The sequence below is a fragment of the Pseudomonas poae genome, from assembly GCF_001439785.1.
Classification (GTDB): Bacteria; Pseudomonadota; Gammaproteobacteria; order Pseudomonadales; family Pseudomonadaceae; genus Aquipseudomonas; species Aquipseudomonas poae.
In genome coordinates, this window is the sequence record NZ_JYLI01000012.1 from 114,200 (window position 1) to 171,104 (window position 56,905).

The 56,905-nt window shown below is 61.6% G+C and carries 49 protein-coding genes, 4 tRNA genes and 1 pseudogene (2 of these 54 cut by a window edge); 26 read left to right on the forward strand and 28 right to left on the reverse strand.

The genetic code is table 11. The features are described from left to right. Both TU75_RS15870 and TU75_RS15875 read left to right on the forward strand, forming a co-directional pair. Positions 1–198, forward strand: the 3' portion of a protein-coding gene (locus tag TU75_RS15870; RefSeq protein WP_003238358.1) for a MerR family transcriptional regulator. The gene continues 195 nt to the left of window position 1, outside the view; the window shows 198 of its 393 coding nt (coding positions 196–393); its start codon lies off the left edge, out of view; the stop codon is at positions 196–198. Positions 199–214: 16 nt separating this feature from the next. Next, positions 215–1,114 (forward strand): hydroxymethylglutaryl-CoA lyase, encoded by a 900-nt coding sequence (locus TU75_RS15875; protein ID WP_060549459.1) that lies wholly within the window; start codon positions 215–217, stop codon positions 1,112–1,114. A 544-nt stretch (positions 1,115–1,658) separates the two neighbouring features. On the opposite strand, the gene TU75_RS15880 is transcribed toward TU75_RS15875, so the two are convergent. Further along, positions 1,659–3,293 (reverse strand): AMP-binding protein, encoded by a 1,635-nt coding sequence (locus TU75_RS15880; protein WP_060549460.1) that lies wholly within the window; start codon positions 3,291–3,293, stop codon positions 1,659–1,661. Between the two features lie 150 nt (positions 3,294–3,443). Between TU75_RS15880 and TU75_RS15885 the strand changes: the two genes are divergently transcribed. From TU75_RS15885 to TU75_RS15900, 4 genes are read left to right on the forward strand one after another with little or no spacing between them, the layout of a single operon-like run. Continuing rightward, positions 3,444–4,607, forward strand: a complete 1,164-nt coding sequence (locus TU75_RS15885; RefSeq protein WP_060549461.1) for an isovaleryl-CoA dehydrogenase — start codon at positions 3,444–3,446, stop codon at positions 4,605–4,607. 11 nt (positions 4,608–4,618) lie between these two features. Then, the gene (locus tag TU75_RS15890; RefSeq protein WP_060549462.1) at positions 4,619–6,226 is read left to right on the forward strand and encodes a carboxyl transferase domain-containing protein; all 1,608 of its coding nucleotides are present in this window, start codon (positions 4,619–4,621) and stop codon (positions 6,224–6,226) included. 16 nt (positions 6,227–6,242) lie between these two features. Next, on the forward strand, positions 6,243–7,049 hold the full coding sequence (locus tag TU75_RS15895; protein ID WP_060549463.1) for a gamma-carboxygeranoyl-CoA hydratase: 807 nt from the start codon (positions 6,243–6,245) through the stop codon (positions 7,047–7,049). After that, entirely contained in the window at positions 7,046–8,974 is a 1,929-nt protein-coding gene (locus tag TU75_RS15900; RefSeq protein ID WP_060549464.1) for an acetyl/propionyl/methylcrotonyl-CoA carboxylase subunit alpha, read from the forward strand. Before TU75_RS15895 ends, TU75_RS15900 begins: the two co-directional genes overlap by 4 nt. Here TU75_RS15900 and TU75_RS15905 read toward each other — a convergent pair. Then, positions 8,971–9,606 carry a LexA family protein gene (locus TU75_RS15905; protein WP_060549465.1) on the reverse strand — a complete coding sequence of 212 codons (636 nt, stop codon included), beginning with the start codon at positions 9,604–9,606 and terminating at the stop codon, positions 8,971–8,973. The two genes, TU75_RS15900 and TU75_RS15905, sit on opposite strands and share 4 nt — an antisense overlap. A 130-nt stretch (positions 9,607–9,736) precedes the next feature. Here TU75_RS15905 and TU75_RS15910 point away from each other — a divergent pair, with 130 nt between their 5' ends. Both TU75_RS15910 and TU75_RS15915 read left to right on the forward strand, forming a co-directional pair. Further along, positions 9,737–10,090, forward strand: a complete 354-nt coding sequence (locus TU75_RS15910) for a DUF6124 family protein (protein WP_003238342.1) — start codon at positions 9,737–9,739, stop codon at positions 10,088–10,090. A gap of 461 nt (positions 10,091–10,551) precedes the next feature. After that, on the forward strand, positions 10,552–11,703 hold the full coding sequence (locus tag TU75_RS15915; RefSeq protein ID WP_003238337.1) for a M14 family metallopeptidase: 1,152 nt from the start codon (positions 10,552–10,554) through the stop codon (positions 11,701–11,703). Between the two features lie 229 nt (positions 11,704–11,932). On the opposite strand, the gene TU75_RS15920 is transcribed toward TU75_RS15915, so the two are convergent. Beyond that, positions 11,933–12,481: a cytochrome b gene (locus TU75_RS15920; protein ID WP_003238334.1), complete on the reverse strand. Its 549-nt coding sequence runs from the start codon at positions 12,479–12,481 to the stop codon at positions 11,933–11,935. Next, complete coding sequence (locus TU75_RS15925; RefSeq protein WP_060549466.1) at positions 12,478–13,560, reverse strand: catalase family peroxidase; 1,083 nt, start codon at positions 13,558–13,560, stop codon at positions 12,478–12,480. The genes TU75_RS15920 and TU75_RS15925 overlap by 4 nt, the downstream gene beginning before the upstream one ends. 170 nt (positions 13,561–13,730) lie before the next feature. Between TU75_RS15925 and TU75_RS15930 the strand changes: the two genes are divergently transcribed. Together TU75_RS15930 and TU75_RS15935 are read left to right on the forward strand one after the other, a co-directional pair. Continuing rightward, on the forward strand, positions 13,731–14,237 hold the full coding sequence (locus TU75_RS15930) for a sigma-70 family RNA polymerase sigma factor (RefSeq protein ID WP_060549467.1): 507 nt from the start codon (positions 13,731–13,733) through the stop codon (positions 14,235–14,237). Continuing rightward, positions 14,234–14,971 (forward strand): anti-sigma factor family protein, encoded by a 738-nt coding sequence (locus TU75_RS15935; protein ID WP_060549468.1) that lies wholly within the window; start codon positions 14,234–14,236, stop codon positions 14,969–14,971. Before TU75_RS15930 ends, TU75_RS15935 begins: the two co-directional genes overlap by 4 nt. On the opposite strand, the gene TU75_RS15940 is transcribed toward TU75_RS15935, so the two are convergent. From TU75_RS15940 to TU75_RS15970, 7 genes are all read right to left on the reverse strand, one after another. Continuing rightward, on the reverse strand, positions 14,968–15,948 hold the full coding sequence (locus TU75_RS15940; RefSeq protein ID WP_060549469.1) for a Csu type fimbrial protein: 981 nt from the start codon (positions 15,946–15,948) through the stop codon (positions 14,968–14,970). The genes TU75_RS15935 and TU75_RS15940 overlap by 4 nt on opposite strands. A gap of 70 nt (positions 15,949–16,018) precedes the next feature. Continuing rightward, entirely contained in the window at positions 16,019–18,328 is a 2,310-nt protein-coding gene (locus tag TU75_RS15945; RefSeq protein WP_060549470.1) for a fimbria/pilus outer membrane usher protein, read from the reverse strand. A gap of 111 nt (positions 18,329–18,439) precedes the next feature. After that, positions 18,440–19,228 (reverse strand): fimbrial biogenesis chaperone, encoded by a 789-nt coding sequence (locus TU75_RS15950; protein WP_060549471.1) that lies wholly within the window; start codon positions 19,226–19,228, stop codon positions 18,440–18,442. A 25-nt stretch (positions 19,229–19,253) separates the two neighbouring features. Then, positions 19,254–19,742 (reverse strand): Csu type fimbrial protein, encoded by a 489-nt coding sequence (locus TU75_RS15955; RefSeq protein WP_060549472.1) that lies wholly within the window; start codon positions 19,740–19,742, stop codon positions 19,254–19,256. A 2-nt stretch (positions 19,743–19,744) separates the two neighbouring features. Then, complete coding sequence (locus TU75_RS15960; RefSeq protein ID WP_003238318.1) at positions 19,745–20,287, reverse strand: Csu type fimbrial protein; 543 nt, start codon at positions 20,285–20,287, stop codon at positions 19,745–19,747. Positions 20,288–20,305: 18 nt separating this feature from the next. Next, a complete protein-coding gene (locus TU75_RS15965; protein ID WP_060549473.1) occupies positions 20,306–20,848 on the reverse strand; it encodes a Csu type fimbrial protein in 543 nt (180 codons plus the stop codon). Further along, a complete protein-coding gene (locus TU75_RS15970; protein WP_060549502.1) occupies positions 20,842–21,342 on the reverse strand; it encodes a Csu type fimbrial protein in 501 nt (166 codons plus the stop codon). The genes TU75_RS15965 and TU75_RS15970 overlap by 7 nt, the downstream gene beginning before the upstream one ends. Before the next feature lie 183 nt (positions 21,343–21,525). Between TU75_RS15970 and zapE the strand changes: the two genes are divergently transcribed. Next, complete coding sequence (gene zapE / locus TU75_RS15975; RefSeq protein ID WP_060549474.1) at positions 21,526–22,617, forward strand: cell division protein ZapE; 1,092 nt, start codon at positions 21,526–21,528, stop codon at positions 22,615–22,617. Positions 22,618–22,657: 40 nt separating this feature from the next. Continuing rightward, on the forward strand, positions 22,658–23,959 hold the full coding sequence (locus tag TU75_RS15980) for a protein kinase (protein ID WP_060549503.1): 1,302 nt from the start codon (positions 22,658–22,660) through the stop codon (positions 23,957–23,959). A 261-nt stretch (positions 23,960–24,220) separates the two neighbouring features. Here TU75_RS15980 and TU75_RS15985 read toward each other — a convergent pair whose 3' ends face one another. Continuing rightward, positions 24,221–24,928: a YebC/PmpR family DNA-binding transcriptional regulator gene (locus TU75_RS15985; RefSeq protein WP_057007583.1), complete on the reverse strand. Its 708-nt coding sequence runs from the start codon at positions 24,926–24,928 to the stop codon at positions 24,221–24,223. A 99-nt stretch (positions 24,929–25,027) separates the two neighbouring features. Then, positions 25,028–25,885: a LysR substrate-binding domain-containing protein gene (locus TU75_RS15990; RefSeq protein WP_060549475.1), complete on the reverse strand. Its 858-nt coding sequence runs from the start codon at positions 25,883–25,885 to the stop codon at positions 25,028–25,030. Between the two features lie 112 nt (positions 25,886–25,997). On the opposite strand from TU75_RS15990, the gene TU75_RS15995 reads away from it, so the two are divergent. The 3 genes from TU75_RS15995 (at position 25,998) to TU75_RS16005 (ending at position 28,612) form a co-directional block, all read left to right on the forward strand. Further along, complete coding sequence (locus TU75_RS15995) at positions 25,998–27,110, forward strand: 2-aminoethylphosphonate--pyruvate transaminase (protein WP_060549476.1); 1,113 nt, start codon at positions 25,998–26,000, stop codon at positions 27,108–27,110. Between the two features lie 3 nt (positions 27,111–27,113). Then, positions 27,114–27,941, forward strand: coding sequence for a phosphonoacetaldehyde hydrolase (phnX, locus tag TU75_RS16000; protein ID WP_003238303.1), 828 nt, complete (start codon positions 27,114–27,116; stop codon positions 27,939–27,941). 113 nt (positions 27,942–28,054) lie between these two features. Beyond that, on the forward strand, positions 28,055–28,612 hold the full coding sequence (locus TU75_RS16005) for a cytochrome b (RefSeq protein WP_060549477.1): 558 nt from the start codon (positions 28,055–28,057) through the stop codon (positions 28,610–28,612). 270 nt (positions 28,613–28,882) lie between these two features. On the opposite strand, the gene TU75_RS16010 is transcribed toward TU75_RS16005, so the two are convergent. Together TU75_RS16010 and TU75_RS16015 are read right to left on the reverse strand one after the other, a co-directional pair. Further along, on the reverse strand, positions 28,883–29,773 hold the full coding sequence (locus tag TU75_RS16010; protein ID WP_060549478.1) for a 1-aminocyclopropane-1-carboxylate deaminase/D-cysteine desulfhydrase: 891 nt from the start codon (positions 29,771–29,773) through the stop codon (positions 28,883–28,885). 57 nt (positions 29,774–29,830) lie between these two features. Beyond that, positions 29,831–31,870: an NADPH-dependent 2,4-dienoyl-CoA reductase gene (locus tag TU75_RS16015; protein WP_060549479.1), complete on the reverse strand. Its 2,040-nt coding sequence runs from the start codon at positions 31,868–31,870 to the stop codon at positions 29,831–29,833. 259 nt (positions 31,871–32,129) lie between these two features. On the opposite strand from TU75_RS16015, the gene TU75_RS16020 reads away from it, so the two are divergent. From TU75_RS16020 to TU75_RS16030, 3 genes are all read left to right on the forward strand, one after another. Beyond that, complete coding sequence (locus TU75_RS16020; protein ID WP_231981938.1) at positions 32,130–33,635, forward strand: putative bifunctional diguanylate cyclase/phosphodiesterase; 1,506 nt, start codon at positions 32,130–32,132, stop codon at positions 33,633–33,635. 191 nt (positions 33,636–33,826) lie between these two features. After that, the gene (locus tag TU75_RS16025) at positions 33,827–34,957 is read left to right on the forward strand and encodes a carbon-nitrogen hydrolase family protein (protein WP_060549480.1); all 1,131 of its coding nucleotides are present in this window, start codon (positions 33,827–33,829) and stop codon (positions 34,955–34,957) included. 4 nt (positions 34,958–34,961) lie between these two features. Further along, the gene (locus TU75_RS16030) at positions 34,962–35,996 is read left to right on the forward strand and encodes an AraC family transcriptional regulator (protein ID WP_060549481.1); all 1,035 of its coding nucleotides are present in this window, start codon (positions 34,962–34,964) and stop codon (positions 35,994–35,996) included. 214 nt (positions 35,997–36,210) lie between these two features. Here the strand turns inward: TU75_RS16030 and TU75_RS16035 are convergent, their stop codons facing one another. The 11 genes from TU75_RS16035 to TU75_RS16085 all read right to left on the reverse strand — a co-directional run bounded on the left by TU75_RS16035 (position 36,211) and on the right by TU75_RS16085 (position 46,597). Then, positions 36,211–37,014: a DUF2242 domain-containing protein gene (locus tag TU75_RS16035; protein ID WP_060549482.1), complete on the reverse strand. Its 804-nt coding sequence runs from the start codon at positions 37,012–37,014 to the stop codon at positions 36,211–36,213. Between the two features lie 179 nt (positions 37,015–37,193). After that, positions 37,194–39,068 (reverse strand): SurA N-terminal domain-containing protein, encoded by a 1,875-nt coding sequence (locus TU75_RS16040; RefSeq protein ID WP_015372461.1) that lies wholly within the window; start codon positions 39,066–39,068, stop codon positions 37,194–37,196. A gap of 229 nt (positions 39,069–39,297) precedes the next feature. Beyond that, positions 39,298–39,585 carry an HU family DNA-binding protein gene (locus tag TU75_RS16045; protein WP_221034285.1) on the reverse strand — a complete coding sequence of 96 codons (288 nt, stop codon included), beginning with the start codon at positions 39,583–39,585 and terminating at the stop codon, positions 39,298–39,300. A gap of 134 nt (positions 39,586–39,719) precedes the next feature. Beyond that, positions 39,720–42,116: an endopeptidase La gene (gene lon, locus TU75_RS16050; RefSeq protein ID WP_060549483.1), complete on the reverse strand. Its 2,397-nt coding sequence runs from the start codon at positions 42,114–42,116 to the stop codon at positions 39,720–39,722. A 172-nt stretch (positions 42,117–42,288) separates the two neighbouring features. Further along, a complete protein-coding gene (clpX, locus tag TU75_RS16055) occupies positions 42,289–43,572 on the reverse strand; it encodes an ATP-dependent Clp protease ATP-binding subunit ClpX (protein WP_003238279.1) in 1,284 nt (427 codons plus the stop codon). Positions 43,573–43,684: 112 nt separating this feature from the next. Continuing rightward, on the reverse strand, positions 43,685–44,320 hold the full coding sequence (clpP, locus tag TU75_RS16060; protein ID WP_003238276.1) for an ATP-dependent Clp endopeptidase proteolytic subunit ClpP: 636 nt from the start codon (positions 44,318–44,320) through the stop codon (positions 43,685–43,687). Positions 44,321–44,411: 91 nt separating this feature from the next. Continuing rightward, on the reverse strand, positions 44,412–45,722 hold the full coding sequence (gene tig, locus TU75_RS16065; protein WP_003238273.1) for a trigger factor: 1,311 nt from the start codon (positions 45,720–45,722) through the stop codon (positions 44,412–44,414). 397 nt (positions 45,723–46,119) lie between these two features. After that, a tRNA-His gene (locus tag TU75_RS16070) sits at positions 46,120–46,195 on the reverse strand. A 76-nt stretch (positions 46,196–46,271) separates the two neighbouring features. Next, positions 46,272–46,356: transfer RNA gene (locus TU75_RS16075), tRNA-Leu, on the reverse strand. 56 nt (positions 46,357–46,412) lie between these two features. Further along, positions 46,413–46,488 (reverse strand) — tRNA-His (locus TU75_RS16080). 32 nt (positions 46,489–46,520) lie between these two features. Then, positions 46,521–46,597, reverse strand: a tRNA-Arg gene (locus TU75_RS16085). 276 nt (positions 46,598–46,873) lie between these two features. Between TU75_RS16085 and folD the strand changes: the two genes are divergently transcribed. Further along, positions 46,874–47,728: a bifunctional methylenetetrahydrofolate dehydrogenase/methenyltetrahydrofolate cyclohydrolase FolD gene (folD, locus tag TU75_RS16090; RefSeq protein ID WP_015372462.1), complete on the forward strand. Its 855-nt coding sequence runs from the start codon at positions 46,874–46,876 to the stop codon at positions 47,726–47,728. A gap of 208 nt (positions 47,729–47,936) precedes the next feature. Next, positions 47,937–48,860, forward strand: coding sequence for a D-alanyl-D-alanine endopeptidase (gene pbpG / locus TU75_RS16095; RefSeq protein ID WP_003238270.1), 924 nt, complete (start codon positions 47,937–47,939; stop codon positions 48,858–48,860). 216 nt (positions 48,861–49,076) lie between these two features. Here the strand turns inward: pbpG and TU75_RS16100 are convergent, their stop codons facing one another. Beyond that, positions 49,077–49,727: a peptidase C39 family protein gene (locus TU75_RS16100; RefSeq protein ID WP_414860455.1), complete on the reverse strand. Its 651-nt coding sequence runs from the start codon at positions 49,725–49,727 to the stop codon at positions 49,077–49,079. Between the two features lie 187 nt (positions 49,728–49,914). On the opposite strand from TU75_RS16100, the gene TU75_RS27665 reads away from it, so the two are divergent. Further along, positions 49,915–50,082, forward strand: a complete 168-nt coding sequence (locus TU75_RS27665; protein WP_163001008.1) for a hypothetical protein — start codon at positions 49,915–49,917, stop codon at positions 50,080–50,082. On the opposite strand, the gene TU75_RS16105 is transcribed toward TU75_RS27665, so the two are convergent. Beyond that, positions 50,063–50,467: a PA0061/PA0062 family lipoprotein gene (locus TU75_RS16105; protein ID WP_003238265.1), complete on the reverse strand. Its 405-nt coding sequence runs from the start codon at positions 50,465–50,467 to the stop codon at positions 50,063–50,065. The two genes, TU75_RS27665 and TU75_RS16105, sit on opposite strands and share 20 nt — an antisense overlap. 192 nt (positions 50,468–50,659) lie before the next feature. Here TU75_RS16105 and TU75_RS16110 point away from each other — a divergent pair, with 192 nt between their 5' ends. From TU75_RS16110 to copC, 5 genes and pseudogenes are all read left to right on the forward strand, one after another. Continuing rightward, the gene (locus tag TU75_RS16110; protein WP_060549485.1) at positions 50,660–53,881 is read left to right on the forward strand and encodes an efflux RND transporter permease subunit; all 3,222 of its coding nucleotides are present in this window, start codon (positions 50,660–50,662) and stop codon (positions 53,879–53,881) included. Next, the gene (locus TU75_RS16115) at positions 53,871–55,034 is read left to right on the forward strand and encodes an efflux RND transporter periplasmic adaptor subunit (protein ID WP_060549486.1); all 1,164 of its coding nucleotides are present in this window, start codon (positions 53,871–53,873) and stop codon (positions 55,032–55,034) included. The genes TU75_RS16110 and TU75_RS16115 overlap by 11 nt, the downstream gene beginning before the upstream one ends. Continuing rightward, complete coding sequence (locus TU75_RS16120) at positions 55,024–56,427, forward strand: efflux transporter outer membrane subunit (RefSeq protein ID WP_414860454.1); 1,404 nt, start codon at positions 55,024–55,026, stop codon at positions 56,425–56,427. Before TU75_RS16115 ends, TU75_RS16120 begins: the two co-directional genes overlap by 11 nt. A gap of 126 nt (positions 56,428–56,553) precedes the next feature. After that, positions 56,554–56,679: pseudogene (locus TU75_RS26705) on the forward strand (REP-associated tyrosine transposase); the annotation flags it as partial. Positions 56,680–56,791: 112 nt separating this feature from the next. Beyond that, on the forward strand, positions 56,792–56,905 hold the 5' end (the start) of the coding sequence (gene copC, locus TU75_RS16130) for a copper homeostasis periplasmic binding protein CopC (protein WP_003238255.1). 252 nt of this gene lie beyond the right edge of the window; the window shows 114 of its 366 coding nt (coding positions 1–114); its start codon is at positions 56,792–56,794; its stop codon lies off the right edge, out of view.

Genomic DNA, 56,905 nt, shown 5'->3' on the forward strand with positions numbered 1-56,905 from the left:
CGTGAGCTGATCGAACTCTATGACCCCAGCGGCGGCAACCACATCCAGCTCAACAGCATGCTGAGCAAAATCGCCGAACGGCGTGAACAGCTGGAACAGCAACTGCTGGACATCGAACAGATGAAGCTGGAACTGGACACCGCCGAAGAGCGCTGCACTCAAGCCCTGGCCCACACCATGAGCCAGTCTGGCCATTGAACAGAAGGTAACCCTCATGTCCCTCCCCTCCCACGTGCGTCTGGTTGAAGTCGGCCCGCGCGACGGTTTGCAGAACGAAGCCCAGCCCATCAGCGTGACGGACAAGGTCCGCCTGGTAAACGCCCTGAGCGACGCCGGGCTCGGCTATATAGAAGTGGGCAGCTTTGTGTCGCCCAAATGGGTGCCGCAGATGGCAGGCTCCGCCGAGGTGTTTGCGCAGATCCGGCGCGAGCCCGGCGTGACCTACGGCGCGCTGGCGCCGAACCTGCGCGGCTTTGAAGATGCACTGGCGGCCGGCGTCAAGGAGGTCGCAGTGTTTGCGGCCGCGTCCGAGGCGTTCTCGCAACGCAACATCAACTGCTCGATCAGCGAAAGCCTGGAGCGCTTCGCACCGATCATGAGCGCAGCGCGGCAGCACGGCATCAGTGTGCGCGGCTATGTGTCCTGTGTGCTCGGATGCCCTTACGAAGGCGATGTGGCGCCGGAACAGGTGGCTGCGGTGGCCCGCGAGCTGTACGCCATGGGCTGCTATGAAGTGTCCCTGGGCGACACCATCGGCACCGGCACGCCGGGCGCCACGCGGCGATTGTTCGAAGTGGTCGGCGCCCAGGTGCCACGGGAAAAGCTTGCCGGGCATTTCCACGATACCTATGGCCAGGCAATCGCGAATATCTATGCCAGCCTGCTGGAGGGTATCCAGGTGTTCGACAGCTCTATCGCAGGCCTTGGCGGTTGCCCGTACGCCAAGGGCGCCAGCGGTAACGTCGCCACCGAGGACGTGGTGTACCTGCTGGACGGGCTGGGCATCCACACCGGGATTGATCTTTCACGCTTGATTGATGCGGGCCGGCAGATCAGCCAGGTGCTGGGGCGCGCCAGTGGGTCGCGGGTGGCGAAGGTGCGTGGCGCCAGTTGAGTAGCAAGGCTGTGACAATGTGTTACCGGGCACCGACACAGCGGGTAACGCGGGAACATAATTCGGTGCCTCTGCGCAGAGGCAATCGCAGCATAAAAAACAAGTCATTGATTTTAAAGTACTTTTAAAAGTTGGCATGGCTCCTGCTATCTCTATTGCATAACAAGAATAAAAAGCACCAAGCCTAATAAAAATAAGACGTAACGACTCTGACATAACAAAAACAACACGGCAGAGACGCAGCTAACAGATTTTTTTGGAAGCACATCAGCGCTCAAAAAAATACGTTTGCTCTTGACCCCGGATGGGGGTCACCCAAAACAGCAGTAAAGGGCCACGGCTGCCAAAAACAATAACAGGCCGCCCCTCAATAATAAAAAAGAGCACGCAACGACACATTAAAAGGGACCTTCGGGTCCCTTTTGTCGTTTCTGCCCATTAAGGTTGGAGGCTCCACGTTGCGCTGTCGCACAACAAACAGGAAAACCTGTGGCGAGCGGGCTTGCCACAACAAGCCTGCTCCCACAAGGGGTTCAAGTGGCTGTCAGGACTGCGTTCGCAGCTCCTGAAGCGAGATCTCGCGCATGCGGAATTTCTGCACCTTGCCCGTCACCGTCATCGGAAACTCATCGACGAACTTGAAGTGCCTGGGCGTCTTGAAATGGGCGATGCGGCCCTTGCACCAGGTGTGCAGCTCAAGCGCGTCGACAGCATGGCCCGCATGGCATTTGATCCAGGCGACGATTTCTTCGCCATAGCGCTCGTCGGGGATGCCGATAACCTGCACGTCGGCCACCGCCGGATGAGTGAAGAAAAACTCTTCCAGCTCGCGCGGATAAACGTTCTCGCCGCCACGGATGATCATGTCCTTGTTGCGCCCGGCAATGCACACGTAACCGTGCCTGTCCATGGTCGCAAGGTCGCCGGTGTGCAGCCAGCCTGCCTCGTCGATCGTCTCGCGGGTTCCCTCGGGGTTGTTCCAGTAGCCGAGCATTACGCTGTAGCCACGGGTGCACAGTTCACCGATCTCGCCCCGTGCCACGGTGTTACCGGCGGCGTCGATGATTGCGTTTTCCAGGTGCGGCTGGGTGCGCCCCACCGTGGTGACGCGTCGTTCAAGGTCGTCATCCGGGCCCGTCTGCAACGACACCGGGCTGGTTTCGGTCATGCCGTAGGCAATCTGCACTTCGCCCATGTGCAGCTCGCTGATGACCCGGCGCATCACTTCGATGGGGCAGGTGGCGCCGGCCATGATCCCGGTGCGCAGGCTGGCGAGGTCCAGCTCGCCGCGCTGCGGATGATCGAGCATGGCAATGAACATGGTCGGCACGCCATACAGTCCGGTGGCGCGCTCCTCGGCGACAGCGGTCAGGGTGAGCAACGCATCGAAGCCGTCATTAGGGTAGATCATGGTGGTGCCATGGGTGATGCAGCCCAGGTTACCCATCACCATGCCGAAGCAGTGGTACAGCGGCACCGGGATCACCAGGCGATCCTGCGCAGTGAGGCCCAGGCTTTCGCCGACCATGTAGCCGTTGTTGAGAATATTGTGATGGCTGAGGGTGGCGCCCTTGGGAAAGCCGGTGGTGCCGGAGGTGTACTGGATGTTCACGGGTTGATCGAAGTGAAGGCTCCCCTGGCGCTGCTGCAATTGCTCGTGAGGAACGTCTGCCCCCATGCTCGCCAGTTGCGCCCAGGGCACGAACCCCACAGGCGGGTTGGCGTCGAGGCTGATGATGGCACGCAGATCGGGATCGAGTGCCTGCAGCATGGCATGGTAATCGGACGTCTTGAACGCGCCGGCGCACACCAGCCATTGGCAGCCGGATTGCTTGAGCACATAGTCCAGCTCGCTGCTGCGATAGGCCGGGTTGATATTGACCAGTATCACCCCGAGCTTGGCACTGGCGACCTGCGTGATGCACCACTCGGCGCAGTTGGGCGCCCAGATACCCAGACGATCACCCGGCTGCATGCCCATGGCCAGGAAAGCGCGGGCATGCAGGTCGACCGTTTCAGCCAGTTGCCTCCAGGTGAAGCGGCGCTGCTGGTGGCGTACCACCAGCGCCTCGCCCTCGGGATAGCGCGCGGCAGTCTGATCGAACGCCTGGCCGATGGTCATCGCCAGCAATGCCTTGTCCTGAGCGCCGCGACTGTAGCTCTGGTTCGGTTGATCCATCACCATCCCCTGTTGTGTTTTTTGTAGGTTGACGTAAACGTAAACTACGATTGACAGCGCCGTAACGCAAGCTTACGTTAACGTAAAGGTCAGCGCCCTCCCCGGCACTCGCCCCACACAACAACAAAGCTCACAGTAAGGTGCCTGTCCATGAGTTACCCGTCCCTGAACTTCGCCCTCGGCGAAACCATCGACATGCTGCGCGACCAGGTGCAGTCCTTCGTAGCCAAGGAAATCGCGCCGCGCGCCGCGCAGATCGACATCGACAACCTGTTCCCCGTCGACCTGTGGCGCAAGTTTGGTGACATGGGCCTGCTCGGCATCACCGTGGCGGAAGAATACGGCGGCGCCGGCCTGGGCTACCTGGCCCACGTGGTGAGCATGGAAGAGATCAGCCGCGGCTCGGCCTCGGTGGCGCTGTCCTACGGTGCGCACTCCAACCTGTGCGTCAACCAGATCAACCGCAATGGCAATCATGAACAGAAGCTCAAGTACCTGCCCAGACTGATCAGCGGCGAGCACATCGGCGCCCTCGCCATGAGCGAGCCAAATGCCGGCTCCGACGTGGTTTCGATGAAACTGCGCGCCGACAAACGCGGCGACCGCTACGTGCTCAATGGCAGCAAGACCTGGATCACCAACGGCCCCGACGCCAACACCTACGTGATCTACGCCAAGACCGACCTGGAAAAGGGCGCCCACGGCATCACCGCCTTCATCGTCGAGCGTGACTGGAACGGCTTCAGCCGCAGCCACAAGTTCGACAAGCTGGGCATGCGCGGCTCCAACACCTGCGAGCTGTTTTTCGACGACGTTGAAGTGCCCGAAGAGAATATTCTCGGCGTCCTCAACGGCGGCGTAAAAGTGCTGATGAGTGGGCTGGACTACGAACGCGTGGTGCTCGCCGGCGGGCCCACCGGGATCATGCAGGCCTGCATGGACCTGATCGTGCCCTACATCCACGACCGCAAGCAGTTCGGCCAAAGCATCGGCGAATTCCAGCTGATCCAGGGCAAGGTCGCCGACATGTACACCCAGCTCAACGCCAGCCGCGCCTACCTCTATGCGGTGGCCCAGGCCTGCGAGCGCGGCGAGACCACGCGCAAGGACGCCGCCGGCGTGATCCTCTACAGCGCCGAGCGCGCCACCCAGATGGCCCTCGATGCCATCCAGATTCTGGGCGGCAATGGCTATATCAACGAATTCCCCGCCGGGCGCCTGCTGCGTGATGCCAAGTTGTATGAAATCGGCGCGGGCACCAGTGAGATTCGGCGCATGTTGATCGGTCGCGAACTGTTCAACGAAACCCGCTGAAGGAGCGCGCCATGGCCACCTTGCACACCCAGCTCAACCCACGCTCGGCGGAATTTGTCGCCAACAGCGCGGCGATGCGCCAGCAGGTCGACGCCCTGCATGCCCTCCTCGCCCAGGTGCAACAAGGCGGCGGCCTCAAGGCCCAGGAGCGGCATACCTCGCGCGGCAAACTGCTGCCGCGCGAACGCATCAATCGCCTGCTCGATCCGGGCTCGCCGTTCCTCGAACTCAGCCAACTGGCCGCCCATCAAGTGTATGGCGAAGACGTGCCGGCAGCCGGCGTGATCGCCGGGATTGGCCGCGTCGAGGGCGTGGAATGCATGATTGTCGCCAACGATGCCACGGTCAAAGGCGGCTCCTATTACCCGCTTACGGTAAAAAAACATCTGCGCGCGCAGACCATTGCCGAGCAGAACCGCCTGCCGTGCATCTACCTGGTGGACTCCGGCGGCGCCAACCTGCCGCGCCAGGATGAAGTGTTCCCGGACCGCGAACACTTCGGGAGGATCTTCTTCAATCAGGCCAACATGAGCGCCCAGGGCATCCCGCAGATCGCCGTGGTGATGGGCTCGTGCACCGCCGGCGGCGCCTATGTACCCGCCATGGCCGACGAAGCGATCATGGTGCGCCAGCAGGCCACGATCTTTCTGGCCGGCCCGCCATTGGTCAAAGCGGCGACCGGCGAAGTGGTCAGCGCCGAAGAACTGGGCGGCGCCGACGTGCACTGCAAAATCTCCGGAGTGGCCGACCACTATGCCGACAGCGACGAACACGCCCTTGCCCTGGCACGCCGCAGCGTGGCCAACCTCAACTGGCGCAAGCTGGGTGAGTTGCGCCAGCGCTCGCCGATAGCGCCGCTGTACAGCGCAGAAGAACTCTACGGGGTGATTCCGGCCGAGGCCAAGCAGCCATTCGATGTGCGCGAAGTGATCGCGCGGCTGGTGGATGCGTCGGTGTTCGATGAGTTCAAGGCGCTGTTCGGCACCACGCTGGTCTGCGGCTTTGCGCATTTGCACGGCTACCCGATTGCGATCCTCGCCAACAACGGCATCCTGTTCGCCGAGGCCGCGCAAAAAGGCGCGCACTTCATCGAGCTGGCCTGCCAGCGTGGGATTCCACTGCTGTTTCTGCAGAACATCACCGGCTTCATGGTCGGCCAAAAATACGAAGCCGGCGGCATCGCCAAGCACGGCGCCAAACTGGTGACGGCGGTGGCGTGCGCCAGGGTGCCGAAATTTACCGTGATCATCGGCGGCAGCTTTGGGGCCGGCAACTACGGCATGTGTGGACGCGCTTATGACCCGCGATTTTTATGGATGTGGCCCAACGCGCGCATCGGCGTGATGGGTGCCGAGCAGGCGGCCGGCGTGTTGGTGCAGGTCAAGCGCGAACAGGCCGAACGGGCCGGCAGTGCGTTCAGCGCCGGGGACGAAGCCGCGATCAAACAGCCGATCCTCGACCAGTATGAAACCCAGGGCCACCCCTATTACTCCAGCGCCCGCCTGTGGGACGACGGCGTCATCGACCCGCTGCAGACCCGCGAGGTACTCGCCCTGGCGCTGTCCGCCGCCCTGAACGCCCCCATCGAGCCGAGCCGCTTCGGCGTGTTCCGCATGTAAATGGAGCTATTCCCTCATGAACGATTTCAACACACTCGAACTGATCACCGACAACCGTGGCTTTGCCACGTTGTGGCTCAGTAGTGAAGCCAAGAACAATGCGTTCAATGCCCAGATGATCCGCGAATTGATCATCGCCCTGGACCATGTGCAAAGCGACCCGTCCCTGCGTTTTCTGCTGCTGCGTGGACGTGGCAGGCACTTCAGCGCCGGGGCAGACCTGGCCTGGATGCAGCAGTCGGCCGAACTGGACTACCACACCAACCTGGACGATGCGCGCGAATTGGCGGAGCTGATGTACAACCTGTCCAAACTGAAAATCCCCACCCTGGCCGTGGTGCAAGGCGCCGCCTACGGCGGGGCGCTGGGTTTGATCAGTTGCTGCGACATGGCGATTGGTGCCGATGAAGCGCAGTTCTGCCTGTCGGAAGTGCGCATCGGCCTGGCGCCAGCAGTAATCAGCCCGTTCGTGGTGCAGGCCATCGGCGAGCGCGCGGCCCGCCGCTATGCCCTGACGGCCGAGCGATTTGGCGGCCAGCGTGCGCGGGAAATCGGCCTGCTGGCGGAAAGCTACCCGGCCGATACGCTGGAGCAGCAAGTCGAAGCCTGGGTGGCGAACCTGCTGCAGAACAGCCCAGCGGCCATGCGCGCCAGCAAGGACCTGCTGCGCGAAGTGGGCAACGGCGCACTCACGCCGGCCCTGCGGCGCTATTGCGAAAACGCCATCGCGCGAATTCGCGTCAGCCCCGAAGGCCAGGAAGGCTTGCGTGCATTCCTGCAAAAGCGTGCACCCGCCTGGCAATCCGGGGAGCCACGCCCATGAGGCCACTCACCACACTGCTGGTCGCCAACCGTGGCGAAATCGCCTGCCGGGTCATGCGCACCGCCAAAGCGATGGGGCTGACCACCGTGGCTGTGCACAGCGACATTGACCGCGATGCGCGGCACAGTCGCGAGGCGGACATACGCGTCGACCTGGGTGGCAGCAAAGCTGCGGACAGTTACCTGCAGATCGACACGATCATCGCGGCCGCCAAGGCCAGCGGTGCCCAGGCGATTCATCCTGGCTACGGCTTTCTCTCGGAAAACGCAGCGTTTGCCCGCGCCATCGAGGCAGCCGGCCTGATCTTTCTCGGCCCGCCCGCCTCGGCCATCGACGCCATGGGCAGCAAGTCGGCGGCCAAGTCGCTGATGGAAACCGCCGGGGTGCCACTGGTGCCGGGTTATCACGGCGAAGCCCAAGACCTGGACACCTTTCGCGACGCCTGCGCGCGCATCGGCTATCCGGTGCTGCTAAAAGCGACTGCCGGCGGCGGCGGCAAGGGCATGAAGGTGGTCGAGGACGTCAGCCAGTTGGCCGAGGCTCTGGCTTCGGCCCAGCGTGAGGCATTGTCCTCGTTCGGCAACGGGCAGATGCTGGTGGAAAAATACCTGCTCAAGCCGCGCCATGTGGAAATCCAGGTGTTTGCCGATAGTCACGGCCACTGCCTGTACCTCAACGAGCGCGATTGCTCGATCCAGCGGCGTCATCAAAAAGTGGTGGAAGAAGCCCCGGCGCCCGGGCTGAGCGTTGAACAGCGCAAAGCCATGGGTGAAGCGGCGGTGCGCGCGGCGCAGGCGATCGGCTATGTGGGCGCGGGTACGGTGGAGTTTTTACTGGATGCCCGTGGCGAATTTTTCTTCATGGAGATGAACACCCGGCTGCAGGTGGAGCACCCGGTGACCGAAGCGATTACCGGGCTCGATCTGGTGGCCTGGCAGATACGCGTTGCCCAGGGCGAAGCGCTGCCGATCACCCAGGCGCAGGTGCCGTTGAATGGGCACGCGATCGAGGTGCGGCTGTATGCCGAAGATCCGAGCAACGATTTTCTGCCTGCCACCGGCCACCTGGCGCTGTACCGCGAGTGCGACGCGGGCCCGGGCCGCCGTGTGGACAGCGGCGTGGAGCAAGGTGACAGTGTCTCGCCGTTCTACGATCCGATGCTGGGCAAACTGATTGCCTGGGGCGAGGACCGCGAGCAGGCGCGCCTGCGTCTGCTGGCCATGCTCGACGAGTTCGCCGTGGGTGGGCTCAAGACCAACCTGGGTTTTCTGCGGCGCATCATCGGCCATCCGGCGTTTGCGGCGGCCGAACTCGATACCGGGTTTATTCCGCGTTACCAGGCGCAGTTGCTGCCGGCGCAGAGTGCGTTGAGCGATAGGTTCTGGCAGGCGGCAGGTTCGGCGTTCATGCAGAGTCTGCCGCGCGGTGAAGGGCCCTGGGCGGATACCCGGGGCTTTCGCACAGGGCTGCCGCCGCAGGTTTCGCTGCACTTGAGCTGCAATGGGCAGGACCGGGTGGTGACAGTGGCGGCTGGCGCTGCACATGCGCTGCACGGTGAACAGTTGCTGATCGAACACCAGGGCATACGCCGCGCGCATCTGGCGGTGCGTAATGGAAGCACCGTGTACCTGCGGTGGGATGGCGAGATGCAGGCGGTCAGTCTGTTTGACCCGATTGCGGCGGTCGAGGCGAGCCAAGCGCATCAGGGCGGTCTCACCGCGCCCATGAACGGCAGCATCGTGCGGGTGCTGGTGGAGGTTGGGCAGCACGTCGAAGCTGGCACGCAATTGGTGGTATTGGAAGCGATGAAAATGGAGCACAGCATTCGCGCGCCCCAAGCCGGCGTGGTCAAGGCGCTGTTTTGCCAGGAGGGCGAGATGGTCGCTGAAGGCAGCGCACTGGTGGAACTGGAAATGGCCGATTAGAACTTTGCTGTGGCCTGCACGACAACACCGAGAATCCGGCAATCATCGGTGAACAGCAGCTTGGGGTAAGTGGGATTGAGCGGCACCAGGTACAGCTGGCCGCTTTCTTCCTGCAATTGGCGAAAGGTGGCCCGAGGGCTGTCGTCCCATTGCGCAACGACCAGCTTACCGGGCACAGCGCGGATGGAAGGGTCGACCAGGATCAACATGCCTGCGCTGATACTGAGGCCTGTGGGAGCGGTCATGGCATCGCCGGTTACGGGGAGCCAGAAGGCTTCGCCGCCCGCGTGGTAGTCCGTCAGTTCAAAGCGCTCGGGGCCGTAGGGCGCACGTTCTTCGCGCACTTCACAGAGCCCGTTCCAGTCGCTGACCGGGTAGCGGAAATACGGGTTGTAGTGGTGTTCCCATGGCTGCTCTTGATCAACGCGCTCACGAATTTCCAGGGCCACCTCCAGATACCCCAGCCCCAGTTCCGCCAGCACCCGGTTCATGTCTGCAAGGCTGGGCACCCGTCGTTTGTTGAGCCAATGGCCCACGCCGCCCTGGGACATGCCCAGGCGTTCGGCCAGTTCATCCTGAGTGACCTTGCGGTCTTTCATGTTGGCTCTGACCAACGCTATCCATTTATCCATGGTGCGTGACAATACGTTGCGTATTTTTCAGGGCAATAAACAGTTTGTAGTAATCCACGAAACGACATAAATACGATACGTACTATCATCAATTTCAAGGATTTCGCCCCCCATCAGAGTAACGCCCATGATGACAACCAGCCCGTATCCGCCGACCGAAACACCTGTCACCGACGACGCAGCACTCGACCTGCACACCAGCGGCGCCGCCCAACGTGCATTGGACTATTACTTGAAAGCGGATATGTCCACCTCCAGGGCAGACGACACCTTCTTTCATATCAAACCCGGCATCAGCCACGAAGAAGCCCTGGTGCACGCTTCCGACCTGCTGCGCAGTGCAGCCGCCACGGCCTACGAATCGGCGAGCAGCCATCAGGGCAATCAACGTGACCTGGCGTTTTCAGTGGTGTATCTGATCGACATGGCGAAAGCGATGGTGGAGCGATCGTTGCTGCAGCCAGAGGCTCAGGCAAACGCGTGAAGAATGCGAAGCAAAAATATTTCTATCCCTGGGATAAAAACATTTGACTTGCAAATGATAATGATTATTATTGGGCCTAGCTGATCGCGAGATCAGTCGATAGGCCAAGAGACCTTAGGTCGGACTCTTGGAATATCTCCTCATCAGGCTAATCACGGTTTTTGACCCGGCTCTTTGGCCGGGTCTTTTTTTGCCAGTTTCCCTGGCATGGCTTCAGGCTAATGAAGACTGTGTATTGCTTGATGGCGCGCATGGTAGCAAAAGACCATTGCCCAATGAAAGCCGCCCAACCGCTCTGGACGGGATCTTTGAGAAACAGCACCTGAGAATCACTCTCACCGTTTTCTAGCCATCGTCGGGTCAACGAAGACACCTCCCTCCCCTGCAACAATTTTGCATCAAGATTTTGCCCGACCTCTGTGTAATATAGCCGCCACAACTCATATTCAGGCAACCAGACTATGACCGTGGCCTTGACCTCCATCAAGATCAGCACCGACTTCGACAGCGGCAACATCCAGGTCCTGGATGCCAGCGATGCCTATCAGTTGTTGCTGGCAATTAAACCCGATACCCGCAGCCATCACTTCCAGTGGTTCCACTTCAAGGCAGAAGGTATGCACGTGGGCCACACCCACACCTTCCGCCTGAGCAATGCGAGCTACTCCTCGTATAAAAATGCCTGGAGCGGCTACAACGCCGTGGCGTCGTATGACCACGTCAACTGGTTCCGCGTGCCCACGCGCTTCGATGGCGAGACGCTGCACATCAGCCTTCAAACCCGCGAGAAACATGCCTGGTTTGCCTACTTCGAACCCTACAGCCGCGAGCGTCACGATTGGTTGATCGAGCAGGCCCTGAAACACGCCGGCACCCAACTGCTGGCCACCGGTAAAAGTGTCGAAGGCCGTGATATCCAGTTGTTGCGCCGCGGTAAAGGCGGCGAAGGTCGGCTCAAGGTGTGGATCATTGCGCAGCAGCACCCGGGCGAGCACATGGCGCAATGGTTCATGGAAGGGGTGATCGAACGCCTGCAACGCGATGGTGATGCCGAGCTGAAAAAGCTGCTGGCCGTCGCCGACCTGTACCTGGTGCCCAACATGAATCCTGACGGCGCGTTCCATGGCCACCTGCGCACCAACGCCATGGGCCAGGACCTCAACCGCGCCTGGCAAAGCGCCAGCCAGGAGATGAGCCCCGAAGTGCTGTTCGTGCAGCAGCAGATGGAAAAGTACGGCGTGGACCTGTTCCTCGATATCCACGGCGATGAGGAAATCCCCTACGTGTTCACCGCCGGCTGCGAAGGCAACCCCGGCTACACGCCGCGCATCGAAGCGCTGGAGAAGCACTTTCGCAGCCACCTCAGCGCCTTGACCCGCGACTTCCAGACCACCCACGGCTACACCCGCGACCTGCCCGGCGAGGCCAACATGACACTGGCCTGCAACGCGGTTGGCCAGAAGTACGATTGCCTGTCGCTGACCCTGGAAATGCCTTTCAAGGACAACGACGATGCGCCCAACCCCAAAACCGGCTGGTCAGGGGATCGCTCCAGGCAACTGGGTCAGGATGTGTTGAGTACCGTGGCGGATATCGTCACGAGCCTGCGCTGATCCATTTACATTGTGCACCTGAAATTTCAGGCATCCACACTCCTGTGGCGAGCAGGCTTGTCCTGCGTTGGGCTGCGCAGCAGCCCCAAAACCAGGCGCTGAGTCGTATCATGTACACCGCGTTTTGCTGGATTGGGGGCGCTTCGCACCCCAACGCGGGGCAAGCCCGCTCGCCACAGAGGCTCCAGTTTGCTGCGCGACAGCGCTAGGAGCCTCCCGCAGTTAGCGCTCAATCTGCTCCAGCATCCCGCCCAGTCATACTCTGCAACACCCCATCGCGCCGAATCCACCCGTGAAACAGCGCCGCCGCCAGGTGCGCCAACACGGTAAAAAACAGCACATACGCCAAAAACCCATGGGCCCTGCGCAACAGCGCAAACAACGGCGCATTCGCCGCCACCAAGGCCGGCAACTGCACCGAACTGCTTAGCATTACCGGGTCCCCGGCCGCTGAAATCATCGCCCAGCCAAGCAAGGGCAGCACCAGCATCAACCCGTACAGCACCAGATGAGACGCCTTGGCCGCCAACACCTGCCATAACGGCAAATCAGCCGGCAACGGCGGCTGACGCGTAGAAAAGCGCACCACCAACCGCACAATCACCAACGCCAGAATCGCGATACCCAGGGGCTTGTGCAGATGCAGCAACCACTCATGCCGCTCCGATACTGATGCAGCAAGCCCCGCACCAATAAACAGCATGGCAATGATCATCAACGCCATCACCCAATGCAGCAGGCGCGCCAGCGGAGCAAAAAAACGCGGTTGAGCACTCATGGTTTCGACTCCTGCGGGGCACTGTGCAGCGGGCTGACTTCACCGGCGCGGCGCAAATACGAACTGGCATAAGCCGCCGAACGCGCGGCCAGCAATGGGTCACTGGAGGCTTCGATACCGCTCGGCAAGATCAGCGGATCAAAGTTGATATCACGGCAATCGCCATCCGCCTGCGGCTGGCTGCTTTGCAGCACCAGCGTGCCAGCGTTCAACACCTTGTGTTCACCGCTCCAGGCCTTGCTGGCATCGTCCACGGGGTCGCCGGGGTTGGCCAGGGTCATGTTCAGTTGCCAACGCAGCGGCCCGGCCGTCAGGCGCTGCACCAGGTCCGTTTGCAGAAAGTCGCTGTCCGACGGCGCAACATCACCTGCGCCATCCTGGCTCTGCGGCACCACGCCCCAGCGTACGGCCTGACGCTTGCCCTCGGCATTTATCAGGTAGAACGCGTTGATGCCGTTATAGGATTGCGTGGCGTAGCTGGCCGAAGGCTTCGCTGTCTTGACCCACGCCAGAAACGCCGCCGTTTCCGGGTGCGCGGCAAAAAACGCCGGCATGTTCGCCGGGTTCGGCTTGCCGGTGGCCGGGTCGGGCGCGCCGGCCTTGAGCATCTGGTAGAACGCCTCGGGCGTGCCCACCGGAAACACCGGCATGCTGTTCATGCCCGTGCGCCATTGCTGGCCGTTGGCCTGGCTGAACTGCACGGCAAAACTGCGGATCGGCACACTGCTGTCCGGCGCGTAAGGGTTGCCGCTGGGCAAGGCGAACCGGCCGATTACCGGCGTCCTGGCCTCGCTGAACACCTGCGCACTGGAGTACGCGCGCGCCTCGGCGCTGCTCTCGAAATAACCGGCTACACACACGCCCTTGGCATGGTTACGCCGAAAGCCTGGATGCACGCCGTTATTGGTTTCCAGTGCATTGACCAAGGTCTTGGGGCGCAGGCGTTGTGGGTCGAGTGTGCCGTTGACGTAGGCGAACGCCCCGGCTACAACCGCAACCACAGCGCCGATACCGGCGAGCCGTGCGATCAGGCTCGCCGTGCTCAACGGAGGACGCGGCGGTGATGAGTGATCTACCATGAAGGAACTCCAGGGCCAATGGCCTTAGGGATGAAACATAAGGTCGGAGCATTGAGACGAATGCCGATCCGCCCTATTCCCCGGCGCCGGATTTATTTTTTCAGTGCGGAGGAATAACCTTCAACGCCGGACGTCTCTCAAGTCCAAGCGTAGTGGACAACCCGACGCCCATGCATGCCCTCGACGAACCGTTACGTGAACTCATCCCCAGGCTACGGCGCTTCGCCGTGTCCCTGACCCGTAACGCCAGCAGCGCCGACGACCTGGTGCAGTCGACGCTGGAGCGGGCGATCATCAGTTGGGCCGACAAACGCGTCGAGGGAGACCTGCGAGCCTGGCTGTTTTCGATTCTCTATCGCCAGTTTCTCGATGCCCACCGCCGCAGCCGACGCTACGCGCGCATGCTCGAATTCTTCACCGGACGCGACGATGCGCAGCCGTCGGTGGAGCGCACGGTGATGGCCCAATCCACCCTGCAAGCCTTTGACAAACTTGGCACCGAGCAGCGCGCCCTGCTGTTGTGGGTGTCGGTCGAAGGCCTGAGCTACAAGGAAGTCGCCGACATACTCGAGGTGCCCCTTGGCACCGTGATGTCACGCCTGTCTCGCGCGCGCCAGGCCCTGCGCCAACTCAGCGATGGCGAAATTGCCAGCCCTTCCCTGCGGATACTCAAATGATCAGCCTGCCCCCCAGCGAACGCGATTTACATGCCTACGTCGACCATCAACTGCTGGAAAGTGATCGCCGCGCGATGGAAACCTGGCTGGCCGGCCACCCCGAGGTGGCGGCCCAGGTGCACGCCTGGCAACAGGATGCGCAGTTGCTGCGCGCTTCGTTGAGCGGCGCCCTGCAGACACCTGCCAACCCGCAACTGGACCCGGCGCTGATTCGCCAGCGCATCCGGCACCGGTCGCGTCGGCACTTGGCCACAGCCGCCGTGCTGCTGATCGCCGTGAGCATCGGCGGGCTGGGCGGCTGGCACGCCCGCGAAGCCACTCATCCGCCGACGCTGCCAATGACCGATGCGATGCAGGCCTACCGCCTGTTTGCGCAGGACGGCATCATGCCCGCCGACTACAAAACCCAGGACAGCGGCACGATGCAAGCCTGGCTCGACCGCTACTTCAACCAGGCCCATCGCCTGCCCGACCTGAGCCAGGCGGGTTTCAGGCCGGTCAGCGGGCGCCTGCTCACTACCGAGCAAGGCGCGGCCGCCATGGTGCTGTACGAAGACCGGCAAGGCCAACGCATCAGCTTTTACATTCGTCCTCCCGGCCCGGGAAACGGTTTCCTGCCCCGTGGCAGTCGCAGCGCCGATGGCCTGCAGGCCGAGTACTGGTCCGGGGGGGGCTACAATTATGCGATGGTCAGCCCGGTGGGCCAGCCCGGCACGCCGCTGCTGAAGTTCTAGAAGCCAACGTCGAGCACCACGTTGTCCACATAGACGCCGGCCGGCGGCGTGGTTTGATCGGTGTAAATCCTGGCGTTGTAGTTGTATACCTGACTGCCAATGCCCAGCCCATTGCCGGGGTTGACCTCGGCCGTCGAACTGGCCCGCCGCGCCGCGCCGACACTGCCCCAGCGCGTGGTGCCAGCACTTTTGAAAATATCGTAGGCCAGGTAATTGGTACCGGAAACCATCCGCCGCCGCCCGCCGACGCTCACCGCGTTCTGCCCGTCGCTGAGCCCGACGGTATAGGCGCTGCCCTTGGTGCAAGCAATGTTGATGGTCTGCCCGGTCACGGCGGTGAATCCGCTGACCACCGGCGCGCTGCCAAAGAGGATAGGCGGCGCGGTGATCTGGCAGTCGTTGGTCACCGTCATGCTGACGGTCAGGGTGGCGCTGCCGTTACCGATGTCGCGGCCCAGGCAGATACCGCCAAAGCCCACCCCCGAGCAATAATTCCAGTTCCAGGCGATGTTCAGTGTCTCGCTGTACAAGCCGGCGGCGACGTTGCTGCCGGTGATGCTGCCCAGGTACAGCGGCACGGTTTTCGTGCCTGGCCCTGCGATCAGCCCGATAAGCTGGGCAATGCCACCCGTGCCGCCAAAATCGAACTGGGTGTTGCGCGCAATCGGAAAGCTCGCGGTGTTGGTGCCATAGATCGTGTAGCCGATCACATCACCGGTCGGCCCGACCATGCCGCTGCTGGCCGAGGTGATGGTGGCGTAGAAATGGTCCGACGGTACCAATAGCGAAATCAGCGCCGAGGTGCAACTCAACCCGGCGCTGGTGGTGGAGCTGGCCTGCGCAGCCGTGCGTACCGTCATCGAACTGATCGAGCCGAAACTGGCCGGCACACTGGCCGCCACCGAACACGCCGCCATGGCCTGGCCCGAGCACAGCAGCCCCAGACCCAACAGCCATCCCTTGCCCCTCACTCGCATACTCTCCATTCCTGTCCCTGTGGCGAGCGGGCTCGCCACAACAGCTCTTTCAACAAAGAAAATGGCGCGTTCATTGACACACCAACGGCCCGATCAGCGGCACATCCTGTTGCTGCTCATCGATGTCGAATGCGGCCTGGCAACTCTGGCCTTCGCCCAGGGTGACCTGCAGCGTGTTGTGTGCGCTGAGGTTTTCCAGGTAGACCAGGCCATCCCAGCCCACCACCGCCTGGGTGTTGCTCTGTTCGTGCACCACCAGGCTGCCCAGCGGCAATTCCTGATGCTGACGGTCCACCAGGGTAATGCTCGCGGCGAGTACCCGACGCAATGGAAACTCCAGCAGATAGCCACTGCCCCGGCGCACCGACACCCGCTGCTCGACATTCTCGCTCTGGATGTTCGGCGGCAGGTTCAGCGGATCGATTTCATATTTGGCGCGGTAGTAGGCACTGCTCCACGGCACCAGCAGGTGCCCATGACGATCGGTCTGGCCGACCAGCTGGTTTTCGTAACGCACCGGAATCCCGGCGAACCCCTGGGTACTCACCACCACAAACGCGTCGTTGATACGGTTGGCGGCAAACACGTTGCCGCCCATCCAGACGAGTGAGCCGCTGGCGTCCGCCCAACGCGTCTCGGCGTCGCTGCTGCCATAGACGCCGGCTTGCAACTGCACCGACTGCAAGCGCCAGGTCAGGTCGGCCTGGCGATAGGTCGGGCCATCGCCCTGGGCATAACCGAGGTTGTAGCCCACCCCGCCTTCGCTGGGCACTGCGCTGCTGTAATTGAGGCGCTGGCGACTGGCGCCGTCCTTGCTGCGCTCGGTACTCACCGCCAGGCTGCCATTGAGGTCGAATGGAATCACCAACTGCGCCTGCATGGCCCAGTTGCGGTCACCGATCTCGCGGTTGGCTGACAGGTAAAAACTGGTGTTGCGCCACAGCGGTTTGCTCCAGCTCAGGTTAAGCAGGCGCGTACGCGAATCGTCCGCCGCCTGCACATCGAAATAGCCCACACCCAGGCTGCCGAAGCGTTGCAGATTGAGGCTCAGGGTGACCTGCTCGCTGCGCTTGCTGAGGCTCGCGTAAGGCGTGTCGACCAGGGTCAGGTCGGCATAATCGTCGCGGCGCTCGACCCGCTGGTACGACAGGCTGTAGCGCGTGCTGTTGTACTGGTAACCCAGGCTCAGTTGCTGACCGCTGCGACCGTCGAACCGGCTTTGACTGATGGCGGTGTTGAGCACGCCGAAGTTGCCCAGGCGCAGGTTACCGCCAAGCCCGCCAAGGCTAAGGTTGCTGGACGCTTCGGCATGGCTTTCCAGCGTCACATTGTCGGAGTAGCCATAGCGAAAGGTGCCGCTGGCCACGCCCGACCCGTAGCCGAAATCACGCAGGGCATAATCGCGACGCAAGGTGCCGGCGGCGACCGAAAAATCTGTGAGGCCTTGTTGCAGCAGCGTGCTGGTGACGTAGAACGGCACCGTGGTCGACACCTGCCGGCCCAACGCATCGGTGGTGACCACAACAGCTTCACCGGCGCCATTGATGAACGGAATGTTGGTGAGGGTGTAGGGCCCGGGTTGCAGCAGTGCGCTTTCGGATTTGTAGCCGTTGATGAACAGATCCACCGACGATGGCACCGCCGCCTCCCCGGCAAACTGCGGCAAGGGATAGGTGACCTGGTCGGGGCGCACCGCAAAGTCCCGCGACAGTTGCACCCCGCCCAGGCGCACCGAGCTGCTCCAGGGCAGCGAGCCGCTGATCACATCGCCCGCCTCGTAGGTGAGCAAACGTTCATCATCGGAAAAGCGCCAGGTGGTGTCGTAACGCCGGTAACCGTTATTGAGCGTACTGGCGCTGATGCCGCCAGCCAGGGTCTGGCGAAACTGCCCGGTGGTGGACAAGGTGCCCCAGTTGTCGAACAGCCGCACCTCGTTCCAGGCCGCCAGATAGCTGCCGCCTTCATCGGTGTCGTTGAAATACACATCGTAGTTGAGCAATGCGCCGAAGCTGCTCATGGCCTGGGTGCGCGGGTAGGTGTTGCGGTTTCCGATGAACTGCTCCTGCAGCCAGGACGGCGGCACGTCCAGCAGCAGGCGCTGGCCGGTGCTGTCGTAATCGCTGTGCAGGCCGGGCACCGTGTCCAGGGGCACGCGGGTGCCGAAGTCACCGGGCAAGGTCATGCCCACCTCCTGCAATGCGCTGGCGGGCACGAAAAGTTGCCCGGCACGTTGGTCCACCGCGATCACGCGGCCAGTGTCCATCTGGTTGACCACCAACTGCAGAAACAATTGAGCATCGGCGACCGCCTCCATGCTGCTCGGCGGCGGCGGCAATTCGCCCGCCACCGCGGCGCCCCACAGCCCGCCAGCCACGGCCATCGACAGCCATATACCGCAAGTCTGACCACGACTCACACATGGCGTTGTGTCCTTCAATGGACATCTCCCTCCTGTTAACACCCGGGCATTGGCCCGTCCCTCTGCATCGGCTTATCGCTTGGGCGCCAGGCTCTCCAGTTGCGGCGCACCGTTGATTCGTACCTGTAACGGCTGGTCGGCCGACACGGCATCCGGCACCGGCCAGCGCATGGTCGCGCCGGGCAGCACATAGCCGAGCAAACCCTCGACCAATGGCCGGGTTTGCCCGTTCTGTTTGAAGGAGGCATCCGTGAGCCGCGCATGCACGGCGCCCTGGTTACGCACTTCGATATAACTGCGCCCAGCCACATTGACCTTGTGCCAGCTCAGCTCCGGCTTGCCGGCGCCCTTGGGGTCGCGCGGGCGGGTCGCGTCTTCCCTGCTCCACAGGCCCGCGCCATAGGCGAACAACGGCACCGAATAGCGCATCTGGAAGCGAATCGCCGCTGCGGTGTTCTTGCCTTCCGGAGGCGTGGGCACCTGCAGCGCGGAGGGGATTTCATCGATGATGATGCGGTAGGCCTGCTCCTGCCCCGGCGGCACTTCCTTAGTGCGGGTCAGGCGCACGAGTTGCTTCTGGCCGGGCTCGATCCTGGCCACGGGCGGGCTGCCGATCACATCGCGCTGGTTCTGGTACTGTTCGTCGAAGCCCTGTTGGCTCCAGGCAAACACGCGCACCTGCAGGTTAGCGGTCTCGGTGCCACGGTTTTCCAGCCACAGTGCGCTGGCCTGTTGATCGGCCTCCAGCACCGGGTCTATCGGCCAGATCAGCACTGAGCTTGCGGCCTGCACGAGCCCGCTCATGCTCGCGGCAATCAAGGCAATACCCACGGCGCACAAGCGCCGGGAAGGTGAACGCATAAAACCACTCCTCATATTGAAATCCCTACCAGGACAGCTGCACCTGCAACGTGTCGCTGTACGTCCCATTCGGCTGATTGCCAGGCAGTACCACGCGCCCGTAAATCGGCAGGCGGATATTGCTTGCATCGCTGTAGCTCACGCTGACGCTCTGGCCCACCCCCAGGCTCTGGCTGAATGCGGCATCCCTGAATAACTGATAACCCACTTGGGCACTGCCGCTGCTGTGCTTGAGGTTGCGCCCGCTGGTGCTGTGCAGCCCGCCGTCGACACTCACGCTCAATGCCACGCCTGGTGTGCATTGCAAGGTGATGCCGCCGGTCAGGGCTGCGGTCACGGTGCTGGTGGCCAGGGCGGAATAGCTGCCGTAGTTCAGCGAACCGTAATTGACCCCACCGCCCACAATCAGACAGCCCGGCGTAATGGTCGCGCTCACCTGGAAGCTCTGGTTGGTCACCGCCGCCAACGGCAACGGCAACACCAGCCCGAAGGCCAGCAACGCTGTACGCCACATGGTCAGAACGTCAGTTCAACGGCCACCGTGTCCGTGTACGTGCCCGCCGGTAACCCCGGTTTGCCGACGGCTCGGCCGTACAGCGCGACGGTTTGCGCCACGCCGGTGCTGGCGGCCAGGGTCACCACGCCGTCAATCGCCAGCAGCGCGGAGTGCCCGCTGTCGGTATAGAAGTCGTACGGCACAAAGTTGCCAGCGCCGTCGGCCAAGGCACGGGTGCCGCCCGGCGAGGCGCCGTCATGGGCACCGGCGCGCACCTTCACCGCAGGCGTGGTGCCAGCCGAACACAGGATCGACAAGGCCCCGCCGGTGCCGGTGCCGCCCAACAGCTGGGCGTCTGCATTGGTAAACAGGCTGTTGATGGTGCCGAAGTTCAAGGCACCGAAGTTAAGCCCGGTTGCGGCACCGGAGCCGTTGACCTGACAGCTGGCGATCAAGGTCATGCTGGAGCTGATCTGCCCGGTGACCGTAGTCGCCGCATTCAGGCTGGAGGCCATCGCAAGGCCCAGGGCGCAGACGCCGATTCGCGATACAAGTGGGTTCATGAGAGTCATCCTTTGGGTTTACCAATCCAGTGTCACGGTCAATGTGTCGGTGTAGGTTCCTGCCGGGAGGGCGGTGGTATTGGCCACCACGGCGCCCCACACCGGGATGGTCATTTGCGTGCCATTGCTGGCGACGAAACTGCGTTGCTCGCCGATGGTGTAAGGAATGCGTCCCAGCGGGTCGGCCATCAGTTGATAATCGATGGTCTGGCGACCGTTGCTCAGACGCCGGCTGGAGCCGACGGAATTGGTGCCGCCGTCGATGGTCACGGTAAAACTGGCGACCGTCGGGTTACAGGAAACCATCAGCGGCGCGTTATCGCCGGCCGACATGCCGGTCGCCAACGGGTTGTTCCAGGTGGGCCCCTGGCTGCCGAAATCCAGCATGGCGGTGCCGCCGTTCGGGCTGACGGGTGCCACGTCGGTGCCTTTGCTCACCTCGCAACTGGCGGTGACCACCATGCGCGCCTGGATGAAGCCTGTGGCCACCGCGGCCCGAGCATCCGGCGCCAGCAACCACAGGCCACCCATGGCCAGCAGGGTCAAACGATGGCCTACCATGTGACCGTCACCTTGAGCAGGTCGGTATAGCGGCCAACGGCGGGAATGTCCTTGAGGGGGTCGATGCGGCCGTAGAGCGGCAGGTCGACCGAGCCGCTGTCCGGCACGCGGCCGCTGACTGGCACGTTCACCGGCAACGGGATCAGCCGCGCGGCGTCCGCATAAATACGATAGGGGATGGGTTTGCTCGACGCGGTGGCATTGCCCAGATAACGCACTTCGCCGGTGCCACCGTGCAGGCCACCGTCTACGCGCATCTGATACGGCGTGTCGGGGTTGCACTCCAGGCGCGGCTGGCGCTGGCTGATGAGCGCCGCACTCAGTGGGCCGGCCGGATCGTCCAGCCGCGGGCCGCTGCCAAAATCCAGCACGCTAAGCTGCTCCACACCGGCACTGCGCGTGGTGCCCACCAACTGGCAACCGCGCTGCACGTCGATACGCACCACAACCTGCAGTTGCGCCGCGTAGACCGCGTCACAGAGCATTGCGCCCATGATTGCCAATACCGCTCGTCCCTTCACAGCACCAAATCCTTATGCGCGGGTGACACCTTCGTATGAGGGTAGTCCCTCAGGGGGAATCTGCCAGTCGATAGCGGATTTAGCCCGGACCGTGGCTTTTCGAGACTGCGCCGGTCGCCTACAGTAGGCGACCACCGCACCCTGGAGTGACTTGTATTGGCCGGTTCCCTGATTCGTCGCCTGCTCGGTAAAAAAACCGACACCCGCACCGACGCATCCATCGCGATGTTCTTTCAGACAAAGGCCGCGCAGCAGGGCTACACCCTCAGTGCCGACCAGACCCGGGCGATTGCCGCCATGGACCGCGAGACCGCGCACCTGTTCGCCGGTCAACCCAGCCGCAGCCTGTATCTGCACGGCCCGGTGGGGCGCGGCAAGAGCTGGTTGCTCGACGGTTTTTTCCAGGCGTTGCCACTTGCCGAGAAACAGCGCGTGCACTTCCACGATTTTTTTACCCGCCTGCATCAGGGCATGTTCCAGCACCGCGCGCAGGACGACGCTCTGGCCGTAACCCTGGATGAATTACTGGCCGGCTGTCGGGTGCTGTGTTTCGACGAGTTCCATGTGCACGATATCGGCGACGCCATGCTGATCAGCCGGCTGTTCAAGGCGCTGTTCCAGCGCGGCGTGCTGGTGCTGGTGACGTCCAACTATGCACCCGAAGGCCTGCTGCCCAACCCGCTGTACCATGAGCGCTTCAAGCCGGTGATCGACCTGATCGCGGCGCGCATGGACGTGCTGGAAGTCAGTTCACCCGAGGATTTTCGCAGCCTGCCCCAGGCTCATGGTCAACAACGTTTTACCCGCGGGCACTACGTGTGGCCAGGCACGCCGGTGCAACGCGAGGCGCTTGGCCTGCCGGCTCCGGACGCCCCCGAGCACAGCCTGACGGTGGGCAACCGGCAGTTGAAGTGTCGCGGCCATCAGGCGCGCACTATCGCCTTCACCTTCGGCGACCTGTGCGAACAACTCACCGCTGTGATGGATTACCTGCTGCTGTGCCAGGACTATGACCACTGGATCATCGATGGCCTGCCCCACCTCGCCGACTGCCCGATTGCCGTGCAACAGCGCTTCATCAATCTGGTGGATGTGCTCTACGACCGTGACAAACAGCTGACGCTGATCGGTGAACAGTCACTGGCGCAGGCCATGAGCGGCCAGGCCATCGATCTGGCGCGCACCGCCAGCCGTCTGGGGCAATTGCAACAGGTCGCCCCGCAACCTGCGCCCGAGCCGTTATCATGAGCGCCTTTTTTACGCCCCTTGCCGAGTGACCGCGCCGTTCATGAATACCCTCGCCCAACTCAAGGCCGGCCAATTGGCCGGTGCCACGCGCCTGGACCTGTCCTGCGGGCTGACTGAATTCCCCCGGGAAATCTTCGAACTGGCCGACTCCCTGGAAATCCTCAACCTCACGGGCAACGCACTGAGCCGCCTGCCCGACGACCTCCACCGGCTGACGCGCCTGCGCGTGCTGTTCTGTTCGGACAACGCCTTTACCGAGTTGCCGGCGAGCCTGGGACAATGCGCAACATTGAGCATGATCGGCTTCAAGGCCAACCAGATCAGCCATGTGCCGGCCGCCGCCTTGCCGCCGCAATTGCGCTGGCTGATCCTCACCGACAACCGCATCAGCCAGTTGCCCGACGAACTGGGCCGGCGCCCGCTGCTGCAAAAGCTGATGCTGGCCGGCAACCGCCTGGCGCAGCTACCCGAGAGCCTGGCCAACTGCCGGAACCTCGAACTGATCCGTATCGCCGCCAATCGCCTGCCCCACCTGCCCCGCTGGCTGCTGACCCTGCCCAGCCTGACTTGGCTGGCCTATGCCGGCAATCCGGTGGAAATGGCAGCGGACCTGGCAAGCGAGGACGCGACGCCGAACATTCCCTGGACCGACCTGGAACTGGGCGACGTGCTGGGTGAAGGCGCTTCGGGGATCATCCGCCAGGCGCTGTACAAACCCCAGGCGCTGCCGGTGGCGGTCAAACTCTACAAAGGCACGATCACCAGCGACGGCTCACCGCTGCACGAAATGCAGGCCTGCATCGCCGCCGGCCTGCACCCCAACCTGATCAAGGTAAGGGGCCGCGTGGTCGGTCACCCGGATGACCAAGCCGCGCTGGTGATGGACCTGATCGAGCCGAGCTACCGCAACCTCGCCGCCCTGCCGAGCCTGGCTTCCTGCACACGCGACATCTACACGGCCGATACCCGGTTCAGCCTGGACGTGGCGTTGCGCATGGCACGCGCAATCGCCTCGGTGGCGGCGCACCTGCACCGGCACGGCATCACCCATGGCGACCTGTATGGCCACAATATTCTGTGGAATGAAGCCGGGGAGTGTCTGCTGGGGGATTTTGGCGCCGCGTCGTTCCACGCCACAGCGGACACGCTGGAGACCAGGGCCTTGCAAAGGATTGAAGTGCGCGCGTTCGGCGTATTGCTGGGGGAATTGCTGGAGCGGGTTGACGGGCAGGTGAGCGACGAACTGCTGGCGCTGCAGCAAAACTGCTGTCAGCCCGATGTGCTGGCGCGGCCCGGCTTCGAAGACATCGAAGCACTGCTCGATTCCCTCCAACACCGCTAAACAACTGTGGGAGGCTCCCTGTCACGCAGCAAACTGGGACCTCTGTGGCGAGCAGGCTTGTCCTGCGTTGGGCTGCGCAGCAGCCCCAAAAACAGGCGCTGAGCCGTATCAGGTACACCGCGTTTTGCTGGATTGGGGGCGCTTCGCACCCCAACGCGGGGCAAGCCCGCTCGCCACAGGAATGTGCCTGTCTGGAACTTTATCTTTAAAATCAATAAGTTAGCTTGTGCTTGATAAGAGGGGGCAAGCCCCCTCCCACAATCAGCCCGCCAAACCAACAAACATGTCCTGCACATCGTCGTGGTTATCCAGGCCTTCGAGGAACGCCTCAACCTCGGCCATCTGCTCATCGCTCAACCCGGTCACCGGGTTCTTGGCGATATAGCCCAGCTTCGCCGACAACACGGTGAAGCCCTGCTCCGGCAGCGCTTTCTGCACGGCGTCGAGGTCGGTGGTCTCGGTAATGAACAGGCTGGTGCCTTCTTCTTCACCTTCTTCGAAATCCTGGGCACCGGCTTCGATGGCAGCCATCTCCGGGTCGGCGTCCGGGCTGTCCGGCGAGGCTTCGATCAGGCCCACATGGTTGAAGTCCCAGGCCACCGAGCCGGATGCGCCCAGTTGGCCCTTGCGGAACGCCACGCGGATTTCCGCCACGGTGCGGTTGATGTTGTCGGTGACGCATTCGACGATCAACGGCACCTGGTGCGGGGCGAACCCTTCGTAGGTCACGCGGTGGTATTGCACGGTTTCACCGAGCAGACCGGCGCCCTTCTTGATCGCGCGCTCCAGGGTTTCCTTGGGCATCGAGGCCTTTTTGGCCTGCTCCACCACCAGACGCAGGTGGGCGTTGGTGGCGGTGTCGGCGCCATTGCGCGCGGCAATGGTGATTTCTTTCACCAGCTTGCCGAAGATCTTGCCCTTGGCATTGGATGCCGCTTCTTTATGTTTGACTTTCCACTGTGCGCCCATGACTCACTCTCTAACTGTCCATGGCGCCGAGACGTCTACTGGCCGGCGCTTTGGCGGCAGAGTTTATAGCGCAGCCACGCTTCGTTCCAGCAAAAACCCTCAGGGCGCCAACTCGAAAACCGCCTGGATCATGCGCTGCGAGTGCCGCCGTTGCAGGCAGCCGAGCAGGTGCCGGTTCACCAGGCCATCGCCCTGGATAGGCACTGCGCGCACCCTCGGGTCGGGGCTGACTTCAATCGAGGACACCACGCCGACGCCCAGTTCGGCCGCGACCGCTTCAGTCACCGCTTCACGGCTGTCCAGTTCCAGCAGCACCCTGGGCTGCACATCGACCGCCCGGCACGCATCGTCAAAGGTGCGCCGGGTGATGGAGCCGGGCTCGCGCAGCACCATGATCACGTCATGCAATTGCGTGAGTGCAATACCTTCGCGCAGGCTCGCCCACGGATGCGCCGCCGGCACCAGTGCGCAAATGCGCGACTCACCCAAGGGTTGCAGGTGCACACCATTGCGCGGCGCCACTTCGGTGAGCACGGCCACGTCGGCATGCTCGGCCAACAGCGCCGCCAGGGTTTCCTGGGCGTTGCCCAGACGCAGGTTCACGGTGATGCCCGGGTAGCGTGCACGCAGGCTGGCGATCATCGGCATCACCAGGTGCGGGCCGTCCGCCGCGACTTCAAGGCGCCCGCTGAGCAGTTGGCGATTGGCCTCCAGCAGGGTCTGCGCCTCGTCCACCAGGCCGAAGATCGCCCGGGTGATCGCCGCCAGGCGCGTGCCCTCCTCGGTCAATTCAACCCGTCGAGCGGTGCGACGCAGCAGCGGAATCTGGTAGTGCTCTTCCAGCGCCTTGATGTGCCCGGTCACCGCCGGCTGGCTGATAAACAGCCGCGCCGCCGCCCGGGTAAAGCTGCCCTCGCGGGCCACGGCATCAAATGCGCGCAATTGAAACAGGTTCATGGTTATCGGCCTCGCTGATGGCTCGCATAACAACAAACAATTTGATTGATGACAAGCCAAACTGCAATTTAGGCGCCGTAGCTTTCACACCAACGCCTCGCGAGAACTTGCAATGATCACTGCCGCTCCGCGCCTGCTGACCCCTGGCCCCCTGACCACCTCGCCGCGCACCCGCCAGGCGATGCTGGAAGACTGGGGCTCATGGGATGCGCGCTTCAATCAACTCACCGCCAGCGTCTGTGCACGGCTGCTGGCGATTCTCAACGGTGCGGACAGCCACCACTGCATTCCCCTGCAAGGCAGCGGCACCTTTGCCGTCGAGGCCGCCATCGGCACGCTGGTGCCCCGTGACGGCAAGGTGCTGGTGCTGATCAACGGCGCGTACGGCAAGCGTCTGGCAAGGATTTGCACAGTGCTCGGTCGCGCATTCAGCACCTTCGAAACCGCCGAGGATGCCACCACCACCGCCGCCGATGTGGACCGCCTGCTGCACGCCGACAACCGCATCAGCCATGTCGCTCTGGTCCACTGCGAAACCAGCACCGGCATCCTCAACCCGCTCGCGGAGATTGCGCAGGTGGTCGCACGCCACGGCAGGCGGCTGGTTATCGACGCCATGAGTTCGTTCGGTGCACTGCCCATCGATGCCCGCGAAATACCCTTCGACGCGCTGATCGCGGCCTCTGGCAAATGCCTGGAAGGCGTCCCGGGCATGGGCTTTGTGTTCGCACAGAAGGCCGCGCTGGCTACAGCCCAAGGCAACAGTCACTCGCTGGCGATGGACCTGTTCGACCAGCACAGCTACATGGCCAGCACCGGCCAGTGGCGCTTCACCCCACCGACCCATGTGGTTGCCGCCCTGCATGAGGCGCTGCTGCAATTCGACGAAGAAGGCGGCCTGCCCGCCCGCCACCTGCGCTACGCCAACAACTGCCAGGCGCTGCTGGACGGCATGGCCGCGCTAGGCCTGCGCAGCTTCCTGCCGGCCGCCATCCAGACACCGATCATCGTCACCTTCCACGCTCCGCAAGACCCGCGCTATCGATTCCAGGCGTTCTACGAGCGGGTCAAAGCCAGGGGCTTCATCCTGTACCCCGGCAAACTGACCCAGGTGGAGACATTTCGCGTCGGCTGCATTGGGCATGTCGACGCCACGGACATGCGGGCGGCGGTCACGGCGATCGGTGAAGCGCTCCTACACCCCAACAGCATCCACAGGACTTGAACCATGCAGTATCAAAACCCCAACACCCTGCAAGCGGTGATCCTCGACTGGGCCGGCACCGTGGTCGATTTCGGCTCGTTCGCGCCCACGCAGATCTTCGTTGAGGCGTTCGCCGAATTCGGCGTGCAGGTATCGATCGAAGAAGCCCGTGGCCCCATGGGTATGGGCAAGTGGGACCATATCCGCACCCTCTGCGACCAGCCTGAAGTGGCCGCGCGCTACCGCCAGGCGTTCGGCCGCACGCCCACTGATGCGGACGTGACCGCGATCTACCAGCGCTTCATGCCGTTGCAGATCGAGAAGATCGCCGAGCACTCGGCGCTGATCCCCGGCGCCCTCGACACCATCGCGGCGCTGCGTGCGCAGGGCATCCGAATCGGCTCCTGCTCTGGCTATCCCCGGCAGGTGATGGACAAGGTGGTCGCCCTGGCGGCGAGCAACGGTTACGTCGCCGACCACGTCGTGGCCACCGATGACGTCCCCAACGGTCGCCCGTGGCCGGCGCAGGCTCTGGCCAACGTGATCGCCCTGGGCATTGACGACGTGGCGGCGTGCGTGAAAGTCGATGACACCGTGCCGGGCATCCTCGAAGGCCGTCGCGCCGGCATGTGGACCGTGGCGCTGACCTGCTCCGGCAATGCGCTGGGCCTGACCTACGCGCAATTTCTGGCCCTGGACAGCGCCACGCTGGCCGCCGAGCGCCAGCGTATCGAAGTGATGTTCGCCGACTCGCGCCCCCACTACCTGATCGACACGATCAGCCAGTTGCCAGCGGTAATCGCCGACATCAACGAGCGCCTGGCGCGCGGTGAAATGCCGCAAGGCGCCTGACAGCGATCACGATGACGGCATCGCGGGCGCGCACTGCGACGAAATCAGGCATACAGTAAACGGACTCCGTCGCCAAAGAACGGAACATGACCTGATGAGTGAGGACACCAGCGATGCCGTGGAAAAATTCCGATACGCGCTACAGCACCATGTCGATTGCGCTGCACTGGTTGATGGTGGTGCTGCTGGCGGTGGTCTATGCCTGCATCGAGTTGCGCGGGCAGTTCCCCAAAGGCAGTGGCGCACGCACACTGATCGTCGAAATGCACTTCATGTTCGGCCTTACCGTGTTCGTGCTGGTGTGGCTGCGATTGTTTGCGCGCAGCCTGGGGGTGGCGCCAGAGATCGTCCCGGCCCCGCCGCCGTGGCAGCGTCTGCTGGCCCGGCTCACGCACGCCGCGCTGTATGCGCTGATGATAGGCATGCCGGTCGCCGGTTGGCTGATCGTCAGCGCCGAGGGGCACTCGGTGATGTTCTACGGGATGGAGTTGCCGCTGCTGATCGCCGAAAACAAGGCGCTGGCCAAGGAGATCGAGGGCTGGCATGTGCTGTTCGGGCAGATCGGTTACTGGCTGATTGGGCTGCATGCGCTGGCGGGGATTTTTCACCATTATGTGGTGCGCGATAACACAGCGTTGCGAATGCTGCCGGGCAGGCGGCCAATCGGTTGACAACACGCCACTAGCGGGAGCATGGGCGATTTCAGGCAACCACACGCCTTTGCCGAGCGGCCCTCCTGTGGCGAGCAGGCTTGTCCTGCGTTGGGCTGCGCAGCAGCCCCAAAACCAGGCGCTGAGCCGTATCAGGTACACCGCGTTTTGCTGGATTGGGGCGCTTCGCCCCCCCAACGCGGGGCAAGCCCGCTCGCCACAACAAGCCCGTTCGCCACAGAGGCTCCGGTTTGCTTCGCCACATCGCCAAGCCTCCCGCAGGCTGTTGTGTCAGGGGTCGAAGCCGCGGCGCCCCTGGAGGCCGCCGGTATGGATGAAGATCAGGCGGGTACTGGGGGCGAAGCGGCCTGCCTCGATCTGCTGCTTGAGCGCCAGCAGCGCCTTGCCGGTGTAAAGCGGCTCCAGCGGCAGGCCGCATTGCTGCTGCGTGGCGTCAATAAACGCGAGCAACAACGGATCGACACTGGCAAAGCCGCCCCTGCTCGCGTCCAGCAGCTCATAACCTTGCGTCACGATTGATTGCACATTTCGCTCCACACCATGACCTTGCGGCACGGCCAGTGCACCGTATACCGGATGGCCGCCCGCCTCGGCCAGCACCAACCCAGCCAACGTAGTGCCGGTGCCGGTTGCCAGCCACCAGGCGTCATAATCAGCCCAGCCAAGCGCATTCAACTGCGTATGCGCCTGTGCGACCATCACCCCACACCCCAATGCCCCGGTCAATCCGCCACCGCCCTCGGGCACCGCATGCAAATGGGGATACTGCTCGTGCCACGGTTCCCAGAACCCCGGCTCGTTACGCGCACGATAGCCGCCATAGCCCAGCCAGTGCAGTTGCATGCCGAATGCTTTGAGGTCCAGCACCGTGGGCGTGTCCTGCGGGTGACCGCGCAACAGGCCGACCGTGGCAAAACCAAAGCGCTGGCCTGCCGCCGCCAACGCGTGCAGATGGTTGGAGTAGGCCCCGCCCAGGCTGATGATGCCGCTGGCACAGGCCTGCCGCGCCTGGTCCAGATGTCCGCTGAGCTTGAACCATTTGTTGCCGCTGATCAGCGGGTCGATCAGGTCCAGGCGCAGCACGGCAAGCTCGACACCGCGCAGCCAATCGAGCTGCACGGGTTCAAGGGGGGCATGGGGGAGCCAGTCGAAGGGACCCATCGAGGTGGAACCTGCGCGAAAAAGGGGCGTTAGTTTAACACCGCCCCTGCACGGGTCTCACAGCTCGGCGGCGAGGCGCGAACCCTGGTTGATGGCGCGCTTGGCGTCCAGCTCGGCCGCCACATCGGCGCCGCCAATCAGGTGCACGCTCTGACCCGCCGCGACCAGGCCGTCGTGCAATTCGCGCAACGGGTCCTGTCCTGCGCAAATGACAATGTTGTCCACCGCCAGCACCTGAGGCTCGCCCTCGGCGCCGATGCGGATATGCAGGCCCTCGTCATCGATCTTCAAATACTCGACGCTGTTGAGCATCTGCACCTGCTTGTTTTTGAGCCCCGTGCGGTGGATCCAGCCGGTGGTCTTGCCCAGGCCGTCGCCGACCTTGGAGGCCTTGCGTTGCAGCAGGAAGACCTCACGCGCGGGCAAGTGCGGCTGCGGCTTGATGCCTGCCACGCCGCCACGCGCTTGCAGGTGGGTGTCGATGCCCCATTCCTTCCAGAACGCGTCGCGATCCAGGCTGGTGGACACGCCCTGGTGAACCAGGAACTCCGAGACGTCGAAACCGATGCCGCCGGCACCGATCACGGCAACGCGCCTGCCCACGGGCTTGCGCTGCAGAATCACATCCAGATAGCTCAACACCTTGGCGTGGTCGACGCCCGCAATGGCGGGCGTACGCGGTGCGATACCAGTGGCCAGGATGATTTCGTCATAGCCGCCCGCCGCCAGCTGAGCGACATCCACGCGGGTGTTCAGCCGCAGCTCCACTTGAGTGGTTTGTAGCTTGCGCGTGAAGTAGCGCAGGGTTTCGAAGAACTCTTCCTTGCCTGGCACCCGCTTGGCAATGTTGAACTGACCGCCGATTTCGCTCGACGAATCGAACAGCGTCACTTGGTGGCCGCGCTCGGCAGCCACCGTGGCAGCGGCCAGCCCGGCCGGCCCTGCGCCGACCACGGCGATTTTTTTGCTGCGGGTGGTCGGCAGATAGTTGAGTTCGGTCTCGTAACACGCGCGCGGGTTGACCAGGCAGGTGGTCAGTTTGCCGCCAAACGTATGGTCCAGGCAGGCCTGGTTACAGCCGATGCAGGTATTGATCTCATCGGCACGTCCGGCTGCGGCCTTGTTGACGAATTCCGGGTCGGCGAGAAACGGGCGCGCCATGGAGACCATGTCCGCATCGCCCTGGGCAAGGATCTGCTCGGCAATCTCCGGGGTGTTGATACGGTTGGTGGTGATCAGTGGGATCTGCACCGCGCCACGCAACTTGGCCGTGACTTTGCTGAACGCGCCGCGCGGCACCTTGGTGGCGATGGTCGGGATGCGCGCTTCGTGCCAGCCGATGCCGGTGTTGATAATTGTCGCGCCGGCCTGCTCGATGGCCTTGGCCAGTTGCACGATTTCTTCCCAACTGCTGCCACCTTCCACCAGGTCGAGCATCGACAGGCGAAAGATGATGATGAAATGGGGACCCACGGCTTCACGCACCCGACGCACGATGTCCACCGCCAGACGCATGCGGTTCTCGTAGCTGCCGCCCCAGCGGTCGGTGCGGTGGTTGGTGTGGGCGGCGAGAAACTGATTGATGAAGTAGCCTTCGGAGCCCATGATTTCCACGCCGTCATACTCGGCGACCTGAGCCAGCCGCGCGCACGTGACGAAATCCCGAATCTGTTTTTCGATGCCCTCTTCGTCCAGCTCTCTGGGCGTGAACGGATTGATCGGCGCCTGGATCGCGCTTGGCGCCACCTGCTTGGGGCTGTAGGCGTAACGGCCGGCATGCAGAATCTGCATGCAGATCTTGCCGCCAGCGGCGTGCACCGCCTGGGTGACGATCCTGTGCTGGTGCGCTTCTGCCTCGGTGGTCAGCTTGGCAGCGCCGGCATACACGCCGCCTTCATCATTCGGACCAATCCCGCCGGTGACCATCAGGCCGACGCCGCCCCGGGCACGCTCGGCGAAATAAGCCGCCATACGTTCGAAACCACCGGGCTTTTCTTCCAGGCCGGTGTGCATCGAACCCATCAGGGTGCGGTTACGCAATGTGGTAAAACCCAGGTCCAACGGGGCCAGCAGGTGCGGGTAGGCAGCAGCGGTCATGGTACAGCTCCACAACGGATCATCACGGGACGTGGAGCATTCGAATGACACCCCATCGGTTTATGTTCAACAGATTAAGAGGCGACAGGCTGCCACTCAATGACCCAAACTAACAACTTGTTAACCTGAATGCACAGCATCTGTTTCCCACCCGCGCAATAATTCAGCGTACCTATCAACCCCATCCACTTTGCTGACTTCAGGTAATCGCGCAGCGCCTGCATCCTGAGACCACGCCGCCCTCGTAGGACTGAGAAAAATGCCCACATCCTTATCAGCGTTGACTGAGCACACGCCCGCGCCCGCGCCCGAGGTGGATGAGGTGCTCGACAGCATCATTGCGATGGTGTCGGCGCATTTTGCGACGCCGGACCCGCATACGCGCGCACCGATGAGCGAGCAGGACAACCTGTTCCTGCACAACGCCGCCGCGGTGGCCGCCGCCCGATTGGATTTCATTCACGACAAGCACTTCATCGATGCGCTGACCGGGCTGTCCAATCGCGAGTGTTTTGAACGCGACGTTGCGAAAGGCGCGGCAGGCCTGCCGGAGCGCCTGGCCATACTGATCGAGCCACTGACCGCATTCGGCATGGACAGGCTGGTAAAAGCCCTGGGCCTGGACTGTTTCGTCGAGTTCATGCTTGGGGTGAAAAATGTACTCGCCTCGGCACTGCCCGGGCATGCCCGTCTGTATCGCGCCGGCACGCTGAGCTTCGCCGTGCTGATGGATGATGACTCCGAAGTTGACCTGCCTGCGCTTATCCAGCGACTCACCGCTGCCCTCGCGCAGCCGGTGCACTTTCAGAATGTGCCGGTGTTCGCCGATGTCGGCATCGGCGTACTGAGGATCGGACCCAACGCCGTGCCGCCTGTCGATAACGTGCGGTTGATGGCCAGCGTGACGGACACGGCACGGCGTTCCGAGCATCGATGGCTGTATTACGACGCTACCATCGATGCCCACGCACAGCGCAGCGCAATGCTGCTTCACTCGATCGAATCCGCGTTGCTCGCGCCGGACCAGTTGCGCCTGGAATATCAGCCTCGCATCAATCTGGCCAACAAATGCTGCGACTCGGTCGAGGCGCTTTTGCGCTGGACGCATCCGGTACTGGGAGAAATCGGGCCAGCCGAATTCATCGGCCTGGCAGAGACCACCGCCGCCATTCGCCATATCACCAGTTGGGTGGTGAGAAACGTATGCAAGCAGATAGACGCGTGGAGAAACCAGGGCCTGCACCTGAACGTGTCGCTCAATGTGTCATCGATAGACCTCACCGATGGCCAATTGATTGATGAGCTGACCCACTCACTGGCGCAGTTCAACCTGGCGCCGCAGTGCATTGAACTGGAGTTCACCGAAAGCGTGCTGATTCCCGACTTCGATGCCGTCCAGCATCAGCTCATGCGCCTGCACCAGTTGGGCGTGGCCATCGCCATCGACGACTTTGGAAGCGGCTACAGCAACTGGCGGTATTTGCGGGACATTCCCGCCAAAAGCGTCAAGCTCGACCGCTCACTGCTGGTGGATCTACGGCCCGACACCAGCAATTGGCATATCGTCAAAGGCATCATCAGCCTGGCGCGAAACCTCAATCTCACCGTGGTGGCCGAGGGCGTGGAAACCCTTTTGAACTACCGACTCTTGCGTGACTGGCAATGCCATCAGGGCCAAGGCTATTTCTTCTGTAAACCCCTGTCACCCGCCGCCCTGCGTGAATGGGTCGCAGGCGGGCAATGCTTTGAGGGCCTCAAAGAATAAAGCCGCGCAGGAACCAAGCCGGACGATCCGGTTCCAACGCGCAAGCGTCAGCATTGGCGAAAATGGCCACCGTGGCGAGGAAAACGCCGCGCATCGCCCCAATAATTCCTGTAACCCGCCGACTCTGTGTATCCTCATTCGCACGTCAGTCGAAAATTCATGCCCCGTCCCAGGTTCGTTGTCCGTTATCCATGCGTAAACTCTTAGCCCTCACCGTCACCATGGCCCTGGTTGCCGCCCTCACCGCCTATCTGGTCTGGACCCAGGATCGCCCCGTGGCGCATTACCTGTCGGACCTGCGCATCAATGTCGCCGTCAACCAGGGCCAGCCTGCCGATCGGGGCAACCTGCTGGGCATCCAGCCGGAGCTGTTCCCCGCCGATTACCAGAGTGTGGAGCGCCTGCACCTTAAACTCGCAGCCTACCTGCAAAAGGCCCGCGACGAGGGCTTGATCAACGACAAGACTATCGTGGTGATGCCCGAACATATCGGCACCTGGCTGATGCTCGTCGGCGAAAAAAACGAGTTGTACCAGGCCACTCATTGGCAGGACGCAATGAGCTGGCTGGCGCTCAGCAATCCGTTGTCGTTCGCGCGCTCGTGGATCAGCGCCACTGGCGGCGACCGCATGAACGACGCCTACCTGCGCATGAAAGCCGAAGCCATGGCGCGCGACTATCAGCTGCTGTTCGGCGGCCTGGCCAAGGAATTCGGGGTAACGCTGGTGGCCGGTTCCATCGCCCTGCCCAACCCAAGCGTAAGCCAGGGACAACTGCAGGTCGGCCATGGCCCGCTGTATAACGCCAGCGTGGTATTTGCCGCCGACGGCCTGGCAGTAGGCCAGCCGCAACGCCAGTTCTACCCGATCTACGATGAGCGCGGCTTTATCGAGCCGGGTGATGAAAACATCGTCAATGTAGTGGACACCCCGGCCGGCCGCCTGGGCATTCTGATCGGCAGTGATAGCTGGTACCCCGACAACTACCGCAAGCTCAACGAACAAGGCGCTCAACTGATCTCGGTGCCGGCGTATGTGATCGGTCGCGACACCTGGGACCGCCCATGGCGCGGTTTCAAAAGCGTGTCCACCCCAACAGAAATCAGCCTCAAGCCCGAGGAGCTCAGCGAGGGTCAGGCCTGGCATCGCCTGACGTTGATCAGTCAGCAACCGATCAGCCAGGCCACCGCCGGCATGAGTGTGTTCCAGCGTGGACAATTCTGGGACCTGGGCAGCTCCGGCCAGAGCTTTTTGAGCAGCAACGGCCAGGTGTTTGCCGACGGCAGCGCCCGTGGCGCACGCCTGCTGAACATCTGGCTGTAACAGCGTGAAGCCGGTGCGACTGGGGGACTTGTCGGTCGGCTTCCTGCACAGCCTGGCCGACGCGATCCAAAGCCATGGCCTCGATCCGCAACCGCTGCTGCTGCACTACGGCTTTGATCCTGCGCGCCTCGCTGAAGCCGGCGCACGCTTGTCGATCCCGCGCTATATGCGCCTGGGCCATGCGGCCATCCAACTCACCGGCGACCCGGGCCTGGGCCTGCGCATGGGCAGGCTCAGCCGGCTGAGTCAAGCGGGCCTGGCGGGCGTCACGGCAGCCCAGGCGCCCACGGTGCGCGAGGCCGCTCGCACGCTTACGCGCTTCGAAGCGCTCTACGGCTCCAACTATCGAGGCCAATCCAGCTTTCATGAGGATGCAGAAGGCGCGTGGCTAAGGTTCTACTCCATAAGCCCCTACAACGCCTATAACCGCTTCGTGGTGGACTCAATCATCGCTGGCTGGCTGCACCAACTGTCGAGCCTTGCACAACAGACCGTGCAGGCGCAGCGCATTGACATCGAATTCGAAGCACCGGACTACCACGAACAATACGGTGTGCTGGCGCAAGGCCCGATCCACTTTGGCGCCGAGGCCAACCAGTTGCGCCTGAGTCAACACAGCCTGGCCCTGCGCAATCCGCAGCATTGCCCGAGTACCTGGCAACTGTTGCTACAGCTGTGTGAAAGGGAATTGGAGCAGTTGACACGCACCCGCAGCCTGCGCGAGCGCATCACCCGTTTGCTCGGGCCAATGCTCAATGGCGGCCGGGAACCCGACCTTGAAGAAGTGGCGGCACGCTTGAAGCTGCCGATCTGGACACTGCGGCGCAAACTGGCCGACGAAGGCACCCGGTTTCGCGCCATTCTCAACGACACCCGCCGCGACCTGGCCATGACCTACATTCGCGATACGGAACTGGCGTTCGGCGAGATCGCCTACCTGCTCGGCTTTGCATCGGCCCAGGCGTTTCAACGGGCCTTCAGACGCTGGAACAACCAGACCCCAGGGGAATTTCGCCGCAGTCAGCGGCATTCCGCCTGAAGTCGGGGTTACAACTCGGTGGCGTCGTCGACCGGATCCAGCGGATCCAGTTCAAAGGCCTGATACTCCAGCAGTTCTTCCTGATAATCGTCCATGGTGAGCTCCTTTTGGATAGCGATGACAGGTTAATGACCTGCATCACCAGCCTAAAGTGCCGTCATGACGAAAAAAAGTCAGCACCGTGACGTTCCTGCACTTGAGGATGTGGCAAGGCTCAAGGCTGCGTTGGCAGCGGCGGAATCGCCTCGGTGGGCGCCGGCAGGCTTGGATTGGTCGGCGAAGGTGCCGGCTCGGCTGCAGGTGCCGCTGCGGGCTCTGTCTGCGGCGCAATCGGCGCTGCCTCAGGTGGCGGCGCAAGCGGCTGAGACGCGGCTGGCTCTTCTTTCGGCGCCTCAACCTTCTCGGTTGCCGGCGCAGTCAAGGGCGCAGCCTTGGGTTCGGGCATGCCCAGTTCTGCCTTGGGCGTCTCCGGAATGTGCGCAGCCTTCTTCACTTCCTGGGGCAGGAAGACGTCCACCAGCGCAAAGTAGCGGTCGTAGAACTTGGGCGCTGAAACCGTCTCACTTGCCACTTTCACCATCGAGTCATCGGTGGAGCCGATGGGCATCGATACTGAGCCCAGCACACCCACGCCGAGGCTCGCAGAGTTATTGACCTTCTTCAGCGCATATCGGTCCTGCAAGGCGTTGGCGAACATCGTCGAATGCTTGCCACTGCCATCATCGGCGCACACCACGTTGAAGCTGATCTGCAGGTGCGTCTCGCCGGTCTGCTGGAAGCTCTTGTTGCCCACCACCAGCTTCGGATCGCTGCTGGTGATGATGTAGCCCTGGCTGAGCAATGCACGCCGGGCAGCTTCGCACGCCGCGACATCGCTGACCGGGTAATCACGGGAAAACGTGCCGGAGTCGTCGAAGTTCTCATGCTCATAAATAGCGGTCTTGGGTGACGAGCAGCCCGCAGCGCCCGCCAGCACCAGCGCCAGCCCGAGGCCACGCAAGTGAAATGATGTCGACATCGAAAATCCTGAGAAAAACAGTCCGGCCGGTATTGTGCAACAGAACGGCCCCCGGGCGCGCGCATTCCTGTCAGTAAAAATTCCAGACCCTTGCGATATTAGCGCTTCACTATTGGATCGACAGGCGAAAAAAAAGACCCCGGCCTTTTCAGGGCGGGGTCTTTCTGTTCAAGCCGACATCAGTACTTCTTGATGTCCGCCTGGGTTTCCAACTGCTTGCGGTACGCCGCGAAGTCCTGCTGGCCGATACGGGAAGCAAGGAAGCGACGGTATTGCGCCTTTTCTTCATCCGTTGGGGCAGCAGCTTCGTTGACACCGTTCAAGCGCACCAGCACCAGGCTGCCGTCAGCCAGAGTCACGGTGGTGAAGGTAGGCTTGTCCTTGGCCGCAGGCTTGGGCATGCGGAACAGGGCCTGCAGCACGGCCGGATCGATCCCTTCCTGGCTACGGGTAGCCGCTTCGGTGACTTTCCAGGCCTGACCATCAATAGGCTGGTTCAGCGCGGTCTTGCCATCACGCAGGCTGGCGATCAATTCGTCAGCGTGAGTTTTGGCAGCGGCGATTGCGCGCTCCTTGGTCATCTGTGCACGAATCGCGTCCGCCACTTTTTCCAGCGGCAGTTGCGCAGGCTTCAGGTGTTCCTTGGCACGCAGCACGATGATGGTTTCAGGGTCCAGCTCGATGGCGCTGCTGTTGGCGCCTTCATCCAGCACTTCCGGGCTGAACGCAGCGGTCACGACGGCACGGTTGGCCGCAACACCTTCGCCACCCTCACGGCCAAACGGCGCGGAGGTGTGCACGGCAAGCTTCAGGTCCGACGCTGGCTGGGCCAGATCGGAGGCTTCGAAAGCCGCATCTTCCAGTTGCTTGGTGGCTTCGACATAACGCTGCTCAACCTGCTGGGTCTTCAGCTCGCGGGTCAGCTTGTCTTTCAGGCTGGCAAACGTCGGTACTTGCGGTGCCTCAACGCCGAGCAGCTTGATCAGGTGCCATCCGAACGCACTGCGCACCGGCGCCGAAACCTGGTCCTTGTTCAAGGCGTACAAGGCGGTTTCGAAGTCCGGATCATAGACGCCAGGGCCAGCAAAGCCCAGATCGCCGCCGTTGTTGGCCGAACCCGGATCCTGGGAGAACTCCTTGGCCAGGGCCTCGAACTTCTCACCCTTGGCCAAACGTGCCTGAATCTCTTCGATCTTGGCCTTGGCCTGCGCCTCGGTGACCTTGTCGTTGACTTCAATCAGGATATGCGCGGCACGACGCTGTTCGGAGAGGTTGGCGATTTCTTTCTGATAGGCCGCCTGCAACTCATCATCCTTGACCGTGACCTGGTCGAAGAAGGACGACTTTTTCAGTTCCAGATAGTCGATGACCACCTGATCTGGCGTCATGAACTCCTTGGCGTGCTGGTCGTAGTAGGCTTTGACCTCGTCGTCGGTGAGCTTCACCGCCGCAGGGTCTGCCTTGATGCCGACGGTGGCGAAATCGCGGGTCTGTTTTTCCAGACGGGCGAATGCAAGCACTTCGGCGTCGGTCACGAAACCACTGCCGGCGATGCCTGCGCGAACCTGGCCGATCAGCATTTCCTGAGTCAGCATCTGACGGAACTGCAGCCGGGTGTAGCCCAGTTGACGGATTACCTGGTCAAAGCGCTCGGCGCTGAACTTGCCGTCCACCTGGAATTCAGGGGTCTGCAGGATCACCTGGTCCAGAGCCGCTTCAGAGAAGCCGAACTTGGAATCCGCCGCGCCTTGCAGCAGCAGCTTGCGATCGATCAGGCCCTTGAGCGCCGCTTCGCGCAGCAGTTTCTCGTCGAGCATGGAAGCATCGAAATCCTTGCCCAGCTGTTGCATCAGCTGGCGCCGTTGCATGTCGACAGCCTGACTCAGTTCGGTCTGGGTGATTTCGTCACCGTTGACCTTGGCCACGTCCTGTTTGTTGTTGGTCGAAGCCTGAAAAATGGCCTCGATACCGGTGAACGCCATCAATGCGACGATGATCCCGATAATGGTCTTGGCAATCCAGCCTTGTGAATTGTCCCTGATATTTTGCAGCATGCGTCCCCCAGAAACGGTTGAACTTCAAAAATTGGCAACCGTGGAGCGTGGGTAGAATCCGGATAGAAGAAAGGCGCATCCGAGGATGCGCCTTCTCGTAACTGGCGGAGCGGACGGGGGTTTGAACCCACACCCCCGGCGTGCGACCCAATGGATACGTGGGTCAGCTGCCGCTCCGCTGCCAGACCAGACTTGCGTCTGGCCCGGGTAGGCAAGGCGTGAACGAAGCTTAGTTAACGGCTTCTTTCAGAGCTTTACCGGCTTTGAAACCTGGTTTTTTGGCAGCCGCAATTTGCAGTGCTTTGCCAGTCTGTGGGTTACGGCCAGTGCGGGCTGGGCGATCAGTCACGGAGAATGTACCGAAGCCGACCAGGACCACGGAGTCGCCGGCCTTCAGAGCGCCAGTGACGGATTCGATCACTGCGTCCAGCGCACGGCCGGCAGCAGCTTTCGGGATATCAGCGGATGCAGCGATAGCATCAATCAGTTCCGACTTGTTCACTCTAAGTCCCCTTATATATCTATTGAGTATGATTCTAAGTTTTTTTGTAACAGCAAAAAACGGTGCTGAATGGCCTACAGACACTTAAGAGCCGCTTTATAACAAGGGCTCTAAAAAACTGTCAAGGAAACCCCCAAGGCTTCAACACATTAATGCGTGCTAATTCTTTCCTTGGAATCAGACTCGCGTTTTTCATCCTTGGCGACTATCTCCGGAGCCACATCCGGCAAGGGCTCGGGCGCGTATTGCAGCGCAATTTGCAGGACTTCGTCAATCCATTTAACCGGTTTAATCTGAAGATCCTGCTTGATATTGTCAGGAATTTCCTTCAAGTCGCGAACATTCTCTTCAGGAATGATCACCGTCTTGATGCCGCCCCGGTGTGCCGCAAGCAATTTCTCTTTAAGGCCACCAATGGCCAGTACCTGACCGCGAAGGGTAATTTCCCCGGTCATGGCGACATCGGCGCGTACCGGAATTCCGGTCAGGGCCGAGACCAGCGCTGTGCACATGCCTACGCCGGCACTGGGGCCGTCCTTCGGGGTCGCGCCTTCCGGCATATGGATGTGGGTGTCGTGCTTCTCGTGGAAGTTCAGAGGGATCCCCAGACTGCGAGCGCGGCTTCTCACGACGGTCTGCGCGGCAGTGATGGACTCGACCATAACATCCCCCAGAGAACCGGTCTTGATCAACTGCCCCTTGCCCGGAATGACCGCCGCTTCGATGGTCAGCAGTTCGCCGCCCACCTGGGTCCATGCCAGCCCAGTCACCTGGCCGACCTGATCCTGCTGCTCGGCCAGCCCGTAGCGGAATTTACGCACACCGAGGAAGTGCTCCAGAGAGTCGGACGAAACCTTCACCGAGAAGCGTTTTTCCAGCGCATGCTCCTTAACCGCCTTGCGACAGATTTTCGCAATCTGGCGCTCAAGGCCCCGTACACCGGCCTCGCGGGTGTAGTAACGCACGATGTCGCGAATCGCTTCGACCTCGAGCTCGATCTCACCTTTTTTCAGGCCATTGGCCGAGGTCTGCTTGGGCGCAAGGTACTTGACCGCAATATTGATCTTCTCGTCTTCGGTGTAACCCGGCAGACGAATCACCTCCATCCTGTCCAGCAGCGCCGGCGGAATATTCATGGAGTTGGAGGTGCACAAAAACATGACGTCGGACAGGTCGTAGTCGACTTCGAGGTAATGGTCGTTGAAGTTGTGGTTCTGCTCTGGATCGAGCACTTCCAGCAACGCCGATGCCGGATCGCCACGCATGTCGCTGCCCATCTTGTCGATTTCATCAAGCAGGAACAGCGGGTTGCGCACCCCGACTTTCGTCATCTTCTGAATCAATCTTCCTGGCATCGAACCGATGTAGGTACGGCGATGACCACGAATTTCCGCTTCGTCACGCACGCCACCAAGAGCCATGCGCACGAATTTACGATTGGTGGCACTGGCAATCGACTCGGCCAGGGACGTTTTACCCACGCCGGGTGGACCGACGAGGCACAACACCGGACCGCGAATCTTCTTCACGCGCTTTTGCACGGCGAGGTATTCGAGGATGCGTTCTTTGACCTCTTCGAGACCATAGTGGTCGGCATCCAGGATTTCTTCGGCGCGGGTCAGGTCCAGGCGTACCTTGGTCTGAGCCTTCCACGGCACCTGCACCAGCCAGTCGATATAGGAGCGCACCACGGTAGCTTCAGCCGACATCGGTGACATCTGCTTGAGCTTGTTCAGCTCGGCGGTCGCTTTGGTCAGTGCATCCTTGGGCAGGCCAGCGGCATCGATGCGCTTTTTCAGCTCTTCGATCTCGTTGTGGCCTTCTTCGCCGTCGCCGAGTTCTTTCTGAATGGCCTTCATCTGCTCATTCAGGTAGTACTCGCGCTGGCTGCGCTCCATCTGCTTCTTCACGCGGCCGCGGATGCGTTTTTCGACCTGCAACAGATCAATTTCGGCATCCAGCAGCGCCAGCACGTGTTCGACACGGGCCGACAGATCGATAATTTCGAGGATGTCCTGCTTCTGTTCGATCTTCAGCGCCATGTGCGCGGCCATGGTGTCGACCAGACGGCTCGGCTCATCAATGCTGTTGAGGGACGACAACACTTCAGCCGGGACTTTCTTGCCCAACTGCACATACTGCTCGAACTGCGAGAGCAGGCTGCGCACGAAAACTTCTGACTCGCGCTCAGGCGCTTCGACTTCGTCAATCAGCGCCACTTCAGCGCGCAGGTGACCGTCCACTTCCATGAAGCGCTCGACCGCACCGCGCTGCTCACCTTCCACCAGCACCTTGACGGTGCCATCGGGCAGCTTGAGCAGTTGCAGGACGGTGGCAATGGTGCCGACGCGATACAGGGCGTCTTCGCCCGGATCATCATCAGCAGGATTTTTCTGGGCCAACAGCAGGATCTGCTTGTCGCCCGTCATCGCGGCCTCGAGGGCTTCGATAGACTTCTCGCGCCCCACGAACAGCGGGATAACCATGTGCGGATAAACGACGACATCACGCAACGGCAGGAGAGGCAATTCAATGGTTGTCTTCATGATTTCGCCTCTATGACAGTTGAAAAATAAGCATGGAACCAAGATGGGGGCTGCATGCAAAAAAAACAAGCTTATTGCCAGCAGTTAAACGCGGTAAACGCTCGCAGCTAAAAACCCAGCCAAAACAAAGGGGCCCCTGGAGGCCCCTTGTTTGTATCGTGACTGCAAACGCTTACGCGTCTGGCGCAGCCTTGGCAGTCGGCTCACTGTTTTCATAGATATACAGTGGCTTGGACTTGCCTTCTATAACGCTTTCGTCGATCACCACTTTACTCACTTCGGACTGCGAAGGAATTTCGTACATGGTGTCGAGCAACACGCCTTCGAGGATCGAGCGCAGACCACGTGCACCGGTCTTGCGCTCCAGTGCCCGCTTGGCCACCGATTTGAGCGCGTCGGTACGGAACTCCAGGTCTACACCTTCCATCTCGAACAGCTTGGCGTACTGCTTGGTCAGGGCGTTTTTCGGCTCGGTGAGGATCTGAATCAAAGCAGCCTCATCCAGCTCGTCCAGCGTGGCCAGGACCGGCAAACGACCGACGAATTCCGGAATGAGACCGAACTTGACCAGATCGTCAGGCTCGACTTCACGCAGGGACTCGCCCACCTTCTTGCCTTCTTCCTTGCTGCGCACTTCTGCACTGAAACCGATGCCGCCACGGGTGGAACGCTGCTGGATAACCTTCTCCAGACCCGAAAATGCACCGCCACAGATGAACAGAATGTTGCGCGTATCCACCTGAAGGAATTCCTGCTGCGGATGCTTGCGGCCGCCTTGTGGCGGTACGGAAGCAACCGTGCCTTCGATCAACTTCAACAGGGCCTGCTGCACGCCTTCGCCGGAAACGTCCCGGGTGATCGACGGGTTATCCGACTTGCGTGAAATCTTGTCGATTTCGTCGATGTAGACGATACCCATCTGGGCCTTTTCCACATCGTAGTCGCACTTCTGCAACAGCTTCTGAATGATGTTCTCGACGTCCTCGCCCACGTAGCCGGCTTCGGTGAGGGTGGTGGCGTCGGCGATGGTAAACGGAACGTTCAGCAGACGGGCCAGGGTCTCTGCAAGCAGGGTTTTACCCGAGCCTGTAGGACCGATCAGCAGGATGTTGCTCTTGCCGAGTTCGACTTCGTCGCCTTTCTTGTCACGCTGGTTCAGACGCTTGTAGTGGTTGTATACCGCTACGGCCAGAACCTTCTTTGCACGCTCTTGACCGATGACATATTGGTCAAGGATGCCGCTGATTTCTTTGGGCGATGGCAGTTTATGCGCGCTGCTTTCGGCCTGGGCTTCCTGCACCTCCTCGCGGATGATGTCATTGCACAGGTCGACGCACTCGTCGCAGATAAACACCGAGGGACCGGCAATCAATTTGCGTACTTCATGCTGGCTTTTGCCACAGAAGGAGCAATAGAGCAGCTTGCCGTTGTCCTCGCCGTTGCGGGTGTCAGTCATTCGTTCGATCCAAATTCGATAGGCTTGCAACACAAGATGAAGGCTTACGCGGGCTTTTTCAAGCCCGCCGATGATCGGACAAACCGATCAGCCTTGTTTTGCGCCGCTTATATTAGGCTGGGCGCTTTTCGATCACGGCGTCGATCAACCCGTACGCACGTGCGGCTTCGGCGCTCATGAAGTTGTCGCGGTTGGTGTCGCGTTCGATTTCTTCCAGGGTGTGACCGCTGTGCTTGGCCATCAACGTGTTGAGGCGCTCGCGAATGAAGAGAATCTCCTTGGCGTGAATTTCGATGTCCGACGCCTGGCCCTGGAAACCACCCAGTGGCTGGTGAATCATCACACGCGAGTTCGGCAGGCAGAAACGCTTGCCTTCGGCACCCGCGGTCAGCAGAAAGGCGCCCATGCTGCAGGCCTGGCCGATGCAGGTGGTCGACACGTTCGGCTTGATGAACTGCATGGTGTCGTAGATCGACATGCCTGCAGTTACCGAACCGCCTGGGGAGTTGATGTACAGATGGATGTCCTTGTCCGGGTTTTCCGCTTCAAGGAACAGCAGCTGCGCACAGATCAGATTGGCCATGTAGTCCTCTACTGGACCAACCAGAAAGATCACTCGCTCCTTGAGCAGGCGCGAGTAGATGTCATAGGCGCGTTCGCCACGAGCGGATTGCTCGACAACCATCGGGACCAGGCCGCCTGCGGCCTGGATATCAGAGTTCTGCTGAATATAGGAATTACGGAACATGCTCTGCAGTTACTCCCAAATAGTCATGTCTTGAAAACGCATAAGCCAGCGCGAGGCTGGCTTATGGTTGAATTTCCAACGAGTTGGACAATCAGTCGGCTTGTGCTGCTTCCGCCGGTTTGACTGCTTCTTCGTAAGAGACCGTCTTATCGGTCACCTTAGCCTTCTGCAGAACAGTATCCACAACTTGTTCTTCCAGCACAACCGAACGTACTTCGTTCAGTTGCTGGTCGTTCTTGTAGTACCAAGACACAACCTGCTCAGGCTCCTGGTAGGCCGAAGCCATTTCCTGGATCATTTCACGTACGCGATCTTCATCAGGCTTGAGGTCGAATTGCTTGACCACTTCAGCCACGACCAGACCCAGTACAACGCGACGCTTGGCTTGCTCTTCGAACAGCTCGGCCGGCAGTTGATCAGGCTTGACGTTGCCGCCGAACTGTTGAACAGCCTGTACGCGCAGACGGTCCACTTCGTTGGACAGCAGGGCCTTTGGCACTTCGATCGGGTTGGCGGCCAGCAGACCGTCCATGACCTGGTTCTTGACCTTGGACTTGATGGCCTGACGCAGCTCACGCTCCATGTTCTTGCGAACTTCGGTGCGGAAGCCTTCGATGCCGGTTTCCTTGATGCCGAATTGAGCGAAGAACTCTTCGTTCAGCTCAGGCAGCTTGGGCTCGGACACGGTGTTGACCGTTACGGTGAATTCGGCGGCTTTACCAGCCAGGTCCAGGTTCTGGTAGTCAGCCGGGAATTCCAGGTTCAGCACGCGTTCTTCGCCGGCCTTGGCGCCAACCAGACCGTCTTCAAAACCCGGGATCATGCGGTTGGAGCCCAGCACCAGTTGAGTACCCTTGGCCGAGCCGCCAGCGAATGCTTCGCCGTCAACCTTGCCCACGAAATCGATGTTCAACTGGTCTTCGTTCTGTGCGGCACGTTCGGCCACTTCAAAACGGGTGTTCTGCTTGCGCAGGATGTCCAGCATGTTATCCAGATCGGCATCAGCCACTTCAGCGCTCAGGCGCTCGATTTCGATACCGTCAAAACCGGCAACTTCGAACTCGGGGAACACTTCGAATACGGCAACGTATTCCAGGTCCTTGCCAGCTTCCAGGGACTTGGGCTCGATGGAAGGCGAGCCAGCCGGATTCAGCTTTTGCTCAACGACAGCTTCATAGAAGGAAGCCTGGATCACGTCACCTACCGCTTCCTGACGCGCATCAGCACCAAAACGGCGCTTGATTTCGCTCATTGGCACTTTGCCTGGACGGAAACCAGCGATCTTGGCTTTTTGGGCGGTCTGCTGCAGACGCTTGTTGACCGCAGTCTCGATACGCTCAGCCGGCACGGTGATGCTCATGCGGCGCTCGAGAGCAGTAGTATTTTCAACAGAAACTTGCATGGATATTCCTCGTTGCACAGACATTAGCCGGCCATTTCCGACCCCAATCAAGGGCATGCATTCTAGTGGGTCAAACTCAAGAAGTCACCCTGCTGGAAATACGCGCGAAAACAGCCGCCGTTTTATCGGTACGAAGGCACTGATGGACTTCGCCCCGGTGACAAATAAAGCCAATCGCGCCAGGGCTCTGCGCCGCCTCTTCTATATAAAGAAAAGGCCATTCATCTCCCTGACGACCCTCCCTGCGAACAGGGACGGCAGGCAGCGCAGCAGCATCGAGACACATAAAAACGATGAAGCGCCCTGCCCTTGCGACCCATTACCTGCAGTCGCCGAATACTCGAACCGCCAAAACCAAAAAAGGCGCCAGACTGTTAAATCTGGCGCCTTTCGAATATGGGGTGGACGAAGGGGATCGAACCCTCGACAACGGGAGTCACAATCCCGTGCTCTACCAACTGAGCTACGCCCACCATCTTGCATCGACGAAGCACTCAAACAACTTCTTCGTCTGGCCTCATCACGCCCTGGGGCCTGATGACGCTTGATTGGTGCGGATGAAGAGACTCGAACTCTTACGCCTCGCGGCGCTGGAACCTAAATCCAGTGTGTCTACCAATTCCACCACATCCGCGCTTGCAGCTCTTAAAGCAAAGGCGCCAGATGATTAATCTGGCGCCTTTCAAAATATGGGGTGGACGAAGGGGATCGAACCCTCGACAACGGGAGTCACAATCCCGTGCTCTACCAACTGAGCTACGCCCACCATATAGCGCTACTTGTGCCAAAGCTGCCTAATGGCGCACCCGGCAGGACTCGAACCTGCGACCATCCGCTTAGAAGGCGGATGCTCTATCCAGCTGAGCTACGGGCGCCTTATTAATCTGTACTCTTGGAGGATTACAAACTAAGTGCTTTCCAGCCTTGCAGAACAACGATTCTGCTCGACCTTCTTAACCAGTGCTAGGCTGTGCCCGACAAGTGCGACGAATAGTATAGAGGGCCCGGAAACCCGTCAAATCTTTTTTGAAAAAAACTGATTTTATTTAAGGGCTTAGGGCAATTTGCGGACCAAGCGCCTTTGCCCTCACGCCTCGGCGTGCGAGAATGCGCGCACTTTTCTTCCCCCTCTCGATGGTTAATCACGCGTAATGACTGCACAACTTATCGACGGCAAATCAATCGCCGCCAGCCTGCGCCAGCAGATCGCCAAACGCGTTACCGAGCGTCGCGAGCAAGGCCTGCGCACGCCGGGCCTCGCGGTGATCCTGGTGGGCAGCGATCCTGCCTCTCAGGTTTATGTCTCGCACAAGCGTAAAGACTGTGAAGAGGTCGGCTTTATTTCCAAGGCCTACGACTTGCCCAGCGACACCACTCAACAGGCCCTTACCGACCTGATTGACGGCCTCAACGAAGACCCGGGCATCGACGGCATCCTGCTGCAACTGCCACTGCCCGAGCACCTGGACGCGTCCAAACTGCTCGAACGCATCCGCCCGGACAAGGACGTCGACGGTTTCCACCCTTATAACGTCGGCCGTCTGGCCCAACGTATCCCGCTGCTGCGCCCGTGCACCCCCAAAGGCATCATGACGCTGCTCGAAAGCACCGGCATCGACCTCTACGGTCTCGATGCGGTGGTGGTGGGTGCCTCCAACATCGTCGGTCGCCCGATGGCAATGGAGCTGCTGCTGGCCGGCTGCACCGTCACCGTTACCCACCGTTTCACCAGGGATCTTGCCGGCCATGTCGGTCGTGCCGACCTGGTCGTGGTCGCCGCCGGCAAGCCGGGCCTGGTGAAAGGTGAATGGATCAAGCCAGGCGCCATCGTCATTGACGTAGGCATCAACCGCCAGGACGACGGCAAGCTGGTCGGCGATGTGGTGTATGACACCGCCCTGCCCCGTGCCGGCTGGATCACGCCGGTGCCGGGTGGCGTAGGTCCAATGACCCGCGCATGCCTGTTGGAAAATACGTTGTACGCCGCAGAGACCCTGCACGGCTAATAACCTCGCGTACTGAAAAAGCCTCGCCTTATCGCGGGGCTTTTTATTGTCCGTAGAAAAACTGTTTTTTGTTATTTTTTAAGCACTTTCGTCTGGTTCTGGAAGAACATTCGACAGTTATCCATCCATACTCCTAGAATGTAACGTCATTTTTCTTACCAGCCGTTTCCCCAACGGTCTTTCATTACTTTTTAGCGAGTTCACCCGCGTGAAAATTCGTCTCTCTCTTGTCAGTCTGTTTTTCGCTTTGACAGGCACATTCGCCCACGCCGCCGAAACCACCCAGGCCCCGCGTGATACGTCCAAACTGCAGATCGCTTCCGGCAGCGCCATGCTGGTGGACCTGCAGACCAATAAAGTCATCTATTCCAGCAACCCCGACGTCGTGGTGCCTATCGCCTCGGTGAGCAAGCTGATGACCGGCCTGATCGTGCTGGAAGCCAAGCAGAACATGGACGAGTACATCGATATCAACATCACCGACACGCCGGAGATGAAAGGCGTGTTCTCCCGCGTCAAAATCGGCAGCCAGATGCCGCGCAAGGAAATGCTGCTGATCGCCCTGATGTCCTCGGAAAACCGCGCCGCCGCGAGCCTGGCGCACCACTATCCGGGAGGTTACGCAGCGTTTATCGCGGCGATGAACGCCAAGGCCAAGGCGCTGGGCATGACCAGCACCCATTATGTGGAGCCCACCGGCCTGTCGATCCACAACGTGTCGACCGCCCGCGACCTGAGCAAGCTGCTGGCTGCCGCACGGCATTACCCGCTGCTCAGCCAGTTGAGCACCACCAAGGAAAAGACTGTGTCGTTCCGCAAGCCCAACTACACACTGGGCTTCTCCAACACCGACCACCTGATCAACCGCGCCAACTGGGACATCAAGCTGACCAAGACCGGCTTCACCAACCAGGCCGGCCACTGCCTGGTGCTGGTGACCAGCATGGGCAACCGTCCGGTGTCGCTGGTGATCCTGGATGCGTTCGGCAAATTCACTCACTTTGCCGATGCCGGCCGTATTCGCAATTGGGTCGAGACCGGCAAGAGCGGCTCGGTGCCCGATGTGGCGCTGCGCTACAAGGCTGACAAGAATCTGAAAAGCCGCCCGAATGCGGCGCATGTACAGCGCTGAATAATGCAGCAAGTTCCAATTCAGGAACAGTTCCAGATGAGGAGGGGAGCTTGCCCGCGAAAGCGGTGGGTCAGTCACTATCAATGTTTGCCGGGGCGACGCCTTCGCTGGCAAGCCAGCTCCCACATTTGATCTTCGTTACTTTGAGCATCGCGTTCGCTTAACTGAACGGCATGGGGGCTTGCCCCCTCCCACACTCATTTGCATGCCAACATTCTATTTATGTTCGGCCAACACTTTGAGCGCCTGAGCCGCTGCCTGCTCCTGCCCGGCCTCGGCGGTGGCATTGGCGGCGTCGCGCCAACGCTGCGCATCGACATTTGCCGGCAACTGACTCGGACGTTGGGTCAGGATTGCCCAGCTTCCGGCGCTGCTCCATTTTGATTCGAAATCACTGAAGTCCATCAACAGACGCCGGTTCATGCCCGAGCGCAGCAGCACCGTGCTTTTCTGCTGGTTGAAGCCGACCACCACCACATACCGCGCGTCCGACCACAGCCCGCCACCGAGGCGCGCCATCACCGGGTAACCGGCAGCCACCTGCGCCAGCACGGCCGTCAGCCTTGCGTCCAGCGGGTACACCATCAGCCCGTATTCACGCGCCAGCACCTGCATGTTGCGCGCAAGGTCGGCCTCGGCGCCGGGCAGATGCAACGGCTTATCCAGCAGTCCCGGTGTCATCACAATGCCTTGTTGCGACAGCATGCTGGCCAATGCCGTGGGACCGCTTTGATAGGCCTCGCTGCGAAAGGTCGGCACGCCGTTGAGTTCCATGCGTTCCGGCAGGCCTGCCAGTTTCGAGGGATGGGAGGAACACGCCGCCAGCCCCACTGCACAGGCCAGCCACAAGACAGGTTTCAGGTTCAAGGGTAACCGCAATTTTCTACTCTCTGATCAACCGCCAATGAGGGCACAAATCATAGCCCAATCACGGCTGTGGTTATGCAAACGAGTTGGATGGCATGACCATTGGTCAACAACAGGCAACCGTCACGTAGCCAGGCTGTCAACCAAGAAGACCGAGTGTGCCCCGTGCGGGCAAGAGGAGGCCGGAATGAGCCTTGTAACAACCATTGCGATGTTGATCTGCGGTTGGCTGGCGGTGGCCGCCGCCATGTTGTGGGGGGTATTGCGCATTGCCCGTCGGCACCATCACCCCCACGCCACACCCGTAAAGCCGCAAAAGGCGCGGTGCGCCACGCCTAGCCAGGCATGCAACTGAAGTCCTGAGTCGCCGCAACCTCTTTGCCGTGCCCATCCATCAGTGTTGCGCGCACGGTTGTGCCCAGACTGGACTCCACCAGCGTGTAGTGCTCGCCCGCCTTGAAATGCCTGTACTCGACCCTACCCTGGCAGTCCTGCTGATTGTCGTCGCCCGCCGGCTCCTCGAACAACGTCACGTCGAGCCGATGATCTCCCGGTGTCACTTCAAAAAAGCGCCCGTCGTCCACCCGCTTGCCATCCACCCGCTCGGCCATCAGATCATTTGGGGTTTCTTCCTTCAAGCCGATCCACGCATCGCCCGGATCAGCCTTGGGGAGCGGGCCGGCGCAGGCCGACAGCAATACAGCGACAACAGGCATCAAGCACAGCGTTTTCAATGACATGACAGAACTCCGGAAAAGACAGTTGCGATGGGCAACAAGCTTGAAGAGCGGTCGTTTGCAGAACAAATGAATACGGATGAAGCAATGTTAAGCCGCTGACTAAATCTTCCTTCATCTGGCTGAAAGGTGCGTGTTAGGCGGGTCGCCCGAGACTGCCGGGGTTTGCAATCCCGCCTTTTTGGAGAGTCACGCATGCTCGGGCTGGTAAAGACCGCACTGCACAAGCCGTACACCTTCATCGTGTTGGCCATCGTCATCTGCATCATCGGGCCGATGGCGGCCCTGCGTACCCCCACAGATGTGTTCCCGGATATCGGCATCCCCGTGGTTGCGGTGGTGTGGCAATACAACGGCCTGTCGCCGGACGCCATGGCCGGTCGGGTGATCTACACCTATGAGCGCGCGTTGAGCACCACCGTCAACGACATCGAACATATCGAATCGCAATCGCTGCCCGGCATGGGCATCGTCAAAATTTTCTTCCAGACCGGCGTGGATATCCGCACCGCCAACGCCCAGGTCACCGCCGTCTCACAGACCGTGCTCAAGCAAATGCCGCCGGGCATCACGCCGCCGCTGATCCTCAACTACAGCGCCTCCACGGTGCCGATCCTGCAAATGGCGTTTTCCAGCCCCAGTCTCTCCGAAGCGAGGATTCGCGACCTGGTGCAGAACGCTATCCGCTTGCCCCTGAGCGCCCTGCCCGGCCTGGCTATGCCCACCCCCATGGGCGGCAGGCAACGCCAGATCACCCTTGACCTGGACCCACAGGCCCTGGCCGCCAAAGGCCTGTCGGCACAGGACGTGGGCACGGCCCTGGCACTGCAGAACCAGATCATCCCGGTGGGCACCGCCAAGCTGGGGCCCAACGAATACACGGTCCTGCTCAACAACAGCCCCAAGGCCATCGACGAACTCAACGACCTGCCGATCAAGACCGTCGACGGCGCGCTGATCACCATCGGTCAGGTGGCCCACGTGCGCGACGGCTCGCCGCCGCAGACCAACATCGTGCGCGTCGACGGCCATCGCGCAGTGCTGATGCCGGCGCTGAAAAACGGCAGCATCTCGACCCTGTCGATCATCGACGGCATCCGTAAAATGCTGCCACGCATCAACGAAACCCTGCCGCCGTCGCTGAAGACTTCGCTGCTGGGTGACGCCTCGGTGTTCGTCAAGCAATCAGTGGGCAGCGTGGCCCAGGAAGGCATCATCGCCGCGCTGCTGACCAGCGCGATGATCCTGCTGTTCCTCGGCAGCTGGCGCTCCACCGTGATCATCGCCGCGTCGATTCCCCTCGCCGTGCTCTCGGCCATCGCGCTGCTGGCGGTCAGCGGGCAAACGCTCAACGTCATGACCCTTGGCGGCTTGGCATTGGCGGTAGGGATTCTGGTGGACGACGCCACGGTGACCATCGAAAACATCAACTGGCACCTGGAACAGGGCAAGGCGGTGAAGACCGCGATCCTTGACGGCGCCGCGCAGATCGTCGGTCCGGCCTTCGTTTCGCTGCTGTGCATCTGCATCGTGTTCGTGCCGATGTTTCTGCTGCAAGGCATCGCCGGCTATCTGTTCCGGCCGATGGCGCTGGCGGTGATGTTCGCCATGGCCAGCTCGTTCATCCTCTCGCGCACCCTGGTGCCGACCCTGGCGATGTATCTGCTCAAGCCACACGCGCCGGAGCCGGGCCCAGGCCATCATCCGGAAGATGCCTTCATCAATCACCATGAGGGCGAGCATCACCCGCAGCCGCGCCATGCGATGCTGCAATCGGTGGTGAATGTCCAGCAGGGCTTCGAGCGACGCTTTTCGAACCTGCGCGATACCTACCATGGCCTGCTGACGCTTGCCCTGGGCCAGCGCAAACGCTTTATCGCAGGCTTTCTCGCGTGCGTGCTGGCCTCGTTCCTGCTGCTGCCGAGCCTGGGCGAGGACTTCTTCCCCGCCACCGACGCCGGTGCCCTGGCGCTTCACGTGCGCCTGCCGCTGGGCACGCGCATCGAAGAAAGCGCCGCCGCGTTCGACCGCATTGAAGCGCGCATTCGCCAAGTGATTCCGGCCACTGAGCTGGACACCATCGTCGACAATATCGGCATTCCGCTCAGCGGCATCGACATGGCCTACAGCAGCAGCGGCACCATCGGCCCGCAGGACGGCGATATTCAGGTCAGCCTGAAAAAGGATCACGCACCCAGCGCCGACTACATCAAACAACTGCGCGAAACCCTGCCCCGAAGCTTCCCCGGCAGCCACTTCGCGTTCCTGCCCGCAGACATCAGCAGCCAGATCCTCAACTTCGGCACGCCGGCGCCGCTGGACATTAAAATCTCCGGGCGCAGCGATGCCGAAAACCGCGCCTATGCGGTGGAACTTGAGCGGCGCCTGCAGCATGTGCCGGGCATTGCCGACCTGCGTCTGCAGCAGTCCACCGGCTATCCGTCGCTGCAGGTGAATGTCGACCGGCTGCGCGCCAATGGCCTGGGCATCACGGAAAAGGACGTGACCAACAGCATGGTGGCGTCGCTGGCCGGCAGCTCCCAGGTGGCGCCGACGTTCTGGCTCAACCCGGCCAATGGCGTGTCGTATTCGATTGTGGCGGCAACGCCGCAGTACCGCCTCGACAGCTTGCCGGCGCTCGAAGCACTGCCGGTGACCGGCACCGACGGCCAGTCGCAGATCCTCGCCGGTGTCGCCAGCATTTCCCGCACTCACAGCCCGGCCGTGGTGACCCACTACAACATCCAGCCAACGCTGGACCTCTACGCCAACGTGCAAGGCCGTGACCTCGGCGGCGTCGCCCGTGACGTACAAACCGTACTGGATGACACCGCGCACCTGCGCCCCAAAGGCGCGACGATCAGCCTGCACGGGCAGATCGACGCGCTGCACGAAGCCTTCACCGGCTTGAGCGTCGGCCTGCTCGGCGCAGTGCTGCTGATCTACCTGCTGATCGTGGTCAACTTCCAGTCCTGGGCCGACCCCTTCGTGATCATCACCGCCTTGCCGGCCGCGCTGGCCGGCATCGTGTGGATGCTGTTCCTCAGCGGCACATCGCTGTCGGTGCCGGCACTCACCGGCGCGATCCTGTGCATGGGCGTGGCGACGGCCAATTCGATCCTGGTGGTGAGCTTCTGCCGTGAGCGCCTGGCCGTGCATGGCGATGCGTTGAAGGCCGCACTCGAGGCCGGCTACACACGCTTTCGCCCGGTGTGCATGACCGCCCTGGCGATGATCATCGGCATGCTGCCCCTGGCCCTGTCCCAGGAGCAAAACGCGCCCCTGGGCCGTGCCGTCATTGGCGGCCTGATCTGCGCCACCGTCGCCACCCTGCTATTCGTTCCCGTGGTTTTCAGCCTGGTCCACGGACGCCACCCTACTCGCGCCACTGCTGGAGAAACCCCTCATGTCGTCTGATCACACCCCCTCGCGCAAGCGCTTGATGCTCCTGGGCGTCGGCGGCCTGACCCTGGCCGCCCTGTTGGTCGCCCACGGTCTGCACGCGCGCGCACTGCACGCGCGCTCGGTCAGCGCCTGGACCGAAACCGCTGCCATCGCACAGGTCAGGGTGGTGCAACCCCAACGCAACGCCGCCGGCGATACCCTACGCTTGCCCGCGCACCTGGAGGCCTGGAGCAAGGCGCCGATCCATGCGCGGGTCAGCGGCTACCTCAAGGACTGGAAAGTCGATATCGGCAGCCGGGTCAAGGCCGGGCAGGTGCTCGCCGACATCGACAGCCCGGACCTGGACCAGCAATTGGCGCAAACCCATGCGCAACTGGTCCAGCAACAAGCCAATGCGCGCCTGGCGGCCACCACTGCCACGCGTTGGCAACACCTGCTGGCGAGCCATTCGGTGTCGCGTCAGGAAGCCGATGAGAAAACCTCGGATGCGGCCGCCGCCAAGGCCAATGCCCAGGCCGCCGCAGCCGACTATGCGCGACTGCGCGCACTGGAAAGCTACAAGACCCTGCGCGCACCGTTCGCCGGCACCATCACCGCGCGTAATACCGATATCGGCCAGTTGATCAAGGCCGATACCGACAGCAACCTGGCCTTGTTCAACCTCGCCGACACGCACCAATTGCGCCTGTATGTGCCGGTGCCGCAGAACTACGCGGCGGTTATCCATCCGGGCCTGCACGCCGAGCTGACGGTGCCCGAGCATCCTGGCGAACACTTCAAGGCGCGCTTGGTCGGCGACTCCACCGCCATCGACCGCCGTTCCGGTACCCTGCTCGCGCAGTTCGTGGTCGATAACCCAGGCGATGCGTTGCTGCCCGGCGATTACGCCGAAGCCACGCTGCCGGTTCCAGCCGATACCCACGGCGTGAGCATTCCGGCCAGCGCATTGATCTTCCGTGCCCAGGGCACTCAGGTGGCGCTGCTGGATGCGCAGAACCATGTGCACTTGCAGGGCATTCATATCGGCCTCGACCTGGGCGCTCGCCTGGTGATCGATCAAGGGCTCAACTCCGCCGACCGCGTGGTCGACAACCCGCCCGATGCACTGCGCGAGGGCGATCCGGTGCAGCTGGCCGCTACCGCTGGAGGTGCGCATGCGGCGTGAATCGGTGGTGGCGTTGATGCTGCTGGCATTGCAGGGTTGCTCGATGGCGCCGACCTACCAGGTACCGAGGGTCGATCTGCCGGCCGATTACCGCGAGGGCCCCTGGCACAGCGCGCAGCCGTCCGACCGAATGGCGCCGCAGTGGTGGACGTTTTACAACGATGCGCGCCTCAATAGCCTGCAGCAGCAATTGCTCAAGGCCAACCCAGACTTGGCGGCGGCGCTGGCGCATTTCGATGCAGCCCAGGCGTATGCCAGCCAGTTGCACGCAGGACTGTTCCCGCAGATCAACGCCAGCGCGCAGCCGCTGCGCCAACGGCAGTCGGATTCGCGGCCGCTGCGCGGGGGTACGCAGCCGTCGGTGTACAACAGCGATACCGCCGAATTTTCGCTGAGCTACGACCTGGACCTGTGGGGCAAAATCCGCAACCAGGTGGCGGCGGGAGATGCCAAGGCGCACGCGTCGGGGGATGAGCTGGCGGTGGCGAGGTTGAACCTGCAGCACCAGCTGGCAACCTTGTATGTGCAGCTCAATGGATTGGATGTGCAGCGCCGGACTCTTGAGCGTTCGCTGGATGATTTCAGCCAGGCACTGCAACTGACGCGCAACCGCTATGAAGGCCAGATCGCTTCAGAGCTGGACCTGACGCGCGCGCAAAGTCAACTGGCGCAGGCCAGGGCGCAGCTGGATGAAGTGCGCGGGCAGCGCAACCTCACCGAACATGCCATCGGTGAGCTGGTGGGTGTGACGGCCAGTGATTTCTCCCTGCCGCCCAGCCCGCACTTGATCGCCCTGCCGCTGATTCCTGCGCAACTGCCGAGCCACCTACTGCAACGTCGCCCCGACATAGCGGCAGCGGAGCGTCGTGTGTTTGCGGCCAATGCGAATATTGGTGTAGCCAGAGCGGCGTGGTACCCGGATTTCAGCTTGACCGGCCTGATCGGCGGACAGACACAGGGCGTTGGCAACCTGCTATATGCCGGCAATCGTTACTGGGCGCTGGGACCGCTGGTCAACCTGCCGATCTTCAACGGCGGGCGCTTGAGCGCCAATGAGCGCCAGGCCAAAGCCGAGTTCGAAGAAGCCTCGGCGCAGTATCGCAGCCAGGTGCTGAAAGCCGTGCGCGAGGTGGAAGACAACCTGGCGCAACTGCGCGACTTGCAGCGCCAGGCCGAGGATGAACAAGCGGCAGCGGATGCGGCGCAGCACACCCAGACGCTGGCAATGAACAGCTATCAGGCAGGCGCGGTGAGTTACCTGGAAGTGGTGACCGCACAGACCGCGGCATTGCAAGCGCAGCGAGCGTTGCAGGCAGCACAGACGCGGCAGTTGCAGGCGAGCGTGGGGCTACTCACCGCGCTCGGCGGTGGCTGGGAACCAGGCACGTTTTAATGCTCAACACAGCTCCAAATGTGGAAGGGGCTGCTACCGATAGCGTTGAGTCAGTTGATACACGTGTGGCTGACCCACCGCCATCGGGAGCAAGCCCTTCCAGACACATCCTGCCAAAAGCCTGCCGATCAAGCTCAGCGACAGCAGGATGACCTTGTGAAAACGGCCAGGCATGTGGTGGCCAATCCCCTGCGGGCGGGGCTGGTGGATCGAATCGGCGACTACCCGCTGTGGGACGCCGTTTGGCTGTAGCGCCTTCGCCTACCTTTTTTGCCCTCATTTCAGGCTTAAACACGAACCCCCACTCACAGACTTATCCGAAACTTCGTACACTGCCTGCCCTACTCCTTGATTGGTATGAACAATGTTGATCAAAAAAGCCCTCACCACCGTCGCGCTGCTGGCCTCCCTGCTGGGCGCGGCGTCAGCCTTCGCCCACGCGCACCTGAAAAGCTCGCAGCCTGCGGCAGACAGCAGC

What these genes read in the sequence shown, in the direction of transcription:
- TU75_RS15875 (WP_060549459.1), top strand. Translation starts at nt 215, where the DNA reads ATGTCCCTCCCCTCCCACGTGCGTCTGGTTGAAGTCGGCCCGCGCGAC.
- TU75_RS15880 (WP_060549460.1), bottom strand. Translation starts at nt 3,293, where the DNA reads ATGGATCAACCGAACCAGAGCTACAGTCGCGGCGCTCAGGACAAGGCA.
- TU75_RS15885 (WP_060549461.1), top strand. Translation starts at nt 3,444, where the DNA reads ATGAGTTACCCGTCCCTGAACTTCGCCCTCGGCGAAACCATCGACATG.
- TU75_RS15890 (WP_060549462.1), top strand. Translation starts at nt 4,619, where the DNA reads ATGGCCACCTTGCACACCCAGCTCAACCCACGCTCGGCGGAATTTGTC.
- TU75_RS15895 (WP_060549463.1), top strand. Translation starts at nt 6,243, where the DNA reads ATGAACGATTTCAACACACTCGAACTGATCACCGACAACCGTGGCTTT.
- TU75_RS15900 (WP_060549464.1), top strand. Translation starts at nt 7,046, where the DNA reads ATGAGGCCACTCACCACACTGCTGGTCGCCAACCGTGGCGAAATCGCC.
- TU75_RS15905 (WP_060549465.1), bottom strand. Translation starts at nt 9,606, where the DNA reads ATGGATAAATGGATAGCGTTGGTCAGAGCCAACATGAAAGACCGCAAG.
- TU75_RS15910 (WP_003238342.1), top strand. Translation starts at nt 9,737, where the DNA reads ATGACAACCAGCCCGTATCCGCCGACCGAAACACCTGTCACCGACGAC.
- TU75_RS15915 (WP_003238337.1), top strand. Translation starts at nt 10,552, where the DNA reads ATGACCGTGGCCTTGACCTCCATCAAGATCAGCACCGACTTCGACAGC.
- TU75_RS15920 (WP_003238334.1), bottom strand. Translation starts at nt 12,481, where the DNA reads ATGAGTGCTCAACCGCGTTTTTTTGCTCCGCTGGCGCGCCTGCTGCAT.
- TU75_RS15925 (WP_060549466.1), bottom strand. Translation starts at nt 13,560, where the DNA reads ATGGTAGATCACTCATCACCGCCGCGTCCTCCGTTGAGCACGGCGAGC.
- TU75_RS15930 (WP_060549467.1), top strand. Translation starts at nt 13,731, where the DNA reads ATGCATGCCCTCGACGAACCGTTACGTGAACTCATCCCCAGGCTACGG.
- TU75_RS15935 (WP_060549468.1), top strand. Translation starts at nt 14,234, where the DNA reads ATGATCAGCCTGCCCCCCAGCGAACGCGATTTACATGCCTACGTCGAC.
- TU75_RS15940 (WP_060549469.1), bottom strand. Translation starts at nt 15,948, where the DNA reads ATGCGAGTGAGGGGCAAGGGATGGCTGTTGGGTCTGGGGCTGCTGTGC.
- TU75_RS15945 (WP_060549470.1), bottom strand. Translation starts at nt 18,328, where the DNA reads ATGGCCGTGGCTGGCGGGCTGTGGGGCGCCGCGGTGGCGGGCGAATTG.
- TU75_RS15950 (WP_060549471.1), bottom strand. Translation starts at nt 19,228, where the DNA reads ATGCGTTCACCTTCCCGGCGCTTGTGCGCCGTGGGTATTGCCTTGATT.
- TU75_RS15955 (WP_060549472.1), bottom strand. Translation starts at nt 19,742, where the DNA reads ATGTGGCGTACAGCGTTGCTGGCCTTCGGGCTGGTGTTGCCGTTGCCG.
- TU75_RS15960 (WP_003238318.1), bottom strand. Translation starts at nt 20,287, where the DNA reads ATGAACCCACTTGTATCGCGAATCGGCGTCTGCGCCCTGGGCCTTGCG.
- TU75_RS15965 (WP_060549473.1), bottom strand. Translation starts at nt 20,848, where the DNA reads ATGGTAGGCCATCGTTTGACCCTGCTGGCCATGGGTGGCCTGTGGTTG.
- TU75_RS15970 (WP_060549502.1), bottom strand. Translation starts at nt 21,342, where the DNA reads ATGGGCGCAATGCTCTGTGACGCGGTCTACGCGGCGCAACTGCAGGTT.
- TU75_RS15980 (WP_060549503.1), top strand. Translation starts at nt 22,658, where the DNA reads ATGAATACCCTCGCCCAACTCAAGGCCGGCCAATTGGCCGGTGCCACG.
- TU75_RS15985 (WP_057007583.1), bottom strand. Translation starts at nt 24,928, where the DNA reads ATGGGCGCACAGTGGAAAGTCAAACATAAAGAAGCGGCATCCAATGCC.
- TU75_RS15990 (WP_060549475.1), bottom strand. Translation starts at nt 25,885, where the DNA reads ATGAACCTGTTTCAATTGCGCGCATTTGATGCCGTGGCCCGCGAGGGC.
- TU75_RS15995 (WP_060549476.1), top strand. Translation starts at nt 25,998, where the DNA reads ATGATCACTGCCGCTCCGCGCCTGCTGACCCCTGGCCCCCTGACCACC.
- phnX (WP_003238303.1), top strand. Translation starts at nt 27,114, where the DNA reads ATGCAGTATCAAAACCCCAACACCCTGCAAGCGGTGATCCTCGACTGG.
- TU75_RS16005 (WP_060549477.1), top strand. Translation starts at nt 28,055, where the DNA reads ATGCCGTGGAAAAATTCCGATACGCGCTACAGCACCATGTCGATTGCG.
- TU75_RS16010 (WP_060549478.1), bottom strand. Translation starts at nt 29,773, where the DNA reads ATGGGTCCCTTCGACTGGCTCCCCCATGCCCCCCTTGAACCCGTGCAG.
- TU75_RS16015 (WP_060549479.1), bottom strand. Translation starts at nt 31,870, where the DNA reads ATGACCGCTGCTGCCTACCCGCACCTGCTGGCCCCGTTGGACCTGGGT.
- TU75_RS16020 (WP_231981938.1), top strand. Translation starts at nt 32,130, where the DNA reads ATGCCCACATCCTTATCAGCGTTGACTGAGCACACGCCCGCGCCCGCG.
- TU75_RS16025 (WP_060549480.1), top strand. Translation starts at nt 33,827, where the DNA reads ATGCGTAAACTCTTAGCCCTCACCGTCACCATGGCCCTGGTTGCCGCC.
- TU75_RS16035 (WP_060549482.1), bottom strand. Translation starts at nt 37,014, where the DNA reads ATGTCGACATCATTTCACTTGCGTGGCCTCGGGCTGGCGCTGGTGCTG.
- TU75_RS16040 (WP_015372461.1), bottom strand. Translation starts at nt 39,068, where the DNA reads ATGCTGCAAAATATCAGGGACAATTCACAAGGCTGGATTGCCAAGACC.
- lon (WP_060549483.1), bottom strand. Translation starts at nt 42,116, where the DNA reads ATGAAGACAACCATTGAATTGCCTCTCCTGCCGTTGCGTGATGTCGTC.
- clpX (WP_003238279.1), bottom strand. Translation starts at nt 43,572, where the DNA reads ATGACTGACACCCGCAACGGCGAGGACAACGGCAAGCTGCTCTATTGC.
- clpP (WP_003238276.1), bottom strand. Translation starts at nt 44,320, where the DNA reads ATGTTCCGTAATTCCTATATTCAGCAGAACTCTGATATCCAGGCCGCA.
- tig (WP_003238273.1), bottom strand. Translation starts at nt 45,722, where the DNA reads ATGCAAGTTTCTGTTGAAAATACTACTGCTCTCGAGCGCCGCATGAGC.
- folD (WP_015372462.1), top strand. Translation starts at nt 46,874, where the DNA reads ATGACTGCACAACTTATCGACGGCAAATCAATCGCCGCCAGCCTGCGC.
- TU75_RS27665 (WP_163001008.1), top strand. Translation starts at nt 49,915, where the DNA reads ATGAGCCTTGTAACAACCATTGCGATGTTGATCTGCGGTTGGCTGGCG.
- TU75_RS16105 (WP_003238265.1), bottom strand. Translation starts at nt 50,467, where the DNA reads ATGTCATTGAAAACGCTGTGCTTGATGCCTGTTGTCGCTGTATTGCTG.
- TU75_RS16110 (WP_060549485.1), top strand. Translation starts at nt 50,660, where the DNA reads ATGCTCGGGCTGGTAAAGACCGCACTGCACAAGCCGTACACCTTCATC.
- TU75_RS16115 (WP_060549486.1), top strand. Translation starts at nt 53,871, where the DNA reads ATGTCGTCTGATCACACCCCCTCGCGCAAGCGCTTGATGCTCCTGGGC.
- TU75_RS16120 (WP_414860454.1), top strand. Translation starts at nt 55,024, where the DNA reads ATGCGGCGTGAATCGGTGGTGGCGTTGATGCTGCTGGCATTGCAGGGT.